The sequence below is a fragment of the Geodermatophilus siccatus genome, assembly GCF_900103785.1.
Lineage (GTDB): Bacteria > Actinomycetota > Actinomycetes > Mycobacteriales > Geodermatophilaceae > Geodermatophilus > Geodermatophilus siccatus.
The window spans coordinates 290,274-341,232 of sequence record NZ_FNHE01000005.1; the positions used below are offsets into that span (position 1 = coordinate 290,274).

Annotated in this window: 32 protein-coding genes and 1 pseudogene (1 of these 33 running past the window's edge); 4 read left to right on the plus strand and 29 right to left on the minus strand. The window is 69.3% G+C overall.

Features of this window, described 5'->3' with window-relative positions; all coding sequences use genetic code 11:
- The 15 genes and pseudogenes from BLS21_RS12085 to BLS21_RS12150 form a co-directional block, all read right to left on the minus strand.
- Nucleotides 1-115: the beginning of a hypothetical protein gene (locus BLS21_RS12085; protein ID WP_091218326.1), read on the minus strand. 182 nt of this gene lie to the left of the window's left edge; only the first 115 of its 297 coding nucleotides appear in the window; its start codon is at nucleotides 113-115; its stop codon lies beyond the left edge, outside the window.
- An 8-nt stretch (nucleotides 116-123) separates the two neighbouring features.
- Nucleotides 124-957: an ATP-binding protein gene (locus tag BLS21_RS12090; RefSeq protein WP_139177087.1), complete on the minus strand. Its 834-nt coding sequence runs from the start codon at nucleotides 955-957 to the stop codon at nucleotides 124-126.
- 86 nt (nucleotides 958-1,043) lie between these two features.
- Nucleotides 1,044-2,387, minus strand: coding sequence for an ABC1 kinase family protein (locus BLS21_RS12095; protein WP_091218331.1), 1,344 nt, complete (start codon nucleotides 2,385-2,387; stop codon nucleotides 1,044-1,046).
- Nucleotides 2,388-2,403: 16 nt separating this feature from the next.
- Entirely contained in the window at nucleotides 2,404-2,658 is a 255-nt protein-coding gene (locus tag BLS21_RS12100; RefSeq protein ID WP_091218333.1) for a type II toxin-antitoxin system Phd/YefM family antitoxin, read from the minus strand.
- A gap of 207 nt (nucleotides 2,659-2,865) precedes the next feature.
- Nucleotides 2,866-3,303 carry a type VII toxin-antitoxin system HepT family RNase toxin gene (hepT, locus tag BLS21_RS12105; protein WP_091218336.1) on the minus strand — a complete coding sequence of 146 codons (438 nt, stop codon included), beginning with the start codon at nucleotides 3,301-3,303 and terminating at the stop codon, nucleotides 2,866-2,868.
- Nucleotides 3,300-3,707 carry a nucleotidyltransferase family protein gene (locus tag BLS21_RS12110; protein WP_091218339.1) on the minus strand — a complete coding sequence of 136 codons (408 nt, stop codon included), beginning with the start codon at nucleotides 3,705-3,707 and terminating at the stop codon, nucleotides 3,300-3,302. The genes hepT and BLS21_RS12110 overlap by 4 nt, the downstream gene beginning before the upstream one ends.
- Before the next feature lie 273 nt (nucleotides 3,708-3,980).
- Nucleotides 3,981-4,154 (minus strand): Ada metal-binding domain-containing protein, encoded by a 174-nt coding sequence (locus BLS21_RS12115; protein ID WP_245700348.1) that lies wholly within the window; start codon nucleotides 4,152-4,154, stop codon nucleotides 3,981-3,983.
- 217 nt (nucleotides 4,155-4,371) lie between these two features.
- Complete coding sequence (locus tag BLS21_RS12120) at nucleotides 4,372-5,916, minus strand: acyl-CoA synthetase (protein ID WP_091218344.1); 1,545 nt, start codon at nucleotides 5,914-5,916, stop codon at nucleotides 4,372-4,374.
- 161 nt (nucleotides 5,917-6,077) lie between these two features.
- Nucleotides 6,078-7,046 (minus strand): hypothetical protein, encoded by a 969-nt coding sequence (locus BLS21_RS12125; protein ID WP_091218346.1) that lies wholly within the window; start codon nucleotides 7,044-7,046, stop codon nucleotides 6,078-6,080.
- A gap of 184 nt (nucleotides 7,047-7,230) precedes the next feature.
- The gene (locus BLS21_RS12130) at nucleotides 7,231-8,469 is read right to left on the minus strand and encodes a polyhydroxyalkanoate depolymerase (protein ID WP_091218348.1); all 1,239 of its coding nucleotides are present in this window, start codon (nucleotides 8,467-8,469) and stop codon (nucleotides 7,231-7,233) included.
- Nucleotides 8,470-8,735: 266 nt separating this feature from the next.
- Nucleotides 8,736-9,359 carry a hypothetical protein gene (locus tag BLS21_RS12135; RefSeq protein ID WP_091218351.1) on the minus strand — a complete coding sequence of 208 codons (624 nt, stop codon included), beginning with the start codon at nucleotides 9,357-9,359 and terminating at the stop codon, nucleotides 8,736-8,738.
- Between the two features lie 89 nt (nucleotides 9,360-9,448).
- Complete coding sequence (locus BLS21_RS12140) at nucleotides 9,449-10,174, minus strand: endonuclease/exonuclease/phosphatase family protein (protein ID WP_139177088.1); 726 nt, start codon at nucleotides 10,172-10,174, stop codon at nucleotides 9,449-9,451.
- A 216-nt stretch (nucleotides 10,175-10,390) separates the two neighbouring features.
- A complete protein-coding gene (locus tag BLS21_RS26205; RefSeq protein ID WP_281241933.1) occupies nucleotides 10,391-11,023 on the minus strand; it encodes a DEAD/DEAH box helicase in 633 nt (210 codons plus the stop codon).
- 252 nt (nucleotides 11,024-11,275) lie between these two features.
- Nucleotides 11,276-11,656 (minus strand): annotated as a pseudogene (locus tag BLS21_RS26210) (DEAD/DEAH box helicase family protein); the annotation flags it as partial.
- 24 nt (nucleotides 11,657-11,680) lie between these two features.
- Nucleotides 11,681-12,510, minus strand: a protein-coding gene (locus tag BLS21_RS12150) for an IS5 family transposase (protein WP_425431610.1) whose coding sequence is annotated in 2 segments (ribosomal slippage) — nucleotides 11,681-12,151 and nucleotides 12,154-12,510 — 828 coding nt in all. Because the reading frame shifts where the segments join, the coding sequence is not laid out codon by codon here.
- Between the two features lie 190 nt (nucleotides 12,511-12,700).
- Here BLS21_RS12150 and BLS21_RS12155 point away from each other — a divergent pair.
- Both BLS21_RS12155 and BLS21_RS12160 read left to right on the plus strand, forming a co-directional pair.
- Nucleotides 12,701-14,212, plus strand: a complete 1,512-nt coding sequence (locus BLS21_RS12155) for an NF041680 family putative transposase (RefSeq protein ID WP_245700349.1) — start codon at nucleotides 12,701-12,703, stop codon at nucleotides 14,210-14,212.
- A 668-nt stretch (nucleotides 14,213-14,880) separates the two neighbouring features.
- Nucleotides 14,881-15,723, plus strand: a complete 843-nt coding sequence (locus BLS21_RS12160) for a GP88 family protein (protein ID WP_175479547.1) — start codon at nucleotides 14,881-14,883, stop codon at nucleotides 15,721-15,723.
- A 17-nt stretch (nucleotides 15,724-15,740) separates the two neighbouring features.
- On the opposite strand, the gene BLS21_RS12165 is transcribed toward BLS21_RS12160, so the two are convergent.
- From BLS21_RS12165 to BLS21_RS12220, 12 genes are all read right to left on the minus strand, one after another.
- Entirely contained in the window at nucleotides 15,741-16,427 is a 687-nt protein-coding gene (locus tag BLS21_RS12165) for a hypothetical protein (protein WP_091218361.1), read from the minus strand.
- A 47-nt stretch (nucleotides 16,428-16,474) separates the two neighbouring features.
- A complete protein-coding gene (locus tag BLS21_RS12170) occupies nucleotides 16,475-18,709 on the minus strand; it encodes a 3'-5' exonuclease (protein ID WP_091218364.1) in 2,235 nt (744 codons plus the stop codon).
- 4 nt (nucleotides 18,710-18,713) lie between these two features.
- Nucleotides 18,714-25,079, minus strand: coding sequence for a DEAD/DEAH box helicase (locus tag BLS21_RS12175; RefSeq protein WP_091218366.1), 6,366 nt, complete (start codon nucleotides 25,077-25,079; stop codon nucleotides 18,714-18,716).
- A gap of 67 nt (nucleotides 25,080-25,146) precedes the next feature.
- Nucleotides 25,147-29,796 carry an Eco57I restriction-modification methylase domain-containing protein gene (locus BLS21_RS12180; protein ID WP_091218369.1) on the minus strand — a complete coding sequence of 1,550 codons (4,650 nt, stop codon included), beginning with the start codon at nucleotides 29,794-29,796 and terminating at the stop codon, nucleotides 25,147-25,149.
- A complete protein-coding gene (locus tag BLS21_RS12185) occupies nucleotides 29,796-32,681 on the minus strand; it encodes an SNF2-related protein (protein ID WP_091218373.1) in 2,886 nt (961 codons plus the stop codon). The genes BLS21_RS12180 and BLS21_RS12185 overlap by 1 nt, the downstream gene beginning before the upstream one ends.
- 185 nt (nucleotides 32,682-32,866) lie before the next feature.
- Nucleotides 32,867-34,126: a hypothetical protein gene (locus tag BLS21_RS12190; protein WP_139177089.1), complete on the minus strand. Its 1,260-nt coding sequence runs from the start codon at nucleotides 34,124-34,126 to the stop codon at nucleotides 32,867-32,869.
- Nucleotides 34,127-34,440: 314 nt separating this feature from the next.
- The gene (locus tag BLS21_RS12195; RefSeq protein ID WP_091218379.1) at nucleotides 34,441-35,445 is read right to left on the minus strand and encodes a NaeI family type II restriction endonuclease; all 1,005 of its coding nucleotides are present in this window, start codon (nucleotides 35,443-35,445) and stop codon (nucleotides 34,441-34,443) included.
- A complete protein-coding gene (locus BLS21_RS12200) occupies nucleotides 35,445-36,548 on the minus strand; it encodes a PD-(D/E)XK nuclease family protein (RefSeq protein WP_091218381.1) in 1,104 nt (367 codons plus the stop codon). Before BLS21_RS12200 ends, BLS21_RS12195 begins: the two co-directional genes overlap by 1 nt.
- A complete protein-coding gene (locus BLS21_RS12205; protein ID WP_091218384.1) occupies nucleotides 36,454-41,937 on the minus strand; it encodes a DEAD/DEAH box helicase in 5,484 nt (1,827 codons plus the stop codon). Before BLS21_RS12205 ends, BLS21_RS12200 begins: the two co-directional genes overlap by 95 nt.
- Before the next feature lie 8 nt (nucleotides 41,938-41,945).
- Entirely contained in the window at nucleotides 41,946-42,860 is a 915-nt protein-coding gene (locus BLS21_RS12210; RefSeq protein ID WP_091218387.1) for a hypothetical protein, read from the minus strand.
- On the minus strand, nucleotides 42,850-44,946 hold the full coding sequence (locus tag BLS21_RS12215; RefSeq protein WP_091218389.1) for a hypothetical protein: 2,097 nt from the start codon (nucleotides 44,944-44,946) through the stop codon (nucleotides 42,850-42,852). Before BLS21_RS12215 ends, BLS21_RS12210 begins: the two co-directional genes overlap by 11 nt.
- A gap of 145 nt (nucleotides 44,947-45,091) precedes the next feature.
- On the minus strand, nucleotides 45,092-45,571 hold the full coding sequence (locus BLS21_RS12220; protein WP_245700343.1) for a very short patch repair endonuclease: 480 nt from the start codon (nucleotides 45,569-45,571) through the stop codon (nucleotides 45,092-45,094).
- 98 nt (nucleotides 45,572-45,669) lie between these two features.
- Here BLS21_RS12220 and BLS21_RS12225 point away from each other — a divergent pair, with 98 nt between their 5' ends.
- Nucleotides 45,670-46,965: a DNA cytosine methyltransferase gene (locus tag BLS21_RS12225; protein WP_091218392.1), complete on the plus strand. Its 1,296-nt coding sequence runs from the start codon at nucleotides 45,670-45,672 to the stop codon at nucleotides 46,963-46,965.
- A 48-nt stretch (nucleotides 46,966-47,013) separates the two neighbouring features.
- Here the strand turns inward: BLS21_RS12225 and BLS21_RS12230 are convergent, their stop codons facing one another.
- Together BLS21_RS12230 and BLS21_RS12240 are read right to left on the minus strand one after the other, a co-directional pair.
- The gene (locus tag BLS21_RS12230) at nucleotides 47,014-47,811 is read right to left on the minus strand and encodes an HNH endonuclease (protein ID WP_217636102.1); all 798 of its coding nucleotides are present in this window, start codon (nucleotides 47,809-47,811) and stop codon (nucleotides 47,014-47,016) included.
- 584 nt (nucleotides 47,812-48,395) lie between these two features.
- Nucleotides 48,396-49,277: an IS5 family transposase gene (locus BLS21_RS12240; protein WP_245700344.1), complete on the minus strand. Its 882-nt coding sequence runs from the start codon at nucleotides 49,275-49,277 to the stop codon at nucleotides 48,396-48,398.
- Between the two features lie 839 nt (nucleotides 49,278-50,116).
- On the opposite strand from BLS21_RS12240, the gene BLS21_RS12245 reads away from it, so the two are divergent.
- A protein-coding gene (locus tag BLS21_RS12245; protein WP_091216539.1) for an IS5 family transposase occupies nucleotides 50,117-50,946 on the plus strand; the annotation gives its coding sequence in 2 pieces (ribosomal slippage) (nucleotides 50,117-50,473 and nucleotides 50,476-50,946; 828 coding nt in all).
- Nucleotides 50,947-50,959: the final 13 nt, after the last annotated feature.

A 50,959-nucleotide genomic window follows, 5' to 3' on the forward strand; every position in this document is an offset into this window, starting at 1 on the left:
CGATGGTGGCGCCGGACATGCGGTCCGCGAGGCCGTCGACGAGGGCACGGGCGCGCTCGCGGCCGCCGCTCAGCTGCGGGACCTCGATCGGTGGGAGGACAGCAGGCACGGTCATCGACCTCCTCACAGGCTCAGGCGCACGTGGGCGAGCGTACCGGGATAGGACGCGGGCAGATCGCTCAGCTCCGGGTCCAGGTGACCGCGCCGGAAGGTGCCGCTGGCCGCTCCGCTGATGAGCGTCACGCTGCCGCGGTGCTCGCCGGTGATGCCGATGACCCGGCTGATCCCGCGTCCGCGGCCCGGGCGGCCGATCGAGGTCACGTTCACCTGGGCCGCGCGCACGATCGCCGTCCGGTCGTCGGGTACGGGGAACACCGCGGCGAGTCGCTCACGCAGCCCGATGCCGCTGTCACCGACGGCGAACGAGATGTCGCCCCTGTTGTCGTACCGCTGCAGCGCCACGTAGCCGTGCGACCGCGTGCTGTGCTCCAGGACGTTCCGCGCCATCTCGTCGAGCGCCGCGTACAGCGGCTGGATCAGCTCGGGGTGGTCGTCGACGTAGGTCTGCACGAGGGCGGCGGCGACGGTGTCCAGCCCGGCCTCCCCGTCGAACCGGCGCAGCTCCACGAGACGGTGGCCGAGCCGGCGCTCCCGCACCTGGGGCAGGTCGTGGACCACGTCGAGCCCGGTGAGCTGCTCGCCGAGCCGCATCCGGGTGAGGTAGTTCGCGACGTCGCCGCCCTCGGGCTTGCGGAAGCGGACGGGGCGGTGCAGCAGCGTCGCCCGCTCGGCGATGACGGCGAGGCTCACCAACCCGGCCGGGTCGATGAACTTGAGACCGGTCAGGTCGATCTCGACGGATCCGGTGCCCGAGGGGCGCAGGTGTCCGCCGATCTCGTCGTACGTCAACACGCCGTTCGTGCAGACCGTGATGTCGACGCAATCGGTCCTGGTCATCTCCGTTACATCATCGACGAGGGTCTGACAGTCAGCGAGTGACGGCGTCGTCCTCGTCCGTGACCGAGAGGCGTGGTTGCCCGCCGTCAGCGCCCGGTGCCCGCGTCCCGGGAGGTGTCGTAGCCGGGCAGCCACCGCCGGAGCTCGGCGTCCACGGCCACGGTGGCGTCCAGCGAGCAGAGGACGCCGGCCAGCCCCGCGGCCACGCGCTGGAGCAGCAGGTGGCGCGGCGGGACGGTGAGCCGGCGCTGGGTGCGGGCGGCGGCGCTGAACGGGTCGGAGGCGAGCCGGGTCTGCTCCTGCAGCCACGCCCTCGTGAAGCGGTGGGTGGAGCTGCGCAGCGGCTGCAGGTAGGGGTCGAGCAGCGCGAGCAGGGCCTGCGGGGGAACCTGGTCCGCGCGCAGCAGTCCGGCGGAGGCGGCCATGCGGTGCAGGGCCGCGGCGTCGCCGTCCCGCCCGGCGGCGAGCATCGGGCCGAGCCGGGCCGGCCAGCCGTGCGGCAGGGCCTCGGTCGCCCCGAAGTCGAGGACGGCGAGCCGCCCGTCGGGCAGCAGCCGGAAGTTGCCGGGGTGCGGGTCGCCGTGCAGCCGGCGGGCGCGCACCGGCGCGGAGGCGAGCAGGCGCACCAGCAGCCGGCCGGCGTGGTCGCGGTCGTCCCGGGCGCCGCCGGCGATGACCCGCGACAGGGGGGTGCCGTCGACCCAGCGGGTGACCAGGACCTGGCCTGCGACGGCCAGCACGTCGGGGACGGCGAGGTCCGGGTCGTCGCGGTAGGCGTCGGCGAACGCGGTCTGGGCCTCGGCCTCCCGGACGTAGTCGACCTCGTCGACGAGCCGGTCGCGGAGCTCGGCGAGCAGCTGCCGGGCGTCGAGGCCGGGCGCGGCCGCCTGCAGGACAGGCGTCAGCGTCTGCAGCACCCCGAGGTCGGCGACGAGCGCCTCGCCCGCGCCGGGGTACTGGACCTTCACCGCCACCGGGCTGCCGTCGGACCAGGTGGCGCGGTGCACCTGCCCCACGCTGGCCGCCGCGACCGGCCGGTCGTCGAGGTCGCGGAACAGCCGCCGCCAGCGGGTGCCGAACGACTGCTCGAGCTGCCGGTGCACCAGGTCGGCCGGCATGGCCGGCGCCGCCTCCTGCAGCCGGACCAGCGCGTCGCGGTAGGGGCCGACCAGCTGCTCGGGCAGCGCGGCCTCCATCGCCGACATCGCCTGGCCGACCTTCATGGCGCCGCCCTTGAGCTGGCCGAGGACGGCGAACAGCTGCTCGGCCGTGCGCTGCTGCACCTGCGCGGCGACCACCTCGGCGGGGCGGCCGCCGATCCGCTTGCCGAGCCCGAGGGCGGTGCGCCCCGCGTAGGCCGCGGGCAGTGCGGCGAGCCGCGCCGTCCGGGCCAGGCGGCCCCGCGGCGGCCGGCCGTCCTCGGAGGTCACGGGCGGACCGTAGCGATCACCTGCGCTGGTCGGTCACCAGGTCGCTGACCGTCCCGGAGGCCGCGACGGGCCGGGGCGCCGAGCGCGTGCGCCGGCGGGCCGGCTGTACGTGTCCCTCCGAGATCAACCGTTCCAGCGGGCTGGGCTCGTCGACGGGGACGATCCGGGCGATCGGGCGGCCGTGGTCGGTGACGGTGACGGTGACGGTGCGCACCTCGGCCAGGTACCGGCTCAGCCCGTCGCGCAGCTCACGGATGCCGACCGAGTCCACCGTGACCTCCCTCGTGGCGACGTCTCGGGGGAACCGTAGCCACATCGCGCACTCCACTGCCTAGCCCGGCCGCCCTCAGCAAGGGCGCCGGCGACCGTTCCGCCGTAGGACACAGCGACGCCGGACCGCCACCGTCGCACTCGAAGACCGCAGGGCTCCGGCCAGGGTCGCGGTCAGCGACCGAGACTGGCGCGGAACACCCCCGGATCACCTCCGATGCTGCAACCAACTCGCGACCTGCCGGACGAAGTCCGCCAGGTCCCGCTGTGCCCCGGGCACGGCCGCAGCGACGATCGAGAGGTCGGCACGGGCGTACTCGTGCACCAGGATGTTGCGCAGGCCGACGGCGGCCACCAGCGACCGGGCCAGATCGGTGCCGATCAGGCCATGCTCGGCGGCAGCGCGGACTGCGTCGCGGTACGTCGTCGGGACCGTCGTCGTCTCGGCGGCCAACACGTGGCTGCACACCGCCACGGCCAGGTCGACGGTCTGGGTCAGAGCTCGTTCCACCGCCAGGCGGAGCAGCACGTCCTGTCCGAGCCGGGCGCCGTCGACCTCCCCGACTAGGCGGAGCGCGCTGCCCAGCTCGTCGAGTGACCGGAGCTTGGCCTGCACCGAGGCGACGTCCACCGGGCGGGGTGTCACGAGGTCGCCATCCGCTCTAGGTCGAGGTCACGAAGCCACGCCGTCTCGTAGAACTCCAGGGCCGCAGCCATCTGTGTTCGTGCGAAGAGGCCGGCCGATGCCTCGTACAGGGGTTGCGCGCCGACCAGTCCGGAGAACCGGGACGTCGGAGGGGCGCCGTCGAGGACCAGCAGGTCGACGTCGTCGCTGGCGGTCAGGTCGGCGAGCTCCCCGACCAGTGCCAGCAGCCCGTGTGCTCCTGCAGGGAGGGACACGGCGACGTCGAGGTCCCGGGCCCGCTCCGGGTTGCGGACGGCGCTGCCGAAGACGGTGATCAGCGTGACGCCGTGCCGACGCGCCAGATCCTCGAGCCGCCCGTCGTCGGCGGCGGCGCGCAGACGGTCGAGCGAATCGGCGACGGACACGGCCCGAGAGTAGGAGACGGGTGCATCACCGGGGAGCCGCACGAGCTGATGCCGCCGCGTGCCGCCTCGTGACCCGTGGCATCGACGACGCCGGGACCTCCGCTCAGTCCGCCAGACGCCCGAGGGTCTCTTGCACGACCTCGGATCGCTGACCCTCGCGCTGGCCGGGGAGGTTAGCGAAGCCGCCCTTGTTGCAGTCGCTGTTGATCGACGCCGAGTCCGACGCGGACGTGCGCGAGCGACTCGGCGACGGGCTTCCGACTACACCGCCCGCTACGACCGCTGCTTCCATTGCTTGAAGGCGACCGGCAAACACCGTGCGCACGGTCGGTAGCCGGCCGCGACGGCCGTGGCCTCATCGGCGAAGAAGACGCGATGCGGGACATAGTGACCCGCGGCGATGTGCCGAAGAGCCGAGGGACAGTCGAGTCGCCCGTAGATCCGCATGGGCTTGTATCCGCCGAAGGTCCCGGGGGTTGGAGATTGGTAGGGGACGCCGTCCCCACCGATCAGTGTGTACACATGGTCATTCTGCGGTTACACGATGTCCGCCTCGGCGCGTCTTGCACTGGGGCGTGTCGCCCGACGCGTTGTCGGCTCGGCCGCCCGTGTCGCCCGTACCGAATCACCCACATGACCCGGATTGCCACCGAGCAGTCGAGGGTCAGTGGACGGCGCGCTCCTGCCCGGCCCAGTAGGGCTCGCGCAGCGCCCGCTTGAGCACCTTGCCGGCCGCGGAGACCGGCAGTGCGTCGACGACGTCCATCGACCTCGGCACCTTGTAGCCGGCGATCCGGTCGGCGCAGAACTCCCGCAGCTCCTCGAGGGTCACGGCCGCGCCGGCCGCCGGGACGACGACGGTGTGCACGCGCTCGCCCCAGGTCTCGTCGGGGACGCCGATGACCGCGCAGGTGGCCACCGCCGGGTGCTGGGCGAGGACGTTCTCCACCTCGACCGAGTACACGTTCTCCCCGCCGGAGATGATCATGTCCTTGAGGCGGTCGGTGAGGTACACGTAGCCCTCGTCGTCCATCCGGCCGGCGTCGCCGGTGTGCATCCAGCCGCCGCGCAGCGCCTCCGCGGTCTCCTCCGGGCGGTCCCAGTAGCCGAGCATCACGTGCCCGCCGCGGACGACGATCTCCCCGACCTCGCCGCGGGGCAGCTCGACGTCGTCCGGGCCGACGACGCGCACCTCGGCGTGCGGAGCGGCGCGGCCGACGGAGCGCCGGTGCCGCGGGTCCTCGTGGTCGTCGGGCGTGAGGAGGGTCGCCACGGGGGCGAGCTCCGTCATGCCGTAGGCCTGCATGAAGCGCGCGTTGGGCAGCGCCTTCACCGCCCGGCCGAGCAGCGCATCGGACATGGGGGAGGCCCCGTACATCACCCGCTGCACGCTGGTCAGGTCGAACTCGTCGACCCGGGGGGAGTCGACCACCAGCTGGATCATCGTGGGGACCAGCAGCACGTCGGTGATGCCGTGCTCCTGGACGGCGGCCAGCACGGCGACCGGGTCGAACACCGGGATCGCCACCTGCGTGCCGCCGACCACGCCGCCTGTGACCCAGGTCGAGAAGGCGGCGAGGTGGAACATCGGCGCGGCGTGCAGGAGCAGGCCGCCGGGCGCGAAGTGCTCGGTGGCCAGCGCGCCCATGGACGACGTCAGCAGGTTGTCGTGGCTGAGCATCACGCCCTTGGCCCGGCCGGTGGTGCCGCCGGTGTAGAAGACGCCGGCGAGCTGGTCCCCGCCGCGGCGGGCGTCCTCGACCGGCTCGTGCTTCTCCACCAGCTGCTCGAAGGCGACCATGCCGTCGGGTGGGGGCCCGTCACCGGCGTGGACGACGTGCTGCAGCCGGGGGTGACCCGACCGGATACCGTCGACGCAGGCCGCGAAGACGTCGTCGACGACGAGGACCCGGGCGTCGACCTCGGCGAGCGAGTCGGCGACCTCGGGGACGCTCCACCGGATGTTGACCGGGACGACGACGCCGCCGGCCCACAGCGTCGCGGCGAGGAACTCGGAGTAGCGGTCGGAGTTGAGAGACAGGATGGCCGCGCGCTCGCCGTCCTGGACCCCGAGCTGCCGGAGGGCGGCGGCGAGCCGGGCGATCCGGTCGACCGACTCGGCGTGGGTCCGGGTGCGGCCGGCGCAGACGGTGGCGGTCTCGTGCGGGCGTTGCTGGACGTGGCGGTGCAGCCCCTGGGTGAGGTACACGGCGGCCTCCCGATCCGGTCGTCCCAGATCGTGACTCCGCTGGAGCCCGGGTCGCCAGGGGCGGACGGCTCTGCGACCGCCCGGGCGGACGCGGTGGCCGCCGGTGGGTCGCGACAAACGCCGACCCACGTGCAGTGAACGCGCCGCGGCTGACGTGTCGGTCAGCTAGTTGAGAGGGACGCCGGGTTCAAACCAACCCGGTTGTGGGGGGAGCCGCCGGGGATCCACTCGATGAGCCAGTCGGCGAAGGCTGCCGTTGGTCCCGGCTCAGGTGCTACGACCGACGGGTAGTACGGCCTGTCGTTGAGCGCCGGGAAGTGAGTCTCCAGCGCACGGTCGAGTTCAGCGACTCGGTCCTCGCCCAGTGAGCCGAAGTCCTTGAAGTAGCCGCGGTTCACGGTCATCACCCCGGTGCCGTAGAGCACGTAAACCGACCGCGGCCCCTCGCCCGGGATGTATGGGTAGTCGAGCGAGACCGACACCGAACCCGCGTTGATGCGCATTGATGCGCCTGGGCGGCTCTCCCACTGCTCGAGGATCTCTTGGGCCGCAGATCGGAAGCTGCTGTCGCATGCCGCGAGGAGTGCGGTAACCGACCGGGGACCGCCGTCGTCCTGGCCGTGGACGGCGGTCAACCAGGTGTTGGGACGAGCGACCACGGTGAACCGCGGGACGATCGCCTGCCCGACCTGCTCCGCCGTCACCTGCACCAGGAAGACGGCGATCCCCTTCTCCGATCCGAGCTGCTCATAGGCGGAGTTGAGGTAGTCGGCGATCGCGATAAACTCCGAGCCGTGGTCCTCGGCGATGACGACGAGCGCCTTGGCGTCGTGTCCGACGGCGTACGCGAGACCTCGGGTCAGGTGGTCGTGATCGACCTTGAGGTACTGGTTCTCGATGGCGATCCGCCGGCCGTCGGGCGTACGCGCGAGGATGTCCAGGTTCCGGTTCACGGTCGGCAGCACCACTTCGGTGCCGACCAACTCGAGGCGCCCGAGACCCAGCGCGTCCAGCCAGTCGAGGTTCGCCGCGAGCCACGGCGTGAAGTGCGTGGCTTCACCTGGCCACACACTCCGGACCTCGACGGGTTCAGGACGGACGATCCGACCGATCAGGTCTGGCTGGGTCACTGCCCGAGTATCACCAGTGATCGGCTCGGATCCTTGGAAGACGCGGTCCGAGTGGAGTGACGCGCCTGCGCGCCGCTGCCGCGCAGGCGCTCCTTTCGCCGGATCCGGCGAAAGGGGCACCTGCGCGGCAACTATCAGCCGCAGAAGCGGGCGGCCGGCCGCTTCTGGTGGGTGCGGGTCAGCCCTAGGACGCCGTCCGCTCCCGGTCCCGGGTGGAGGCGATGAACTCCCGGACGACGGGGTAGACCTCGGTCTCCCAGCGGGACCCGCTGAAGACGCCGTAGTGGCCCACCTTCTCCTGCAGGTGGTGGCGCTTGCGCTCCTCGGGGATCCCGGTGCACAGCCCGTGGGCCGCCTCGGTCTGGCCGGGGGAGCAGATGTCGTCGTTCGCGCCCTCCACGGTGAGCAGCGCGGCGTTCCGGATGGCGCCGGGGTCGACGCGCTTGCCCCGCCAGGTGAAGCGCCCGCGGGGGAGCTCGTGCTGCTGGAAGACGCGGCCGACGGTCTCCAGGTAGAACTCGGCGGGGACGTCCATGACCGCGCCGTACTCGTCGTAGAAGGCGCGGGTGGTCGCGGCCCGGACCGCGTTGCCGGTGACCAGGTCGCGGTACATCCGCGCGTGCGCGGTGAGGTGCCGCTTCGGGTTCATCGACATGAAGGCGGTCAGCTGCACGACGCCGGGGTAGACCCGCCGTCCGGCGCCCGCGTACCGGCTCGGCACGGTGTCGACGACCCGGCGCTCGAACCAGGACAGCGGCTTGTCAGCAGCCGACGTGTTGACCCGGTTGGGGTTGATGCGGGTGTCGATCGGGCCGGCCATGAGGGTGACGCTGGCGGGCTCGGCCGGGTCGTTCGCCTCCGCGAGCAGGGCGGCGGCTGCGAGCACCAGCGGCGCGGGCTGGCAGACGGCCAGGAGGTGGGTGCCGGGGCCGAGGTGGCGCAGCGCCTGCATGACGTGGTCGATGTACTCGTCCAGCCCGAAGGGCCCGTGCTCGGTGGGGATGTCCCGGGCGTTGTGCCAGTCGATGACGTAGACGTCGTGGTCGGACAGCAGCGTCTTGATCGTCGGCCGGATGAGCGTCGTGAAGTGGCCGGACATGGGGCCGACGACGAGTACGCGGGGCTGGCCGGTCACCGAGGGCTTGGTGAAGTGCAGCAGGGTGCCGAAGGGCGTCCTCAGGGCTGGGCGCTCGAAGACGTCCACCTCGCGGTCGCCGACCGGCACGGTCGTGATGCCGAAGGCCGGGCGGTGGTGGGTGGGACGCGCGTTGGCGAGGATGTCGCAGGCGGCCCGCATGTGACGGACGGCCGGGGTGCGGCCCAGCGGGGTCGGCAGGCCCTGCAGTGCGCGGGCGGTCCACTCGGACGCCGCGACGACGGGCGCTCCCATCCGGCGGTTCATCTCGTAAGCGGTGTAGAGCATCGGCCTGCCTGTCGCTGGGTTGCGTTTGTCAAGTGACCTAGGTCACCTGGCGGGAACGTTAACCCCTGTGAACGGCGGCCGCGCGGAGGGGCCTCCATTCGGGCGACGTGGCGGGCCCGTGTCGCGGCACCGGTGTCCCATGCGTAACAGCGGTCACACCAGCACCAGTGCGGTCCTGGCCGGCGCTGGGGCCGGGGTCTGGCACTTCTCGCGGCAGCGCCCCGGCGGACCACGGTCGCCGGGGCGCTCCTGCCTTTCGTGGCCTCCTACACGGCCTCGGGGACGTGCAGGTGGGCGAGGACGAGGTCCATCTCGGCGACGTCCACGATCTTGGCGCCCATGGCCTGCGCGAACTGCTCGCGCAGCGACCGGGCGTGCTTGCGGACCAGCCCGGCGGCGTCGCGGTTCTCGAAGCTGGTGACGCTGACCGTCCGGCCGAGGCGCCGGTCGACCAGCATGCTGACGCTGCAGAAGCCGGGCAGCTCCTGGAGCTTGGGCAGCAGGTTGTGCCGGTAGGCGTCGAGCAGGTCGTCGAGGTGGTTCGGTGCGATACGGGCCCAGGTGACCTGCGCGCCGGCGCCGTCCCCGGCCGCACGCTCCCGGTGCAGGACCGCGATCTCCCACTCCTGGACGTCGGCGTGCTCGCCGCCGAGGGTGTGCATGAGGCGGTGCTGGACGGTGCGGTCCTCGTGGGCGGTGGCGCGCATGGCCTGCTCGTCGACCCAGGAGGTCGCGACGATGCAGCGGCCGCTTCCGCGGTCCGCGAGCAGCGACAGGCCGACGCAGCCCTCCGTCTTCGGAACCGCCGGCATCACCTCGTCGCGCACGTAGGCGATGCCGGCGTCGAGGTTGCTGAGGTTGCCGCGGATGCTGGTGGATCGGGCGTACATGCCACCTCCGTTCGGGCGGCGCCCCGGCGGCATCGCCTCGCGGGTCAGCTTCTCGGCCGCCGACCCGCGAGGCAACGACTCGCGTAGCCCTACAGCGTCGCCATGAACCGGCTGTCGTCGAGATGGGCGGTCACCGGCACGTGGTCGCTGAGTCCTGGGGCGATCCAGGTGTCGAAATCCCCGACATCGACCTTCGCGCCGTCCGCCCAATCCGCAGGCAGCCAGATGTGGTCGATGTGGAATCCGCGCTCTCGTCGTCGGTGGTGGTAGTACGTCGCCTCCACGGGCGGCTCACCGTGTTCGAGGTCGCGGGCAGTTCGGTAGACATCCACCAGGCCCAGGTTGTCGAGTCGGCGCGCAACCTGGTCGTACTGCTTTTGAGTCGTAGTGATGGGTGAGTTGAAGTCGCCGGCCAGCACCACCGGCCCCTCGCCGGACGCTGCCTCTATCCAATCGACGGCCCGGTCGATCTCCGCCTCGTAGCTCCGCGAGCCGGGGAACTTCGCCGTGTACAGAGCCACGAGCGAGAAAGACGTGGGGCCGCTGACGCGTACGGGCAATGTCCAGTGGGGCGCGGCGTCCGCAGCCTCATGCAGCGTCAACCCCCATGGTTGGCAGGCGACGACCACGAGCTCCTTCCAGCCCCCGCCCTGTACCGGCCGACTTAGCCCGGTCACTGCCCGTCCGTCGGGCGTCGTCGGCCAGGAGGTTGGTGATTTCGCTTCGCACAGGACGGCAACATCGATGCCGACATCGAGCAGGTGCGGGAGCTTGGTATCGAGCTTCCCGTTGCAGTTCCAGGTCGCCAGTTTCACTAAGGCATCAGATCAGGCCGCCGCGACAGTGCAAGGCGTCGACACGCGAGGGGGTCAGCTCGCTACGCAGCTCGACACGGTGACGCAATCGCTCGGGAGGTGTCGGGCTCGGGGTCAAGAGGCGCTGTGGCCTACGGGCGAGCGAGCCTGTGAACGACGCGGTTCCACCCCTGCGACGAACAGAAAAACCCGACATGCGAGAGGTCTCGGGAGCGACTACGCCCTTCCTTCGCGGTGCCAAGCCAGCATCTCGGCGCCGGTGGCTTCGGGACCGAAGAACACGGTCTCCTCGGCGACATCGGTGAGCTGGTCGAGGAAGTCCTCGTGCGCGCCCAGAGCGGGGTCCTCGGCCGTACCGCGGACGTACATGACGACGAAGGTCGCAGGGCGATGGTCTGCCTTGGGGCGGATGACCCGGCCCATGCGCTGGATCATCTGCCTCTCGCTGCGGCTGGCAGCCAGGATGACTCCCACATCCGCCTGAGGGACGTCGATGCCTTCATCGAGGACCCGGGGAGCCGCGAGCACGCGCACGCTCCCGCGCTTGAAGGCCTCGAGGCGCTCCTTGCGCTCCCACGGCTTCAATGCGCTGGTGAAGTCCAAAGCCGAGATCCCGTACTCGCGTAAAATGTACGCGGCTTCGTCGGCGCTCTGCCGGGTCTCGGTGAAGACAAGCCCTCGGTCGGCAGAGGCCAGTAGTGGAGCCAAGCCTGCTAATGCCTCGTGTTTGCGACGGCAGTCGGCCAACAGCTGTCGACGCTTGCTGAAGGCGTGGAGGTAGCGGCGGGCGTCCTTCGTCGGCCGTGAGTCCACGATTCCGCCCTCGCTCAGCTGTCCGACTGCTGACATGAACTCGCCGAACGGCTCAGCAGGGCAGCCATGTTCGAGGATTAGTCGACGGCGAAGCGTCCTGGCCTGTTCGTCGTAGTCGTCGTGCCGCTCGCACTCCTCGGCCGTGAAGTTGACGCCGACGAACCCAACTCGGAATCGAGCCAGGATCTCGTCCGCCAGGCCACGTTCGTAGTCACATCCGGCGACGACAGGTCCAAAATAGGGCTCAAGAAGTTTGGCGACACCGTCGTCTTCGCGCGCGTAGGTAGCTGTCAATCCAAGGCGAGCATCAAAGTTTGGCTCGAGGGCTCTGGCAAAGGTCCGGGCACCGTAGCGATGTACTTCGTCGGCGATGAGGAGCCCAGCCATGCGTGGCCTCAACATCTGGTACTTGGAGGCTGACTGCACGGTGGACACAAGGATCTCGTGGACGTCGAAGTCGTCTTCGTGTCCTCCACCGAAGCGCCCAACTGGGACGGCGGGGAGGTCGCGCCGCAAGACGTCGTACCACTGATCAAGCAGCTCGCGCCCCGGCACGAGGATCAATACCTTCTCGTCTGCGTCCATAGCGGCCGCAGCGGCCAGCACGCCCACCGTGGTCTTGCCCGTGCCAGTGACAGCCTCCACGACACCCCGGCGGCCCTTGGCCGACCAGGCGTCTAAGAAGCCGTTGCATTAGTCGGTCGGTAGCCGGCGGGCGCAGATGAGAATGGCGGCGAGCCGGGCGAGGGCGGTGATGGTCGCGGCGGTGCGGTCGTAGCGCAGCGCCAGGCGTTTGTAGGACAGCAGCCAACCCAGGGTGCGCTCGACGACCCAGCGGTGCCGGCCGAGGCGCGCGCTGGAGTCGCGCCCGATTCGGGCGATCCGGGCGGTGATCCCGCGGCGGCGCAGGTAGCGGCGGACCCGCGGGTTGTCGTAGCCCTTGTCCCCGTGCAGCTTGACCGGCCGCCGGCGAGGGTGACCGCGACCGCCGCGCTTGATCGCCGGCATGCGGCCGAGGATCGGCTCGACGAAGAGGCTGTCGTGCCGGTTCGCGCCGGAGACCAGGACATTCAGCGGTAGCCCGGTGGCGTCGACGAGCAGGTGGTACTTGCTGCCGGCCTTGCCCCGGTCGGTCGGGTTCGGGCCGGTCAGCTCACCCCCCTTTTCGCCCGGACGCTGACCGAGTTCAGGCTGGCCCTCGACCAGTCCAGCCGACCGCTCTCGCCGAGCCGGTCCAGGACGGCCTGGTGCACGCGGTCGAAGACGCCGGCGTCGGCCCACTCGCGCATCCGCCGCCAGCAGGTCCAGCCCGAGCCGTAGCCCAGCTCGATCGGCAACTTGGTCCAGCCGATACCGGTGGACAGCACGAAGGCGATGCCCTCCAGCACGTCCCGATCCGAGACCCGCGGGCGACCGGTGCGGCCATGCACTGCTGGCCGCTGCGGCGGGATCAACGGCTCGAACAGCGCCCACAACTCATCGCTGATCAGCCGGGGCGGCGGGGAAGACGCCGGCGACGACATACCCGGCAGCCTGAGCCGAACCGTCAGGACGGAACAGAGACCGAAGCCCTACTTCTGCAACGTCTTCTAAGCTTGTGGTTTAACCGCTCTGGCCAGTGAGTTGCACGGCTGTGGTTCGGCGTCTGGCATGAGGGCGGCCACCGCTGGATCCTTCGGAGTTGCGCGGCTCTGAGGATCGGCGGTGGCCGTGATGGACAGTGTGGACGCGGTCGACGGTGCTGGCCAGGGCCTGGCGGCGGTGGCGTTGGACCGGTTCCGCGGCGAGCTGTACCGGTGCCTGGGCCGGCGCGCCGATGCGCTGTTCGAGCTGGCCGACGCCCTGCTGTGCGCCGACGGGCCGGTGCACTCGCTGGTCGGGCTGTGCCTGGAGCCGGAGCATCGGCGGGGGCACGGTGCCCTCTATGACGCGGTCAACCGCGGCGAGGTGAACACCGGGCGGCTGCGCGAGACGCTGGTCGGGCTGCCGCTGCCGCGGATGTTCGGCGGGCGGATCGTGCTCGGCGTGGACGTCTCGCCGTGGCTGCGTCCGGACGCGCCGACGTGCCCGGAGCGGCTGTTCTGCCATGTCTATGGCCGCGGCCGCGGTCGCGACGCCGACCAGCGGGTCCCCGGCTGGCCGTATCAGCTGGTGGCGGCGTTGGAGAGCGGGCCGACCAGCTGGACGGCGGTCCTGGACGCGGTGCGCCTGGGCCCGGCCGACGACGCCACCGCGGTCACCGCAGCCCAGCTGCGGGCGGTGGTGGGCCGGCTGCGCGCGGCCGGACACTGGCGGGTCGGTGACCCGGCGATTCTGGTGGTGCTCGACTCCGGCTACGACGTGCACCGCCTGGCCTTTGTGCTGGCGGACCTGTCGATCCAGCTGATCGGGCGGATCCGCGCCGACCGGGTGCTGCTCGCTTCCGCACCGCCGCGGCCGGTCGAGGGCGCCGCGCCGATGGGCCGGCCGCGCCGGCACGGCGCGGTCATGGCCCTGACCGATCCGGGCAGCTGGCCGGCGCCGAGCACCCGCTCGGTGGCCGGCACCGCCCGCTACGGGCGGGCCGAGGCCACCTCGTGGCCGCGCATGCACCCGCGCCTGCAACATCGCGGGCCGTGGGCCGGCCACGACGGCCCGCTGCCGATCGTGGAAGGCACGCTGATCCGCCTGCAGGTGGAGCACCTGCCCGGCTCCCGGCAGGCCAGGCCGGTCTGGCTGTGGACCTCGGCGGCCGAGGCCGAGACCGCCGGGGTCGACCGCTGCTGGCGGGCCTATCTGCGCCGCTTCGACCTGGAACACACGCTCCGGCTGTTCAAGCAGACCCTGGGCTGGACCGCCCCGAAGATCCGTTCTCCGCAGGCGGCCGACCGCTGGACCTGGCTGGTCATCGCCGCGCACACCCAGCTGCGCCTGGCCCGCCCGCTGGCCCGCGATCTGCGCCGGCCCTGGGAGAAGCCGCTGACCGCCGAGCGGCTGACCCCCGCCCGGGTGCGGCGTGGGTTTCGCCACCTGCGCGCGAAGACCGCGCAGCCGGCCCGCGCTCCAAACCCAACCACCCCGGACCGAGACGCCCACCGGGGACCAGGAACCGGCAGCCCGCCCCCCGCTACGACGTCGGCAAGACCGAGACCCGAGACCGCGCACGCATCAGAAACGACAAGGTCACGGGTTAAACGACAAGCTAAGGCTTCGTGTTGCCAGGCCCGCGGTGCGCGGCCGGCATAGGACCGCAGCCGTCCAAACGGGAGGCTGGCGCCGGGGAGGGTGTGTGGAGCCATGCGGGGTGAATCGGCCAGGCGCCACCGAGGCGGCGTCCTGCCATCCGAGGTGAACGGTGACCAGCGCGCATAGAGGACGCTGTTGACGTCGGTGGTTGTCAGGCCCTCGAAGGCTCGCTGTCGCAGTCCCGCGAGTAGCTGCCGCTTATCCTGATCAGGCTTGGCTGTTAGGAGCTCTTGCAGAGCCCCTGCCAAGCGCTCACGCTGCATGGAATCGCACCCGCTCGGCCCGCTCCGTCTCGGCGAAGGCACACCTGGTCACGGAACCTCTCTCGGCAAGCGGCCCATCCGGCTTCACCGCGAATCATGATTTGACCCCATCGAGTCACCAGGGACGTGCGCAAAGTCCGGAAGCGCTGTCATGAGCCGGTCTGGCGCAAGCTGGTGTTGACCTGGACGAGCCCCCTCCAGACCGTTGACCTCGCTTGTCGAGGAGGCGGCCATGGATGGCACTCGGATCGACACGGGGACCGCGATCATCGGCCGACGTCGGCTGGCTGTAGGTCGCGTTGAGCTGGCGACAGCTTGCCGGGTTTTGACTTGCCGGGGCGACCGGCCGAGGCCTCGAGCCTGGAGACGAGATAGTCAACCGGCTGCATAGCGCGCGGTCAGGCCATGGCCTCGGCTGCTGTCGCGGGTCCGGGTTTGGGCACTGGGGTCGACTCCGACGCCCGTGGTGACTCCGCTGCGTCATCCGTCCGAGGGTCGGGCGTTCTTCGGCGCTCAGCGGACCGCAAGGTCACGAACCTGCCGTCACCGAACGGCAAGACGGCCAGGATTGCGAACAGTTTCGGTCTCCCGGCTGGCCGTCGGTACTCATGTCCTGGCGCCACGGCGACGTGTGAGCGTGTCTGTTATGCGGGCAAGCTCGAGAAGCTCTACAAGGGCGTGCTGGATGTCCTGACCGGCAACATGCTGGCACTCGCTGGACTCGATCGGTCGGGCATGGCCGAACTGCTGGTCAACATGATCGGCGGTTTCCGGGCGGACTGCGACCGAGCCGAGAGGCGCGGCGCCAGGGTGCCGCGCGACTTCCGCATTCACTGGGACGGCGACTTCTTCTCGCTGACCTACGCCGAGGCCTGGGCCGACGTGATCCGCGACAGTCCTGATGTCCGTTTCTGGGTCTACACCCGGAGCTTCGACCCCGCCGCCCTTGACGTCCTGCCCGTCTTCTCGGGCCTGCCGAACCTCTCCGTCCACCTGTCCGTCGATCCCGACAACCTGGAGGCGGTGAAGCAGGCTCGGCGGCGCCATCCCTGGGTGCGATGGGCCTACCTGGCCGAGACTTTCGCCGATGGGCGCGCGGACCTGGTGGCCTTGCCTGGCAAGCGGTACCCGTGCCCTGAGAACGGACGACGAATCCCGCTGATCTCCGAAAAGAGGTCCGCCTGCATCCGTTGTGGTGTCTGCCCCAGCGGCCCCGGTGACGTCGTTTTTTCCATCGTCAAGTGTTGAGGCGGCAAGGACTGCAATCAGGCTTCTTTGGGTCGCTGAGAGCCCAGCGCAAAGACGCAGTCAGGACACAGATAGCGACGCCAGTACGTCGAGTTCCGACCACTCTTGTCCCGTTCTCCTGCCGCCGTGTACAGCCACCACATGAGGCCCTTTTCGGCATTTGCGGCAGCCGACAGGTCCGGAGAGGTGTCCCATTCCCGTCGCATGACGTTGCTGGAGCCTGACGCCTTGCTAGTCCGGAAGATGGTCGAGCACAGGGTGCACGTCGCGCAATCGAGCTTGTCCAACAGCTTGGCTCGAAGCTCGGGGATCGGCTCCTGCAACGGGGCAGTGAGCCGCTCCGTCACCCGACCTGCCTCAGAGATGAGGAGGAGTCCGATACCCAGTCGGCTCCCGACGACCATCTGCTCGTCGGTGACGTTCTCACCTTGCTGGGCCAGGTAGCAGCGGTCCGCCATGACCGAGTAGCCGTGGGCCTGGCCTGCGGACTTGGCGAAGGGCGCTCCCCGTCTCTTCACCTCGATGGCGACGACCTCGGACCTGGATGCCAGGTCACCACCGCCGAAGTCGCGCAGGCCGACGACGTCGATGCGCCCGAGGCTCGGACCGGTGTCAACGGCGACTGCCCAGCAGCCGAGGGTCTTCTTCGCCCATGCCTCGACTGAGGGGTACAACGCGGCTTCGGGTCCGGTCGTGTGTGCCATGTGGTTCCTTCGTGATCTGGTCGGGGGAGTAGAGCGTTGGGGGGATGTCAGGCGAGCGGCGATGGCAGGAACGGCGAGGCAGAGCCGTGCCACGTGACCACCAGTTCGTCCCGAGCACGGGACGACGCGACGTAGAGCAGGAGCCGCTCACGCACCAAGGCGTCACCGCGGTCGTCATCCGGGTACTGGCCGATGACCCGGCCAGCCGGGACCTGGCTTTCGTCCACGCCGGCGAGTACGACCTTGCGGAACTCCAGCCCCTTGGCCCGGTGCATCGTCAGCAGCGAGGGAGCCGGGGCCGTCCGTGACCGTCGGCCCTCCACCGTCTGCACGGTGACCTGACGGTCGGCCAGGCCTCGCTGCACGAGGTCGCGCACGGCACCACTGCGCACGAGCACGGCGAGGCTCGCCGGCTCGACGTCAGGTTCCGCGAGCCAGCCCTTCAGGACGTCGGCGATCTGGTCGAGCTCCGCAGGCAGAGACGGCGTAGGCAGGAGCCGCGGCCGGGGGCCGCGGAGCGGGGAGCGGTAACCGCTGACGTCCTCGCCCTCGCCCTCGAGGTCGGTCACCTCCGCGCCCTCGAGAACTCCGACCGCGAACCGGAGGTTCTGAGCGGTCGTGCGGTAGTTCAGCGTCAAGCGTCGAGAGCGGCCCTGGATGTTGATCCCCAGGCGGCCGAGGACGACCTTCTCCCCGTAGATGCGCTGATGAGAGTCCTCGCAGATGAACAGCTCGTTCGGCCCCGCGGGGACGAGGGAGCGCAGCAGCCGCCAGTGCCCGGTGTGCAGGTCCTGGGCCTCATCGACGATGACGTGGTCGGCCAGGCCATCCGGCCGTGCCGCGGCCACGGCAGCCGACGCGAGGGCGGCCAGCTCGGCGAAGGTCGCCTTGCCCTCCATGGACAGCCGGCGCCGGTAGGCCTCGACGACCGCCCACACGCCCAGCCGCTCGGCTCGGCTCAGCCGCACGCCGCGACCGGTCCGCGGGACACGCGCGTACTCCTCCCGCGTCGTGACACCGTTCCCGAGGATCACCGAGCGGTACTCGGCGGTGAGGAATGTCGGCGTCCGCAGGTGCGGCGGCAGGCTCTCCCCGGCCGTCGCGACGGACTCCTCCCACAGCTGCCGGTCCTCGTTGTCCCGCAGCGCCAGCTCACCCTGCAGCGACAGGGATCCGAGGTGGGTCGACACCGCTCGCAGTGCTCGATCGCCTGCCTTCGCCAGCGCCTCGCGCGCCAGCTTGTCGATGCCGACGACGTGGACCCCCGAGGCTCCCAGCGCCGAGGCCAGGGCCAGCTCGGGATCCAGTTCATTCAGGCCGGCGCGGAGGCTGTCGGCCAGGGTCGTCGTATAGGTGGTCAGGACGATCCGGGCCTTCGGATTCTGCTGCGAGAGGAAGTGCGCCCGGTGCAGGGCGACGACCGTCTTCCCCGTGCCTGCCCCACCGCTCAGGCGGAATGCGCCGCGGTAGGTGTCCCGGTAGGCGTACGCCCGCTGGTCCGGGTGCAGGAAGACGCGCCAGGCGGCGAACGAGCCGGACAGCACCTGGGTGAGCTGGTCGTCGTCGACGATGGTCACGAACTCCATCTGCGACGCGGGGTGGCTGAGGGCCCGCTCGACCCGCTCGGCTTCGGTAACCGGATCGGCAGTCGCGCCGGGCTCGGCGCCGACCGCCTCGGCGGACTCCCGGAGCGCAGCGGCGATGTCCTCGGGCGCGGTCCCGGTCGCCAGTTGCAGTAGTGCGTCCGCCTGCCATGCGGGCGCATCCGCGGCTAGGGACAGCAGAGCGTCCTCGTCGCCGGCCGTGACCGCCGCCTCCGCGAGGGGCGCGGGCAGGCCCAGGACGTCGGTCAGCTCCGAGGTCTTGAAGCCGGAGAGCGGACCTGGGACGTCGTCCTCGACACGAGGCCGGATGACGGGTTGAGGCCCCGGGGCGGTGACGACGGCTTCCTCGTCGAAGAACTCCAGAACGCCGTTCACGGGGTTGACCCGAAGCGTCAGCCGTGCCGCCAGCCGGTTGGCCTCGTCATGCTTCTTGATCGCCGCGAGCACGAAGTTCGGCTCCGGCTGCTCAGCGACGAGGAAAAGCACCGCCCGGTAGTTGTCGTTGACCCGGCCGGTCCGCACACGGCTGTCCCGCGACCCGTTGATGGGTTCGATGTGCAGCCCCGGGACGGTGTGGTCCGCCATCAGCTTGTGCAGGAACTCCCACGCGCGCGGGCGCAGCGACCCGTCGACGTCGAGGTCCTTGGTGAACTGCTTGGACATGATCACGTTGGCCATCGGGTCACTCCTGTCCGGCGCTGGGAGCACCCAGCAGCTCTGTGATGGCGTCGACGTCGGTGGGTGCGACCGTCCACGAGCCGTCGACGGGCTCGTCCGACTCGTCGAGCCGGACGCAGACCTTCGCGTCCGGCCACGCGAGGTCCAACGGGGTTCCGTCGTCCGTCTCGAAGCCCTGCTCAGGCACGGGCACGCCTGCGGTGGCGAGTCGGCGGAGCAGAGCCCGCTCGGCATCGGTCAGCGCCCCGTCGATCAGGCCTTGCCAGGCCGGGTCGACGTCGCCGTCGGCCTGCATGGTGGGCAAGTCCATCGTCGGGGTGACCCAGCCGCTGATCACCTGCGACAACGCCGCGATGGTCATCGGCTGGTCGGCGAACCCGAAGACGTTGGACAGTCGGAGCCACTCCCGCCACGCATCCTGCCCAGCGGGCTTTTCCAGCCGGTCGTCCCGGTCGTCGACGACGAGAGCGGTGTGCAGACCGAGTGGTGCCGAGGCCAGTGCCGCAGTGAGCGCGAGACTTCCGCCCTGGCACCACGACCAGCCGGCCAGCGGCCCCATCAGGTCTCCGACAGTCGGCTCGCCGCACAGGACGTCGCCCGCCGCGGTCACGAGTTGCTTCGCGAAGAGCCGGAAGCGTCGAGCGCTCGGCAGCGCCCCAAAGGCGAGAGCCGCCCGGTCGGCCAGCTTCGACCAGGCATCGGCGTCGGGGGTCCGGATCCAGGCCAGCAGCTGGCTGACGGCGTCGTCCTTCAGCAGCGACTCGGGGGCCGACCCAGGCAGCAGCTTCGACCGGAGCATCGCCAGCGACGGGTCGGTCAGGGCGCCGAGCGGCGGCGCAGGCGTGCCCGCGGTGAGCGCCTCGAAGCGGTCCAGGTCCTTGGATGTGATCGCCCAGACCACCTTGCCCTGGTCCCGGAGGGCCGCCCGCTTCTCCGCGTCATCCCGCACCCGGTTGTGCTCGGCCGAGGCGTGGAACAGCGCGCCGTCGGTGAAGATGCAGACCTCGGGCACGGTCGGGTCCTGCGTGCTGAGCACGAAGTCCGGCTTGACGTTGCCGAGCGGCACCTGCGGACGCATCGTCCAGCGGCGGTGCGAGCCGGACACCGCGAACTCGACGAGCGTCCCGTCCGGCTGCGGCTTCTGCCGCACCGACGCGCCCTGGGCGGCCAGCGCACCGCAGAGCGCGTCCCGGAAGCGCTGCTCGAGGTGGCTCTCCGGCGACGGCGGCGGTACGTCGGCGATGGACGCCGCCTGCACTGGCTGCCAGGCGTGCGGGGCGGCCTCCCCGAGCGGCGCAACCAGCCCGAGGATCTCCGCGAGCAGCTGAGCGGCCCGGGCCCGGGAGGTCTTGTCCACCTGCCCGGGGTGGACGAAGGGCAGCAGGCACCGGTGGCAGGCCAGCTTGCCCTCGGCGGCGCAGGGGCAGTTCTCGACGATGTCCAGAGCTGCCTGGAGCAGCTCCCTGACCCGGTCCGGGCGGGCGAAGTCGGCCAGGTATCCGGTGCCACCGGGGACGGTGTCGTGCAGGAGCAGCGCGACGCGGTCGACGCCGCCGACCGGTGCGTGGACGTCGACCACGTCCAGGTGGTCCGGATCGCCGCCGATCACCTCGCGCAGACCGAGCAGCAGCGCCGCGCGGAAGGAGACCGCGGCGAAGTGATCGGTCGTGTACTGCGGCGGCACGAGCATCCGCACGGCCTGGGTCCGGAGCGTCCGGCCGAGCGCGATCTCCCGCCACTCGATGTCGAGGTCACGACGGTGGGGGCACCAGCCCCGGTGCCGTGCGTCCTGCTCGTCGCGACGCTGGGCGGCGGGCGTGACGCCGCAGCCGGGGCAAACCCGGAACAGCGGTGTCTTCACGTCGAAGCCGGCGATGCTGCGGTCGCGCCCCGACTCCCGGGTCCGGCCCAGGTTGAGCCAGCGGATCTCGGTCGCCCGGATGTACTCGGCGCCGAACGGGAAGTCGGCGAGGTGCCAGGCCTCGGTGATGTCCGCTGGGTCGATGTCCGCCGCGGTGACCGTCGCGAACTGCTCGCGCTCACGGTCGTCGAGGGCGTCGGTGATGGCGGCCTCGTCGCGGGAGACCTGGGCCGAGACCCGCTCCAGGGGAAGCACCTGCAGCCGCTGCCCGGTGTCCTGGATCGCCGCGTCCCCGCATCGCGGGCAAGCGGTCACTGTCACCGTCCCGCTGGCGCCCCAGCCGCACCGGGCACAGAGCACCCAGTCCTGGACGTGGTCGGTCCCGGTGCTGGCGAGGTCGACGGCGTCGATGCGGGCCGCTATGCCCTGCGCGTAGAAGGTCGAGCCGGGCGCGAACTCGGTGAGCGCGATCCGGCTGCCGCGCTGGTAGCTGCGCGGCTCGTCGTGGTACTCCTCGGTCTCCTGGTCGAACCACCGGACGGCGACGTCCAGCGTCACAGTGTCGTCGAGGAGGGTGTAGTTCGGGAGGACGCCCCGCTCCTCCAGCGCCTGCACCCAGTGCTGCGAGACCAGCTCCTGACGGCGCTTGCGCAGGGCCGACAGCTCGGCCTTGGTGCTCCGCCACAGCTGCTTGTCCTCCTCGGTCGCCGCCGGCTGGTTCGCCCGCTCGGTCAGCTCGACCAGCGCATCCTGGGCTCGGGTGATCCGCTCACCGAGCTCGGTCCGCTCCTTGCGCCACCCGTCGACGGCCCGGTACCACAGGGCCTCCAGGCCGCTGACCCCGTCCGAGCCGATGCCCACGCCGGCCCAGCGACGCAGGTCCTCGGCGGTGTCGGGACGCACACCGTCACCGAACTGTGCCAGGAACTCGACGACGTACTCGGCCGCGTGAGCCCGGGCGTCGGTGAGCAGCCGGCCGGTCCAGGAGTCGGCCTCCCAGGTCTCAAGCACGGCCGGCGTCGTCAGCCGCGCCGAAGGTGCGGCGGGGTCGGCTGCCTGGCGATCGACGAGGTGCGCGACGTATTGACGGTGCAGGATCTCGACCGCGTCCAGGTAGGTCGCCGGCGGGCGGACGTCGCCGTCGATCACTGACAGCGGCTCGGCCCAGCGGGGGAGGTTGGTGCCCCGCGCGGGGACGTAGGCGAGGACCAGGGCGTTGCCGGTCCGGCGGCCGGCACGGCCGATGCGCTGCTGGTACCCGGCGACCGACTTCGGCAGGGACGACAGCATGACCGTCGACAGGTCGCCGATGTCGATGCCCAGCTCGAGGGTGGGCGTGGCCACGAGGACGTTCGGGTCGCCGGGCAGCTCGTCCCGGCGGAACGCCTGCTCCCGCTCCAGCCGCGTGTCGTCAGGCAGGAGACTGGTGTGCTCGGCGGCGACCACGCGCCTGGCCTGCGGGCTGGCGTAGAGAGTCCGGTAGTAGTCATCACCCCGTCGGTCCCGGCTAAGACGTCCGGTGCAGCCGGCGCGCACGCAGGGCGCGCCGTCCAGCTCATCGACGACCTGTGTGGTCCCTGGGACGGCGGTGTGGCAGACCGGGCACCGGAGCAGGTGCTCACCCGACCGGAGGGCCTCTTCGGACGGCACGGTCACGGCGACGTTCTGCGGCGGCAGTGCCCAGATGCGGGTACCGCCGTCGCTGGTGACCGCGGTCAGGGTGCCGGTGTCGACGAGGACGTCGAGCAGATGGCGGGTGACCACCGCACCGTCGTTGGGGCTGATGTCGAGACAGGCGGAGGCCCAGCGTGCGTACCAGGAACGGGCGCCGCTGATCGATGCCAGCAGCTCGGAGCCTTTCGCCGTGGTGGGGAAGGCAGGGGCGCCGCGGCCGGACGGGAAGGCCGGCATGCCGCCGGCCCGGTCCCGGCCACCCCAGATCCGCCACCGGTTGCCGTCGGCAGCCAGGTACGCGTCGAGCCACGGATGGTGGATGCCGCCCTGACTGCGGATGCGGTCGAGCACGCCGCGGACCCACCACACCAGGGCGGTGCCGCGGCCGGCCGCCCAGGAGCCGTCGAGGCCGGGGGAGAGCGCTTGTCGCTGGACGGCGGCGTCGAGCGCGCCGGCACCAAGACGCTGGACGTCACCCGTGTCGCCGGCGAGCACCTCGGCGACCGCGCTGCCTGTCAGCTCCAGGGTTCGGCCCAGGCGCGAGTTGAGCCCGAACTCCAGGGCGATGTCGAAGGCGAGCCGCTTGGCGACCCGGCGCCGGGCCCGCTCGACCTGGGCGTCCGAGGCGTCGGGGTCCACAAACGCCCGGAAGTCCTTGTTGCCGACGAGGACCGGCGGGACGAGGACGTGCCGTCGGTGTGGGTCGTCGCCGGCGGCGGTGAGGACGGCGTCGGTGAGTTCAGACAGGGGCGACCGCTGCTCAGTGAGGGCGGTGCGGAGGGCGCCGCGGAAGGTCAGCGTGTGGGATCGGGCCTGCACAAAGCCCGCTCGGTGGGCGGCGTCCTGGACGCTGTCGGTGAACAGCAGCGTCTTCTTCTCCGCGCGCTCGAGGTGCTCGCTGGCGAACACGCTGGACAGCGACACCGACGCCAGGGTGGCGATCCCGCTGCCGAGGAAGCGGATGCCGTTCTCCCGCTCGCATGCGGGGCAGACGTCTCGCTGATCGGGAGTGCGGCGATCGGCGCGGTCGTCGTCACTGTTGACCAGCACCGGGACGATCGGGTTCTCCTCCAGGGAGGCGACGTCGAGGTCCGGCGGGCCGGTCAGGAGCTCCCGGTTCTTGGTGTCGAACCACATCAGCCCCGTGGCAGCCTTGCCGCTCTCGAGATCAGCCGCCTCGCCGGGCGCGAACAGCAGTGACCGGACGCGCCGGTTCTGGCGGACGGCCTCGGCACGGATGCTGGACGCGTCGGTCTCGACGGAGTGGCCGGTGGGAGCGATGAGCACACGCCAGCCCGATCGTCCGCAGAAGCGGCAGTAGATCGCCGGTAGGTAGAGCTGGCCGCCGGTGTCGACGCCGTCGTCGGTCCACCGGAAGCGCGGCGTGTTGTCGGCGAGGCGCTCGACCCGGCTGACCTCCCGGACCCACAGCTGGACGTCGGTGGAGAGGAACCGAGGACCGGCGCCGGCCTCGGTCATCCCGACCCGGGCCAGGCTCAGCAGACCCAGGAGGGCGTCGAGGAGCAGGACGCCGTCCTCGTTGGCGGGGCTGCGGTCGGTGGGGAAGAGACGGCGCGCGAGATCGGCGACGTCGCTGGGGGTGGTGGCGAGCCGCAGCAGCTGCTTGGTGAGGTCGTGGTGGGTGAGCAGCCAGCCGAGCTCACCTTGGCCGTTGAGGCCGCGGACGAGGTGCTGCGCGTCCTCGTCGTTGAGGTCGTTGAGGTGCTCGCCGCGCTTGGGCTGTTCCACGAAGAGCTCGCGGATGAGCGCCCTGATGATCTCGTCCGGGGTGGTGGCCTGGCGGAGTTCTGCAGCGACCCTTGGCAGGTCGAGGTAGCCGCGCGGGCGGGTGACACCAGGGCGGGCGTCCGAGGCCTCGCGTTCTGCCAGCCACTCCTCGGCCGTCACACGGTCCTCGGTGACGATGGCATCCGGCTCGATCGCGCGGCCGAAGACAGTGGCGGCGAAGGCCAGCATGGCGGTCGGGTCACCGCTGCCAAGTGTGGCCGACGTGGCCACTGGGACGATGTCACCGAGCGGCCGGCCCGGCTCGTCGACGGCAAGGATGAGCCCCAGACGCCGGAGCAGCATCGCGACGTCGGTCCCCTGGGCGCCGTCGTAGGTGTGGAACTCGTCGAGGACCAGGTAGCGCAGGCTCTCGCGGGACAGCTGCCACAGCGGTGCGTCCGCCGGCCGCAGGAGCAACTGGTCGAGCATCTTGTAGTTGGTGAGCAGGATGTCCGGCGGATCGGACTGCATGATCGCGCGGTCGGTGATCAGCCCGTCCTGGATCACCCGGGTGCTCGGCGTGTTCTTGTCACCGGTGTAGAGGCCCGCGGTCACGTCGGACAGGCGGGGGTCGCCGGTGATGAGCTTGGCCAGTCGACCGGCCTGGTCGTTGGCCAGCGCGTTCATCGGGTAGAGGACCAGCGCCTTGATGCCGCGCTGCCCGGCCCGGCGTGCCCGCAGGACGTGGTCGAGGATCGGGACGAGGAACGACTCAGTCTTCCCGGAGCCCGTTCCGGTCGTGACGATGGTCGGCCGCGGATCGCGGTGCTTGGACGTCAGCCGCGAGAAGGCGACCGCTTGGTGCCGGTAGGGCGCGAACCTATCCGGATGCCAGTCCAGCGGTGCGGCCCAGTCCTCGTCGGCCGGTCGGAACGGCAGCCGCAGCCGGACATACGGCCCGCGGAAGATGCCCTCCTGCGGGTCGGTGAGGAAGTCCTGCAGCGCGATGCGGACCTCTTCATCGGCGAGCGCGAAGGTCGTCCCGAGGTAGTCGGTCAGCGCGCGCCGAAGGTCCGCCGCCTGCAGCGATGGGAGAAGTGATGTCATCGCCCGACGACCCGCCGAGTCGCGCGCCGAAGGACCATTGCCTCATTGCCTGCAAGCGCCAAGCCAGTCACCTCCTGCCGTGTTCGGGGTTGCCTGAAGCGATAGCGCTGAAATGCGCGTGGGCGGCGCGCAAATCGGCTTCTCGGTCGACACCAGTGAACGGCAGCTCGTAGACCTTGCCATCGAGTGTGCGAGCCGACTCGGGCAGGGAGAACTTGCTAGTCCGGTATGCCTTGACGATCTCGCGAGGTACCAGTCGACCGTTCTTGTCGTAAAGCGCTTCCCGCTCGTAGCTCTGCAGCACCGGGAACTGGGTGCGGTAGATCGTGGCCAGCTCGTCGGCCGTGATGCCAAGCATCACGGCAACGATGGCGTCAATCTCTATGAGCGTCTGTCGGCGGTCGGCATCCCCGCGAAGTGGAGTTTGTGTGGACCACTCGTGTTGCACAGAGCCGAGCGGCAGCCGTGATGTGGCTGTTGGACTCGCGAGAAGAGCCCAGCGATCGCTGCGCCACGTCGGCGAGTAGAGCGACTCCCAAAGGGGTGCGTATTCCCTAGTGAGGCAATTTAGGCGCAGCGTGCGCAATAGGAGCCACTGTTCTAGGGCATGGCCGCGCACATGTGGCAAGCGCGTAAAAGTGCCGATCTTTATGTTTGCCACGCCGGTGACTTTGATCATAAAGTCGCACACAATGGACGCGCAAAAACCGGCTGCTACCGCGAGGTCGACAGGGGGCAGCATAAGCGACACCAGGCTGTGTGAATGGGTTGGGCCTGGCGGGATTAGGGCGGCGTGCAGAGTTCGGACCGTGGCGGTATCCGCCATCGCCCGCCAGGCTAACCTGTAGAACTGATTGCTTGGCTGGCCATTCCATGCGGGGAGCTTGGCGAGAAAATTGCGTGGGGGTACTGCGCGCTGGTAATTCGTCGCAGGAATGAATGCTGAATCGACGCTATTCAGGTCGATGGGTTGGTCTGATCGGCGGCCACTTGCATTGACGGTTGGCTGCTTGGACAAAGGATTGGCGACCGTAAGATGTGGGCCCTGAAGTATGACATCTCGCCATTCACCGGGTGTGCTCGTCGCAGCGACGAAGAAGCCCTTCTTGTGATCTCCAGACTCATGCCATCCGGACTGCCAGTGGTAGTCCAGTGCTCCGATCCGCGGAGCTGCGGCCAGCTTGTCGAGCGCCGAGGCGCTTGATTCGTTAACCGGGTATAGCATGCGCGCCTCAACGGCTGGTGTCCCTGAGTCGTCCAGGAGAGCGGCCCAGCCTGCGAGGGTGGTCTCGTCAACTGCGATGATGCGCCGAGAATGAGGACGAATGTCCCAGTCGCCATTTGCGTTCTTGATGCCCGGTGCCGGACCGACTCCATCGTGACGTAGAGATCGGTCAATGGACTCCGGGTGAAAGAGGCTCGCCGCCTGCTTCCATTTTGGTGAACGCTGAGCTCCGTAGATGTGCACGCCGTACTCCTTGGCGTGGTGGATCTCAAAAAGCTTGAGCTCGTTGCGAAACTGCCAATGGCGTCGTAGGCGTGAGTATGTCGCCCGCCTCAGGCTTCCTGCGCGAGCCTCCGTGAAGTGTGATTCGGGGTGAATTAGTCCAATAGTCCCAGCGCTCTTCATTGATCGCCATGTCCGATCCATAAAGCATCGGTACAGGTCTGGCTGCAAGCCCGCAAGCACCGGGCGATCGACGGGACTTCCGAGGTGCTCACTCGTTCCTGCAATAATAGTTCGTTCGTCTAAATACCCTGCAAGTGTGTCGGAATCCTGTAGGGTGCAGTGACGGCGAGCGCTCTTTATTGCCTCTGCGGGCTTGTCGACTAGCTGCCACCACGGGTCATGCTCCGCTAACATGGCATCTTCGTCCCACACAGGACGAACCCACGGCGGATTGCCGATCTGGAGATCAAAGCCACCTGCCTTGAAGACGGGTGCGAAATCCAACTCCCAGTGGAAGAAGCCCTGTTGGGAAGCGATCTCATCTGTGACCTGAAGCCACGGGTAACGCTCGATTGTCCGGTCGCTTGACCGGGCGCCGGCGAATCCCAGCTCCATCTCTTCGGCTTGGGCGAGTTCCTCCCAGCTCGTCTGGTCACTGATCTCGATCTGGCCGACCGTGAAGCGCTTGCCGGTCGGCGCTTTGCCTTCGAGCCCGAGGATTGACTCCAGCGCGCCGAACCAGTCCTGCCAGCTCGGCGGCTGGATGCGCTGACCGTCAGGAGTGCGTCGATCGGTCAGCGGCCAGAACCACAGTGCGCACCAGGCGTCCATCACGCGGCGAAGTCGGCGGTAGGCCCCGTCCGGGTCGTTGAGCACTGCCTCGATTTGCTCCCGGGACACCGCGCCGGTGGCCTCGGGGAGGTCCTTGGCGCCCCAGACATCGACGTGCCGCCGGATCTCCGACTCCGCGATCGTGAGACGGCGGAGGGTCAGTTGCCAGAGCTTCTCCACACGCCGGGCGAGTGAGACCAGCCGTGCCTGGTCTGGCTTCGACGGTGGCGTCCGCACGTCCTTCTGCCACTCGCGCAGTCGCTCACGGGCCTCGGGGGCGTACTGCTTGGCCTCGGCCGTGTCCGTACCGGCGCCCCAACCCTGGGCAGGGAGCAAGAAGTGGTGGATCCGGCCCGAGACGTCGACCGAGCCGTCGGCGAGCGTGCTCAGCGGCACGTCCTCGGGCACGGTGGTCAGCCATGCCTTCTTGGGCAGGTCGCGGTTCGGCGAGTAGAAGGCCCGACGCGCACCGATGAGTGAGTTGCCCCGGCGCAGGTGCAGGCCGAACCAGGGCGCCTGCAGCGACGGGTCCATGGTGTCGAGCCACAGCGAGACCTCCGCGAGCTCGACGGCGGGCTCGTTGAGGTCGACGCCGTAGACCTGGTGCAGGGCCAGGTAGGCCTTCACCTTCTGCAGCTCAGCTGGGTACCGGTCGGCCGGGATCTGCTCACCGACCTCCTCCTGGCGCCGCTTGAGGTAGCGGTCGGCCAACTGGCGGACCGCCTCAATGGCGAATGCGCCAGATCCGAGGGCAGGCTCGCAGATGGTCAGCCGCAGCATGTCCGCCGCCGGCGTCTTGTGGCCGTCGAGGTCGAGCAGCTCCTCGAGGCTGTGGTGGACCACCGATCGGGTCAGCACCTCGGGGGTGTAGTACGACGCCGACTGCTGCCGCTCTCGGCCCGCGAGCCGGTAGACGAAGGTGCCTCGACGGTGCAGCACCGGCTTTGGTTCGCCGGTGATCGGGTCCGGCATCCGCACCAAGTGCGGCGTGTACTCCTCGCCGTCCTGGTGAACAGGCAGTACCCAGGTGCCCTTCTCCGGGGTGCCGTTCGGCGCGACCTCGTAGAGGTCCTCCTCGGCGAAGAACCCGGTGTAGCTCATCAGGCCCTCGTACACCGCCCCGAGCTGGTTGATCCCGAGCTCCGCGTAGGAGATGAAGCCGCGGTCCCCGCCCTTCTTGGCCTTGCTCAGCAGCAGGTGGGAGAGCACCTGCTGCACGGCGTCGTTGCCGAGCTTGACCTCGTCGATGAGCGCGGTGGCCTGCTCGCCGAAGAGGTCGGCACGTAGCGACCGGAACGCGAGCCCACGGCCGCTGGCATCACCGGCGGTCTCATGACCCCTGTCGATCAGCCGGAAGAGGAGCGCGAGGGACTCGTAGAGGTGGGTGCCGCGCTTGGCGCGGTCGGTGGTGAGCTGGGTGAGGGTGAGGTCGCGCAACCGGTCGATCCCGTAGCCGGCGCGGTACTGCGGATCGGTCACCGGCAGAACACCGAGCTCGGTCGACGTCTCGGCGTAGAGGACGAACAGGATCCGGTAGAGGAAGCGCAGCGACTGGCGGGTGAGGTCCCGGGCCAACCCCGGTTCGCCCTCGACCGGGAGGCCGGCGGCGCGTCGCCGTCGGACGACCTCGTTCGCGATTAGCTCGACAGACAGCCGGATGCCCTCGCGGAGGTCCTTGGAGACGCCAACGGTGTGCTGCACCGACTCGCCGAGGATATCGGCCCACAAGGTCGAGCCGTCGGGGCGGGGGAGGACCGTGTCCCGGCCGAGCAGGACGACTGCGTGCTCCATCTCGCCGGCGCGCTTGAGGTCGCGACGCTCGGCGACCAGGCCCAGGTTGACGGCGAGCCAGCGACCCTCCGGCCAGCGGGTGCGCTCGGCCAGGAGGGCCCAGCGGCCGGCCAGGACCAGGATGAACGGCGGCGCGTCGTCGGAGTGGAACAGCTCGGAGACGACCTTGCTGGTGGCAGCGGCAGGCGCACCGTCGAGAGTCGCCGCCTCGAGGAGCCGGCCGCATCCCGTGGCGTCGAGGACGTCCTCGACGCTCTGTGCCGGCCGCGCCTCGAGGATCACCAGGCTGACACCGGCCGAGCCGCGGAGCGCGACCGCGCCCGGCACGGTCACCTCGGCCGCGCCACGGGTCGTCGTACACTCCTCCGGCTTCCCGGCGTACCCGAGGGCCTCCCGGACAACGGCGTGGAGCTCGCGGGCCGCGTCCGTGTCGTCGGCGGTCAGGGTGCTGATGGCTCGCGCGATGGTGGTCGCGGCCTTCTGCAGCCGGGAGCGGCTCGACGCGCGGCCCGCCTCTTCCTCCTCGTCCCAGGCGGTGCGCAGGGCGGTGACCTGGCCGAGGAAGGAACCGCTCTTGGCGTCGGTCGTCAGGTAGTGCTCGGAGATCCACTCCTCGCTGACGACGATCGAGTCGAACGACGGCATCAGGCCACCTCCACCGGTGCCGTTGCAGGGACCACGAGCAGCAGGGGACGGACCAGCTGCTGGCTCGCGGCGAGGGACTCGGCGATCTCGCGCTCGGCGACGATTCGCTTCTCGTGCTGGGTGAACTTGTTGCGGGCGGCGCCGCTCAGGCCGAGGTCGAGAGCCAGTTGCTGCCAGCCGTGTGAGCGGTCGCGGAAGGCCGCCAGGCGCTGCTCCAGCTCGGCGCGCTGTTGCTGCTCGGTGAGGCTGAGCGTGGCGGTGGCTCGGTCGACCGCGGGTGCGATGAGTGCCTGCAGCTCTGCGGTGATCGGAATGCCGCCGGGGTTGGCGCCGCCGGCTCGCAGGCCGGTGGCGTCGAGGAAGCCGAGATCCGGTTGCACCTCGGCGAGGCCCATCGTCGGGTCCGCTGTAGGGAAGGCGACGGTGACGAACTGGCGGGAGACCACCTGGCCGCGGCGGTTCATCAGCGTGGCCAGTAGGACGACGGTGGGCGCGTCGACGTCGCCGTAGGCGGCGAACACCTCGTTGCGGCCCAGGTCGGACAGCACCTTGTCGGCCACCCAGTCGAGGACCGGGTGCAGCGGCGACAAGTAGTGCGCCGCCGGCCAGATGGTCGTGCTCCCCTTGTCTCGTGCCGCCCGGAGGTGAGCGGTGCCGACCTCGGGCGTGGTGGCGAGGACCAGCCGCTGCTTGACCTTGTGGTCCCGCAGGTAGCCCTGGGGAAGGGCGTCCAGCCGGGCCCGGAGGTCGGCCGGGGGTGCGAGCTCGACGAGCCCCTGCTGCAGATAGGTCCGCCATCCGACTCCGGGCTGGAAGCGGGCGTCCGGGTCGTTCGCCGGGTCGTCGTAGATCTCGGCGAGCGCGGTGCTCAGGAAGTCGAGGTCGGTGGGGAACAGCGCATGGCCGTCGTCCACCGGCGGTGAGTCGGGGACGTACTGGTCCGCCGTCCCGAACAGACGGTCCAGCGCGGCCAGCGGGTCGTCGGACTCGAGGACCTCCTGGGGGGACGGGATGACGTCGTCCAAGTCAGCGGTGCCCTTGGCCAGCATGTCCCGGATCTCGTCCTCTTCGAGCTTGGCCGAGTGCTTGCTCATCAGCGCGCCGGCGTCGCCGAGGGTGGTGTGGGCCTCGTGCTCCTTGGCCAGCAGGCGGTGCAGCACCCGGACGTCGCCCATGAAGCGGTCGTGGCTCGGCATGAGCGCGAGGGCCGCGATCCGCGGCGGGTGCTGCTGGCCGTAGCGGTCGATACGGCCGTTGCGCTGCTCGATCCGGATGAGGCTCCACGGCAGGTCGACGTGCACGAGGTCGTGGCACTGGGCGTGCAGGTTGACGCCCTCGCTGGCGACGTCGCCGGTGATGAGGGCCCGCACGGAGGAGTGGGCGAGCTTGAAGTCCTCGACGATGCGCTGCTGCACGACATCGGGGAGCCCGCCGTGGAGGACGGCGAACTGCTCGGACTTCATGCCGAGCGCGCTGGGCAGGGTGTCGTTGAGCCAGTCGAGGGTGGCGACCCGCTCGGCGAAGAGGACGACGCGGGTGGCCGACGTCTTGCTGATCCCGATGCTCTTGAGGTGCTCGACGAGCTTCGTCAGCTTGGCGGAGTTGCCGTAGACCTTGTCGGCGAGGGCGTCGAGCCGGTCGAGGGCCTCGGCCTCGCGGGCGCCGGCGTCCGTGTCGATGTCCAGTCGCTTGCGACGGTTGCGGACAGACTCCTGCAGGGCGGCCGGCGAGGAGAGGAACGCCTTGGCCAGGGTCCAGGGGAACAGGGCGCTGCGCTCACCGGAGTAGCCGGAGTAGGGGGAGCGGCCGTTCTCCGGGTAGAGCCAGGTGTCGGCGATCTCGGCCGCGAGGGCGTCCTCCTCCGGGGAGGCTTGCACGGCGATGACCTCGGGCTGCAGCCGCTCGGCCCAGTCGGCGCCGACCTGTGCCGCCACGGCGGGGGAGTGCCGGTGGCGGCGGAGGAGAAGGCGACGGACGTCCTCGTCGTTGAAGTCGCCGTCCGGGGTGACCGCAGTCGGGTCGAGCAGCCGGAGGAGTTCGGCGAACGACTCCTTCTTACCGTTGTGCGGGGTGGCCGAGGCCAGGATCAGCGCCTCGGTGTTGGGGGCGAGGACAGAGGCCAGCTCGTTGTTGAGCGTGGCTGTGTTGGTGATGTTGTGCGACTCGTCGATGACGACGGCGTCCCACCGCTGCTTCTCCAGGTAGGCCCGGTACTGGGCGCCCTTGAGCGTGTCGATCGAGACGATGACCCGGTTGAAGTAGGTGAACGGGTTGCGGGAGGCCGGCAGGGTCTGGCGGATCCGCTGGATGCCCTCGCTGTCGAGGCGGACGAGGGGGAGGGCGAAGCGGGTCCACAGCTCGTGCTGCATCTGATCGAGCACGTGCCGCGGCGTGACGACGAGGATGCGCTCGGCGCGACCGCGACGGGCGAGCTCGGACAGGATCATGCCGATCTCGAGCGTCTTGCCTAGGCCGACGGCGTCTGCGATGAGCAGCCGGGGACGGAGGTTGGTCTCCGCGAGGGCATGGGCGACGGCCTGGCGCTGGTAGATCAGCGGGTCGGAGAGCATGCGGTGGGAGACCGCGAGCCGCGGGTCGCCGTGCGGCACCGGCGTCTTGCGGAGGGTGGCCTCCAGCCACAGCCGGGCGCGGCGGTACCGCGGCGAGGTGTCGGCGACGAGCTTGGCGTTGCGGGGGTCGAGTTCCTCGATGTCATCGAGGTCGCTGAAAAAGACGGCGCTCTGACCGCGGACCAGCTCGGTCAGGCCACGGACCTCGAGACGCCAGACGCCGTTCGTGTTCTCTGCTGCCGTGACGAGCCACTCCTCATCGCGTACGACCACCAGCGAGCCGGGCGCGACGGACAGTGCTTCCCCCGTTGCCATGGGCTAATCATGACCGGTGCCGTTCCGCTCGTCCCCCACCGCCCGGGGTGGCCGTCACAGCAGCAGCAGTGGCAACGGAGACCACGATCGCCGTTCCGCCGCGAACGGGCAGAGCTGAAGACGAGTCAGTCTTCAGCGCCTGCCGGCGAGCGGACGGCTCCGCGCCCACTCGCCGGCCCGACGGGTCAGGACCGGGGGCCCTTGGCCCAGGACGGGTCAAGGAGGGTCATCGTCCCGTCCTGCGCGTAGACGATGTCGACGGCCAGCGGCTTCTCCGAGGCGGGTGCGAGTGCCCGACGGATGTCGTTCGTCACGACGTGGAGCAGGTACTGGTGGAAGAGGGCGTGCTCGGTTCGCCCGTTGCTCCACCAGCCGGACAGGATCCCGTCAGGCATCTTCAGTTGGACGGTGTCGAGTCGGTCCGCCAGTCCCTGGAGCTGCGACTCGACCTCGAGGACGTCGGCCAGGCTGCGTCGCAACAGCGCCATGATCTTGTCCACAGACTGCCCCTGGCTGTCACGGCGAGTTGACTGTTCCGCCACCAGCAGGATCCGTGCGCGCTCCAGTTGAAGCGCCGAGAAGACCAGTTCGAGCTCCGGCTGCACCTGTCGAGGCTCAAGGCCGAGCTTCCGGAGTTCCCGCCCGAGGGCGTCCGGCGTCGGTTCCGCCTCGATGACCTTGCCTATGGCCACCAGACGGCTCGCCTTCCTCACCGTCTTCTCGAACGCCTTGCGCGCATGGAAGGCTGCTGCGTCCACGCCATTCGGGGAACCGAGGGGCTGCCCGCCCACCACGACGGCCGCGGCCTCCTTGAGGAGTTGCCACGAGGCCTTGAGCTCGGCGATGGTCTCGTCCTCCTGCTCCCTCTTGATGAGCCTGAGCGCTTCCTCGATCCGGTCGAACCGAGCCAGTTCGTCCTTACGCGCCTGGTACTCCAGGATGGCGGTCACCGCGGCGAGCGCGACGCTGATCCCGACCGAGGACAGGACAGCGCCACGGTTGAGCCCCACCGGAACGAAGCCGGCGTGACCACGGACGTTTCCGCCACCATCGACGATGGGGGATCGGAGGCCCACGCCTGCAGCTGCCTGCATCGGTCGCAGGGCGCCACTCGCCACGCCTGCCGCCAGATCGCTCGGCACGACCATGCGGTAGAGGGTCCCCGTCGCTGAGGACTTCTTTGCGGAGGCGACGATGCCGGATATGGCGCGGCCGATCTCGGAGGCAGGACTGATGTTCATAGCGTGAAAGGCCGACGTGTCGCCGTGCCACTCGGCCGCCTCGACCGTCATCGAGGGCACGCCCGCAAGTTCGCTGAGCAGGCGGGAAACCACAACTCGGCTGTCTCCGTCGGAGTCAACGCCTGTCAGTAGGTCGTCTAACCCGCGCAGATTGGAACTGGGCAGCGGGACGACGACCTTGTCGGATTCTTTGTGGGGCGCCACGGTGGCTCACCTTCTCTAGCGAGGGGCTCGGCGCAGCGACGGATCACTGCTGGGAGTTTCAGCATGACTGTCCGTGGTGGGGGATCCAGTCAAGCTGAGGGTCATGTCCCGCGAAGTGGTGGGCTCGACCGCTCAGTGATCGGCTCGGGGACAGGATGAAGCAGGAGATGCGGGGGGTCCTCAAGGCTCCGGTAGGGCTCGCTGACCAGAAGCCCTGCGACCAGGTGCACGTGGAGCCGGATCCGGAAGCCTTCCCGCCGGGCGAGCTGCCGACGTAGGCCCTCGATATGCCCGGTCCCGGTCTCGTTAGGCGGTCACAGAACCGACACTCCCCGAGGAACTTCGGGTGCTGGCCTCACTGGTTCCTGCGGCAGCGCGATCGCGTAGTAGCGGCCTGAGATCTCCGCTGCAGGCCTCGAGGGGGATGGGCCATCGACCTGGATCACTCGAGCCGCGACGAACTCGCCTTTGTGGGGCACAGGGAGACCGAGGGCCTTTGCTACGAGCGGGTCGTTGTCCTGATGCCCGAGTACCACAATTCCCTCTGGCCGGAGCTTCTCGCGGGCACCGCCGTTGCCTCGTGCCCGCTTGAGCGGATCGTCGGCGCCATGCGCGACGGTCTCGAAGACCGCACGACGGATGATCTGCCCCTGCACCTCACGGAACAGCTGGTTGACCCGAGCCTGTACTGCGTTCGCCTGCCGAACCCGGCCGGTGGCGCTCATGATCCGGTGGCGCACGTCAGCGGGCAGCAAGAGGAGCAAGTTCGGTGCCAGACGTCCGTGCGACGGCCAGAGCCAGCGGATCGCCGCCACTCCGTCCCGGGTCAGCTTCCGTTTGGCATCGCGGTTGGGTGCGCTGAGTAGCTCCGCGCGGGCGCGGACGAGACCAGCCCTCCACGCGCTCTCCTCGTCCTTGCACCACACCACGAGGCAGACCTGGTCGACCATCTCCGGTCCAAGCTCCCATCCACCGATGCGCTGGGAGAATTTGCAGTCGACCTGCACCCCGGCGATCGAGTAGTCGGTGATCTCCCCGTCTGAGAAGTCGAACGCGCGCTGCAGGTTGATCTCGACGAGCGTTCCCATGTATGTCTTCTCGGTCTTGTACAGCTGGGCATAGTCGAAGCGCCCTCGGCGGCGTCCGTCCAACAGCTGATCGAGTGTGTCGCGCAGCACGCCGGCGAACTTGTCGCCGAAGGGATCCAGGCGCTCGAGCTCCGCCTGAACGCGGTCAATTTCAGGATCGTCGGCCCGGTCGCGGATACGACCGGAGAGCTCGATCTCGAGCTGAGGGTGGGGCCAGAAGGCGTCCTGCATCAGCGATCCTCCACTGCGTAGACGGCGGACTGTTCATTGGCTCGCCAGCGGCTGAGGTCCGGCTCGCCGTCCTGATCCCTTCGCGGGTTCACGCGGACGAGGCGCACCCATCTGCCAATCCACCCGCCCATACCCCTGGTAGAGACGTCGCTGACCCATGCGCTTCCAGTCGGTGTAGCCGGGAGTGCGGCTGTCCGGCCGTTCTGCGCCGTCGTGGCCTCGACCAGACGGCCCTCAACACCGTCTGGGTCGGACCACTGCGAAACGGCGTTCCAGTGCGGTTGGCAGTCGGGCCGCCGGCGGCAGTACCGGCAGTGCTCCCGAGTCGGTATCGCGGTCCGATCTCCGCTGAGCCATCCTGCTCGGACCTCGTTCAGGCTGTGCAGGAGAGTCGTAAGCCTGTCGCTGGGCAGAGCAACCTGTTTCAGGCCTCGCCTGAGGCTGTAGACGCCGAGCCAGCGCGGCCGGGCACCCCGGCATCGTTCAATGAGGGCGGCATACATCCACAGCTGGACCGCGATCGAGTCCGGCACAGCGGTCGCTGCGGCATCACCGCCCGACTTGAGATCCAGCACGACGGGACCCCGCCGTGACGGGAGCAGGACGTCCACCGTTCCCCACAGACGGCGGTCGTCGTCGTACAGGGTGACCTCGCACTCGGCGCTCGGCTCACCGCCGAGCTCGCACAAGACCTCCCTCAACTCGGAAGCGCGGCGACGCAGGCGCGCCGCCGTCATCCTGCCGTCAGCGACCTTGGCGACGTCGACGCCGCGCTCCTCAGCCACTGACGAGAAGAGCCTCGCAAGTTCACCGTCGCCGACGGCAGAACGCCAGGAGCCTGTCTCGATCCAGCGCTGCAGCGCGACATGCGCCAGCGTCCCGACGTCCCTTCCAGCAGTCTGCTTCAGGACGGGACGCCCACCGGTCGGCAGGTAGGTCACCGAATACGGACAGGTCAACAGGCGATTCGCCGCCGCGGGGGAGAGCCAGGGGACGTCCTGAGTAGCGTCACCGGCCACCCGCGGCCTCGCCGACCAGCTTGAGGACGTGGCCGGGGCTGCGGTCGAGGGTGAACGTGTCGGCGAACACGATCGCCGTGGCATCGGGGTAGCGATCTTCAGCTTCTGCGAGCGCTTCTGCCAGCCGCGGCGCAATCAGCACTTTCTCCGACGCCTCCAGAGGGTGCTTCGCCAGGACCACGACTTCCCCGTAGAGGTTGCTGCCGAGGACCGCAGCAGCGCACGGCAGGTCGTCGACGAGCTCGGCGCCGTACGCCTCAGCCCAGCTGCTCATGGACCGCTGCTCAAGCTGGTGGTCGATAGGCAGCGTCCCGTCACGCAGCACGGCGAGCAGATCCCGGGCGAGCCGCCAGTCGAGCAGCGCGTGATAGGCCATGTTCGAGTAGTCCCGCAGGCACCGGTAGCAGGATGCCGCACACTCGCCAGCATGACCCGGGTCCTCGAGGTCGCGGAGGTAGGACGCGATCTGGTCCTCGACCAGCTTGGTGAAGACCCCAGGATTGCCGAGATGGGTGCTGAACCCAGCGCCGTTCTCAAGCGTGTCGGCGATGAAGGCCATCATCGTCGGCTTGTCGTCCACCAGGCCGTTGTAGATGCCGGCGCTGAGCTCCAGCGTCTGAACATCGAGGTACGCGGCTGCGGACGTCCGCAGGAGGAAAGCCAGCGAGTACCAGGCAGCCCGGCGGGCATCAGCGCTCTCGGTAGCACCCCACGGCTGCGAGATGCTCGTCTCCAGGTCCAGCCGGAGACCCGCGTCCTCGAGCACAGGTGCGCTTGACCCGACGAAGAGAAAGTCGGTGGGCTGGACAGCTCCAAGGGCAACCGAGAGCGCGTCACCATTGGCGGCCTTGTCCGGCAGGAAGCCCTTCTCGATCGCGGCGACGGACACGTAGCCGCCCCAGTCAGGCCACGCTGAAGGACGGAAGCGGTGCAACTTCCCGGCGTTGTCGTTGATGACGTAGCGCTTACCGGGGCCGCTGAAGGCCGTGATCCCGGCTTCCTCCGTCTTGGCGAGCTTACTCAGGTCCGTCATCGCCCGAGCGGCCATGGCCCGCGCTGACCAGGAGAAATTGCCGTTGAAGTCCTTCTCGCGCCCGGCGCGGAAGCCCAGCGGCTCGCGAAGGTCGACCTCCTGGAAGACGCCGGGAGGCGCACTGCAGCGGGGGCAAGCTGTGGGCGAGGTGTCGCCATCGCCTGCCGTGTCAGACAGGTGAGCACACGAACGGCAAACCGCCAATCGGTGCGCGGTACCCAGCGGGTCAGGCTCGGGCGGGGGCTGGGAGCCGACCGGACGGAAGGCCGCCACCCCGACCACCGGGTACACGCGCCCGTCGCGGACCACCTCACTCAAGGGTGCAAACTGCGAGACCGCCATCGCCAGATCCCGGTCGATCACCCCTTCCGGAGGCCATGGGCGCGAGTACTTGGGGCGCCGGAGGTGGAGATAGCGGACGCTCGTTGGGAATCCGAACATGGGCAGCTCGCCGGCTTCGGCGAGCCGCTGGCTTAGCTCGAGATGACCGCTGTCCGAGGCGCAGGCGCGATCAACGGCCGCGATGAGGTCGTCGTCGATCCACGCGCCCCAGTCGAACGCGCTGATGTCCGACGGGGTGTAGGCGGACAAGGCCGCGGCAGCGGCCTCTATCCGAGCACCGCGCTCATCAACCCAGCGCTGGACGAGGGGTCTCATCGAGGCCCAGTCAGCACGCAAGCCGAACTGGCCGTGCGGGTTGTTGGTGAGGCTAGAGGCAATACGGGCGTTCACCATATGTTCGCCGAGCTCGGCGAAGGCCAGGCGCAGCACCTCGCTCCTCAGGGCACGGCTGAAGATTTCCGGCCGGTCGAGTGACAAGTAGGGCTTGGGGGTCGGCTCGCTCGTGATGAGGTGCGGGCGAGCGAAGTAGTACTCGTCATGGCTCCGCCCCCGGCACACGGTGAGGGCCAGCGCAATGGGTGACGTCCGACGTCCGGCTCGTCCGACCCGCTGCTGGTAGTTGAACCGGGTGGGCGGCATGTTGCCCAGCACCACGACCTCGAGGGCGCCGATGTCCACACCAGCCTCCATCGTCGTGGTGACCGACAACAGGTCGACGCCGTCAGCCAGACGGTTCTCCCGTGTCCCCTCGTCCAGGAAGATTCCCTGGAACCGCGCCTGGCGCGCCTGTGCGTCGACCCTGTCCGTCTGCCCGGTTAGCTCAGCGCAATTCAGACGGAAACGGCCCAGGCTCTGCGTCGCCTTCCACGAGTAGTAGTCCTCCCCAAGCTCGAGGGGAGCGCCCTCCACGGGCAGCACCTGTCGGCAGCGGGTGCAAATTCCGCAGCCGCGGTGCAGATGCTGCCGACGGCAGTTTCCGCAGATCCAGCTCACGATGCCGGGCTTCCGCAGCGTGACCTGCGCCGGGTCGATGATCTGCTGGGTGACCGCCTTACCCCAGTAGGCCAGGACATCGGCCTGGACCGTCTGGGGGTCCAGGCCGTGTGCCCGGGCGACGGCATCCCAGTAGCGGACCAGCTTCGGATGCGGGGTGTCCCGGCCATCCCTCAGGTTCGTGAACCTCCGCAAGTCGGCGAGAACTCGAAGGCTGGAGCGTGCGATGGCCGGTACGGAGGCGGGGTCGAGGTCAGCATCCCGCCGGTCGGAGGCCAGAGCCAGCCAGCCGAGGCCCAGGGACTCGAAGTCGCGCCCTGCACCGGAGAAGAGACTCTCAATGACCTCTATTCTGAGGCTCAGGTCGATGCTGTGGAGTAGGTCCTTCTCGCCCATCGTCAGGTTGCGGCGCGGCTCCGGGGAGTCAGCCGCCCAGTCGTACAGTGCCGACCAGGGCGTTGGCTCCTGCTGAGCAATCCGCGCGGTGCTGCTGAGGGAGGCATGCGGACCGCCCGGGTTGACGCCTAGAGCGAGTAGTGCGTCACCCACCTGGGTCGCGAGATCGCTGAGTGGCGGAGGCGCACACAGGCTGGCCTCCAGCTCAGCTAACTGACCCTCGTGGGCTTCGTCCTCGTCCCCCCGCCACAAGTCCGCAACACGGGTGTAGCGCTCGCCAAAGCGCTGCTTCAGGCGTTTGACCGCGGCCTTGTTCTCGTCCGTCTTCTCCCCGTCAATGACCATCCGCCGGGCGGCCGCGAGGTCGTCTCTGGGGTCGACCTCAGCTGAGACGGACTCGTAGACCGTGAGGCGAAGCAGGTCCTGGTAGTGACGCAGCCCCATGCCTGCTGACAACTTGGCGGCGTCCTGCCGGCTGTCGGTAAAGACGATGGCCTTACGCTGCTCTTCGTCGAGCTGTGAGACAAGCTCGGTGAGCAGGACCTGGTTGATCTTCTCGAAGCCAGTCCGCATTGCGCGGATGGGACTGCGCTGGCGCAGGGGATCGGTGTGCTTGAGCTTCTTGCCACCTGCGTATTGGATCTCCCAGTCGTCGGCGCAGTTCGGGCAGCGGGTCGGGAAGGGCGAGAGTCCGGCCAGCTCACGGACGGGTCCGCCGCGCTTCTTGTCCAGCTTGGAGATGACGTGGAACGTCCAGCCGGTGTGTGGCTTGCCGTTGGTGGCGTTCCGGACTTCACCACTGGCGGGCTTGAGAACGCTGGGCCGGAACGAGTACTCGACGTTCTTGCTGTCCGCGTACCACGCGAGGTCCTCGAGCTCGGGCTTCGCGGTGCGGGGCCAGTAGACGACGAAGTTCTCCGCCGTCCGCTCGAGCGACACCTGGTCGGGCATCTTCGCCAGGTCGGGGACGTCGGCGAGCAGAAGTGACTTGAAGTGAGGCGCTTGCGTCTCACCTGCGGGAACAAAGCCGCCGAGGAGGACGTCGCCGCAGTTCTGACAGTACAGAAGCTCAAGCACCCGGGCGCCACACGTACACCGGGTGGTTGGCTCGGCGAAGAGCCGGCCGACGGGCTTCGTCTCCTTGCGGGCCGGTGCGTCCGGACACTGAGGATCAGCGCAGGCCCACATGCCCGGGACGTTGCGGAAGAAGAGATGTGCCCGGAGGCGGGGCCAGTCCTGGCGGCCCTCACTAAGGCGCACCGCGGACAGCAGAGACCGTAGGGCGGCCTCAGCGCTGACATCCGCGGCGTGCGGGAAGAGCAACCGGCGAAGCTGAGATTCGTTCTTGGCCTCCGGCGCCCCCATCGGTTTCCCTCGGTCATCGAGGTGGAAGGCGCTCTTCAGGGCAGCATGGGCGCCGGTTCCCTCGGCGATCTGCAGTGCCGAATCCGGGTCGGCGGCACGGGCGAGCCGTTCCGCCGCGGCAGAGATGTCCGCCTGCAGCGGTTCGGGGCGGGTCGTGTCACCGGGGATGAAGTCAAAGCTGGCCTCGTCGAGGCCAAAGAAGTCCTGGATGTACTGCCGATCCCGGACGGGGTCGAGGCTGGCGGAGGCCGCGAGGACGCGAAGCTGCTCAGGGCGATCGATAAGGCCGAGCCGGTAGCGCAGGTTCCGGATGAGGAGCGCGACCTCAGTGCCGGCCGTGCCCCGGTAGGTGTGCAGCTCGTCGATGACGAGGGTGAAGCGGTGCGCAGGATCGGCGTCCAGCCACATGCGCGTTTGGTCGAAAAACGCACTCTCCCTTGGACGCAGGAGCATGACGTTGAGCATGCTGTAGTTGGTGATCAGCACGTCCGGTGGAGCGTCGAGCATGTCCCAACGGCTGCGCATCTCCGCGCCATGCAGGCGGGGGACGAAGTACTGCGTCTCTCCGCCCAGCGCGGCTGCCTTGGCCGAGCGCTCATCGAGCTGGTGCAGGAGGCGCCGCAGGTCCCCTTGAGCGCGCCCGTCATCAGGTGATCCCGTAACGGGTGTCGCCCCGGTGTAACGACCGAAGTAGAAACGGTGGCCGTTGCGGTGTGCGTCCAGCCACGCGCGGGCCTCGTCACTGTCGAGGGCCTTCCGCAACCGGATCAACTGGTCGTCGACCAGCGCGTTCATCGGGTAGAGGATCATCGCCCGCACTGCCTGAGGGCGTCCGTGCTCACCCTGGCGCTGCGGCACGAAGGGGCCGTCCGGATTGCGCCACCAGCTGTTGTCCTGTCCGCCCCTGCCCGTCCAGCTGGCGGACTCGGTCAGCAGCGAGTCGAGGATGGGCAGGAGAAACGACTCCGTTTTGCCCGAGCCGGTACCCGCAGTGATGACCATGTTCCGTCCGCGTTCCCGGCCGGTGGCGAGCGCTCGTTCCTGGTGCCGGTACAGCCTCATGTGGGACGGGATCAGGCCGGCTGAGGCAAACGCGGCCAGGTCCGGTGATGCGCCGGTGGTTGCCGCAGCTCCGGCCAGGTCATGAGTAGCCGCCGCGTACTCAGGCCGGAGCTCGATGAGCGGTCGACGGTAGATGCCGTTGTCCCGGTCGAGGAGCTCCCGTCGTTCGCGCTGGAGCTCCTCGTCAGCCAGGCCGAACGGGGTGTCGTAGTAGCGGAAGAAGGCGTCCCTCAGGCGCTCGAAGCTGCCGACGACGTCCAGGCCGGTGGGCTCGTTCCCCATGGTCTCTCCTAGCTGACTTCGAGGGTCTGCCCGAGCGAGGTGGCTACTGCCTCAGCGATCGAGCGGGGGATGTTGTCGTAGATGCCTGTTCGTGCGCGGTCCGAGAACCGAGGGGTGAAACCGCTGCAGAGGACGAGGCAGCGCTGGTGCAGTACGGGAAGCGGGACGCCCCAGTCGACGTACAGGCATCCCACGTCGCGGCCGCTGCTGTCGGCTCGCCAGCGGAGTGGGCTCACCTTCACGGTGGCGAGTGCGGCGAAGACGGCGGCAGGCATGTCGCACTGCCGCCAGCCTTCCGGCCCCAGGTACAGGTAGCGCTTGCGGCCTGCCCATTCGTAGCGGTACGCCCCCTGAGGCAGCGGCCTCACCGTGGTCGGCCGCCACTCCTGTGTGCGCGGGTCGAATTGTTCGAGGCTGGCGTTCTGCAGGTTCGGGCCAGCAGCGGGCTCACCCAGCTGTGGGTAGCTGAGGTGAGTAGTCAGCTGTTCAGCGGCGCAGGGGACGTACGTGGCGCCAAGCGCTTTCGCTGCCATGGGCAAATCCTCGGGTGAGTCGTACTGCAGGAGGACGACGGTCGGACGTGCCAGGCCTGAAGGATGCAGGACCTGTGGAAGCCGGTGGACCTCCAGCCACAGGTCGTCCAGCGTGCGATCGCAGGACGAGCTTCGGCATCCGACGAGGAGAGCCAGCCCGTCGCCCTCCGGTATCCGGGTGAGGACCAGCGGCGTGGTTGACCAGCGGTCAGTGTCCCAGTCGACCTCGAGGTTGCCGAGCGCGGCCATGTCGCGCAGCCACCGCCCGGAGTCGGCTGGCCACGCCGTGATGTTATCCGTCCGGGCCAGCCAGTCGTGGGTGCGCCTCAGCCGGTTGATCCTGCCCGACCGCTGAACCGCGAGCCACTGTGCGAGCTGGTCACCCAGCACGGCGGGACCTCTCCCATGCGCTGATGTAGACATCGAGCAATCTGTCCGCGCCCTTCCAGTGATGGGCGATCCGTCTCCACACCTCGCTGCTCTCGCCGGACAGTCCTGCCATGTGCGGGTCCTGCCACCGGACGCGGATGGGGCGTTCCGGTGCGCCAGTCCGGCTGTTGACACACACGAGCCACACCGCGGTAGCTGGTGGCGAGAATTCCCAGTACGGGGGGTCCGGCAAGCCTAGGCGGGTCAGCCAGGCAGAAGGCGCAGCCACGGTGACAGGGGTGACGTGGCCACGCTGGTCGACGACGCTGTAGTCCCGTGCATGCCGTCGCAGGAGGAGAGGCTGCGGGACCATGCCGGGGATCGCTGCTCCGGTGATGCTCGAGGTGCTAGGTGCGCCCTCGCTCAGTGCGGGTGACGTCCCGTCCTCCCTCACGGTCCAGACGAGCTGCCGCGCCTCGCTGACGCTCAAGCCGGCCGTGTCGGCGTCGTGGAGATGGAATGTCAGCTCCAGGCCGTCGACCTCGAGCCGATGCGGCCCAGCCTCGAGAGGCAACCGCCTCAGGGGGATCGGGAACCCAGTCGCCAGGAAGGCTGGATCTTGCCGGCGGCCATCGAGCGCTGCCGGGACTCGCCGTTCTTCATCTGCGGAAGGCAGCAAGAGATCCGGCGCTCCGCCGATGAGGTAGTGATTACTGCCCAGCCTCTCCGCCACCCTGAGGCCTGCAACCAGTCGTGGCCGCGCCACCGGGTCCGGACGCAGTGCCGAGACGAGGCCTGCGGAAAGACCGCGCACCGCCTCGCGGAAGGCGGCTTCGTTCTCGAGGACGACGTTGAGGTACACCACCCGGCCAGGCACGAGCGCCCGCTCTGGCGGCTGCTTGAGCCGGCGCCAGCCACTGCGTGCGGCTGTGTCCAGGACGCTGTCCATCGAGGGCCCGTACTCGGGGCGGACAGCGAGGATGTGCCGCTCGTGCGGCAGCACGGAGTCGACGCTCAGCCACTCGGCGTCCTGATGACCTCGGAACGCCAGGATGGGCTGATCCCGGAAGACAGCCTCACATCCGTCACCCCGGAGGCTGAGTCCGCGTTGCTGCCGCAAAGTGCCCGCCAGGGAAGGCAGTCCCTCGGTCTCGTACAACCCGCCGTACTGAGGCTGTCGCAGGTACACGACGTGCTGACCCAGTTCGAGCGTCACGCTCGGCACCTCGTCGACGACCGGAACTGCCCAGGTGGCGGTGAACTCATCCAGGTCCAGAGCGATACGGAGATCGAGCTGTCGTCGGCCGCGAGGCGTGAGGACGACTCCATCCCACGCGCTGGCCTGGCGGTGCACGAGGCTTCCGACGACCTGTTGCAGCCCGGGTGCCCGTAGCGCACGGGTGAAGGTCTCAGAAAACCCGCGGGGGCGACTTGCCCACAGGGACAGGAGACCCGTCAGCGCCGAGCTCGGGGGGATCTCCTCGGTATTCAGGTCCAGCGCGGCGAAGAAGTGTGTGAGCAGCATCCGGTCAGAACGACGCAAGAGCGCCTGCGATATCGGATAGCCGACCTTCCAGAAGGTCTCGTGCGTCTGGATGGTGCTCTGCCCGAGCGTTGACGCACGAGCCGACACCCAGGTGTCGAGGTCGTCCCACCATCCGGCGACCACATCGAATCCATGACAGAGGTCGTCCTTGATGCGGAGCAGGTCAGCTCCCGCCGCAGAGGGTCTGATCAGCTCGGCGAGGCGCACGTAGTACGCCGCAGAGGTCGCGGACTCATCGGTGTGCATCGCTGAGGCGGCGAGGACAGTCGCCGCCAGCACGGGCAGGTTGGGAGGCGGCTGGTCGCCTCGGCTCCTGCGCCAGCGCTGCCAGCGGGTGTCGAGTCTGTCGAACAACCGATCGCCGGCGTGCCAGTCCAGATACTGGTCAACGCAAGCGCACAGGTCAGCTGTGGGCTGATCAACCTCTGGCCAGAGCCGGCGGGCCTCGGCGTCGTCCAGGAAGAGGGTCCATGGAGTTGAGGGATCGCGGTCGACGAAGAAGGCCTTGACCAGGGCAGCCTGCCACTGCTGCCAGCCCCACTGCTGCCCGCCGTTGGGCATGCCAGCACCGCCCCCGCCCAGTTCGTGACCGTCCGCACACTAAGCGCCAGCACGAACGAAATCGAGTCACTGGCGTAACGGAATGCCCCGCGTGGGGGACGGGGGGCTGGTGTGACGGAGGCTTCCTGGGCGCCGCCGGGATGGGTCATCCGGAAGTGTCGGTGGCCCCCCATACCTTGGTCCCGTGCCCAACAGCGCGGAGGACCGCCGCCAGCGCCTCCTCCGGCGTCTCGTGCTCCCACACCCGAACGACCGTCCAGCCGGCGCTTGTCAGCGCCGTGTCAGCTCGCCGATCTCGCTCGATGTTGCGGCGCAGCTTCGGCGTCCAATACCACTCATTGCGCGTCGGCTCCCGGCCATGGACGGGGCAGACGTGCCAGAAGCAACCATCGACGAAGACAGCGACCCTGCGTTTCGTGAAGACGATGTCCGGCCGGACGCGGACCCCGTCCAGGTCAAGACGGTGGTCCTTCCTGAAGCGATAGCCCCGGGCGTGGAGGGCCGACCGCAGGCGGACCTCGGGCTTGGAGTCAACCCGCCGGTTGGCCTGCATGTTGCGCGAACGGCCGGGGTTCAGGGGCATGGGCCGACCGGTGTTCTGCTGACCGTCCTCGGCTGTGGGCACGAGGACAGTCTGCGCGTCGGCAGCAGGGGTCTGGGGACAGTGACGGAGGATGGGCCCGGCCTGCCGGGGATACAGGCGAGCGCCACCGAGGGAGAGTTGTGACCGAGTTGAACGTCGTAGAGATCTGCGCCGGAGCCGGGGGACAGTCGCTGGGGCTGCACCTTGCCGGGTTCCGGCACGAGCTCGCCGTCGAGTTGGATGAGACCGCCGCGACGACGCTGCGGAACAACCTCGCCCGGCTGTCTCCGACAGCGGACCCGGCGGAACTCGTGAAAGTCGGTGATGTCGCCGACCCCGGGGTTTGGAAGCCGGAGGACTACGCCGGGCGAGTGGCTCTGCTGGCTGGCGGCGTCCCGTGCCCGCCATTCAGCGTCGCCGGCAAGCAGCTGGGCGCAGGTGATGAGCGGGACCTGTTCGCCTGGGCCGTCCACCTCACCGGACGTGTGCGTCCGGAGGCGCTGCTCCTGGAGAACGTTCGGGGCCTGAACGACCCTCGCTTCGGCGGTTACCGGCAGGCCGTCGTCGACCAGCTCGAGGACCTCGGGTACCGGGCCGACTGGAAGCTCCTGCATGCCAAGGACTACGGCGTGCCGCAGCTGCGGCCGCGCATGGTCCTCGTGGCCTTGCGTCCCGAGTATGTCGACTACTTCGAGTGGCCCGAGCCAAAACCCACGACTCTGACTGTCGGAAGCGCACTGGTTGACCTCATGGGTGCGAACGGATTCAGGTACATCGATGAATGGGTTGAGCGCGCAAACTCCATTGCTCCGACGATCGTCGGAGGCAGCAAGAAGCACGGAGGAGCCGACCTCGGCCCGACTCGTGCCAAGCGAGCCTGGGAAGAGCTGTGGGTGGACGCTCATGGGCTCGCCAACGCGGCGCCAGGAGAGGATTGGGAGCGTGAGGAGCACCCACGTGGTCCCAAGCTGACTGTAGACATGGTCGCCCGCTTGCAGGGCTGGCTCAACGAGCCTGACTACAAATGGCACTTCACCGGCATGAAGACCAGCCACTACCGGCAGGTTGGAAATGCTTTCCCGCCGCCTGTGGCGCGAGCTGTGGGGGAGAGCATCGCCCGGGCCCTAAGGAAGGAAGGAGTGGCCGGGACGCTTCGCGCTGACCTCAAGATGCACGATGAGGTCTACCACATATTGCGGGACGCCGATGACTTCCTAACTTCTTACCGCATCACCCAGCTGCTCGGCGGCCGACTGTCGGTCAACGATGTGGAGAAGCGAATCGCACACCTGCGCCATGACTTTAATGTCGAGGAGCGCCGCAGCGGTGCCCGCTCTTCCTACCTGCTGGGCGAATGGCGCGCCTTCCAGGGGCAATCGGATCACAAGCGGCACGAGGCTTTCGCAGCGCGTCGCAGCCGCGGCCGTATCAGCTAATGGTGGCGCCCTGCAGCCGCGGGGCTGCAGGGCGCCGCGGCAGCCGGCTCAGCTACTGACCATGTCCTCGAGCGATGCCATGAGCCGCGCTCGTTCGCTCTCGGACAGGCGTCGGACACGGGTGTAGTACTCGTCGACCCTCGTCCGCGGGCGGCGGTTGAGTTCCATACGGCGCAGCAATTCCCTCTTGTCGCCCTGACTCATCGACCGGATACCCGGCATGAGCTCCTCCAGCGTCGGTGGGTTCGGCAGCTCGTCACGCATGGGCTCGTTGCACCGGGCGCACTCGGACTGCAGATCGTTGATCGTCGTTTCCTTGCCGAGACGTGCCCCTGGAACTCGATGCCCGAGCGTCAGCCGGGCGGTCTTACCCGGCTCGTCGTCGTACAGCTCGCGTGCGCCGATCCCGCAGACCACGCACATCCAGCCATCCCGTTCATGGACGTGCCTGCGCACGCTGTCCGAGGGCTTGTCGTCGACCGGTCGCGGAAAACCACAGCCGGGATGCCAGCCGATCTTCTCGACGCGGTACTCGTCGTGGGCTAGCGCCGCGTTGTCACGCTGGCTTTGGAGGATCCAGCCGTCTCTGGTGCGGAGCTGACGCAGGCGGCGGTTGAGGTGCTCGGCGCTGTTGGGAACCGTCGCACCGAGTGCACTGCGAAGGGAGCGCATCGTGAAGCGCCCGCCTTGCCCCACGTGAAAGGCGAGATAGGCGGCAAGCTTCCGTTCGTCACCGAAAGGCTTGCTGTGGGACCCCGGGGCGACGGTCAGTTCCCACCAGAGAACCCCACCCTGAGCATAGGCCGCACTCGGGTAGTACAGGTCGATCGTGTGCTCGTCGTTCACACCTCTGGCTACCACCGAGCTTGCCCAGTCTCGGTGCTTTGTGACAACTGACGGCGAGTCGTGACCATCGACAGGACGGTTGTGCCGTCCCGATTCGGCTCAGGTGATGGGCCAGGCGCGGCGCCGCCCCGAGAAGGTCCTCCATTGGTGGCGGCTGCCTCCCAGGGACCCCGAGCTCGGCGGGAGATGCGGAGTATCCGCAGGATGCCAGCGCGTCCGTCGTGGGCTAGGAGGTGAGGGGCCGCAACGCAGACGAAGGTGTTCGCATGCGCTCTTGTATGTCGAGCTGCGCAGGTCGTCCGAGCCGGTCCGCGGCGCGGCACTTGAGCTTCGGCGCCTAGTCGCGGTGGGGGTCGACGACCTCGGGTTCGTGCTGGCCCGTCCGCTGGCCCCGTGGGTCGAGAAGCGCGCAGGTCTCCAGCCGACGGAGGGAGGCCGATTCACCCACGACGACCTCCTGTGGCTACCCGACGTCGTCGCGCGGGCGGTGGAGGCCATCGCCGCGCGTCGGCGTCGGTCGTTTCGTTGGTGCCGCACCTGCCGGCGCGCCCATGCGCCTGAGAGGGTGTCGGGTAACCGGCTGACTACTGGTTCTGTTTGAGGTCTTCGGCGAGGCGTCGAGCGGCTTCGGTCTCGATGGGCCCCTGTGGCTCGATGTCCTCGTCGGCCAGGCGGGCGGCCATCAGCCGGATCATGGCCACGTCGATCATGGCCTCGGCGTGCGCGGTCGTGCGTTCGTAGTCCCGGGCCAACCGTCTGCACCTCGCCAACCAGCCGAAGGTCCGTTCCACCACCCACCGGCGGGGCAGCACCTGGAAGCCTCGCACGTCGGCGTTGCGCGGCACGACCACCAGGTGCAGGTGCTCGGTGCGCTGCGCCCAGTCGAGCAGGCCGCCGTCGACGACGTTGACGTAGCCGCCATCGACCCAGATCAGCTCGAGGGCGGGAAACTGCTCGTGCAGGCCGTGCAGCACCCGCCGGGCGCCGGCGCGGTCCTGCACGCCGGCCGCGTGCACCACCCGGTGCAAGACCAGCCCGTCGGTATCGACCAGCAGATGCCGCTTGCGGCCGCGGACGCGTTTGCCGGCGTCGTAGCCGATCTCCTCGCCTCCCTCGGCGCTCTTGGCCGACTGGAAGTCCAGCACCGCCGCGGTGGGCTGCCGGTTGCGCCCGTCCCGCTCACGGAGTTGGTCGCGCAGCGCCTGGTGCACTCGGTGCCAGGTGCCATCGGTGGTCCAGGCGGCAAACCAGCGGTAGGCGGCGTCCCAGGGGGCCAGGTCACGCGGGACGTGCCGCCAGGCGCAGCCGGTGCGCAGCACGTAGAGGATCGTGTCCAGGATCAGCCGGCGGTCGTACTTCAGCGGCCGCCCACCGCTGCGGGGATCGCGGACCGGCAGCAGCGGCGCGATCACCGCCCACTGCCGATCGGTCAGCGACGTCTCATAGCGGGGCTTGCACCGGCACACGCACATCCACCGGAACCATCACCCGGCCGCCGAACCCACCCCACCGCCACGCCGATCAGCGAGCACCGCCGGCCAGGCCGTCGCCGACCGCGCCGGGTCGGTTACCCAACACCCTCTGAGGCGTTCGCCGGCACCTACCGGTCATGTGCGTCGGCCTTCGCCGACTTCGAGGTGTAACACCGCTGGCTGCAGCTGCCGTGTCGGCGGCTCTGTTTGACGAGTTCGCGGCTCGTCCGGCCGGTGTCCTCGCGGGCGAGAGCTAGTGGGCGTGGCATCGCGCGGCCCCCAGAGCTTCTGGGTCGACGGGATCAGCCGCGCCGACCTGGAGGCGGTCCTCGGCGTTCCGGTGGACGGGCACTTGCTCACCTGGACGGGGATGACTGCGAATGGCTGGACGGAGGTGACTGCGGATGGGTAGCGCGACGAGACCGTGAACACGCTGTGGGGATCCGTGGCGCTGCAGGGTCCTGAGGCACCACTTCTCCGCCCTGCGCTACCGGCTCACCGTCCTCGATTGGTGCCACCGGTAGGGGCTTGCGGATTCTCAGTGCTGACCCGAGCGCCCTGTCCAGTGGGCGGGTTCGACGGCGCTGTCGGGACGCATGGACGCTGACGATCCCGACATTCGCGCCGGCCACCACTGCATACAGCCAGGGCAGGTGGAGGTCGAAGAGGTTGCCGACCTTGACCCCGGTCAGTGCGAAAGCGAAGACGGCTACGAAGACCCAGACCAGGTCACCTCGGCTGGTGGTCACGGGTCGGTCTCCTTTTAGAAGACGTTGCGGAAGTAGGTCGTCGGCCCCTGGCCGTCCGCAAGGGATCGGCGCAGCGTGCGCGGCATGTCGTCGTCGGCGTCTTCCCCGCCGCCGCGGCTGATCAGCGACGAGCTGTGGGCGCTGGTTGAGCCGCTGGTCCCACCGCGTCGCCCTGCCATCCACGGACGCACCGGCCGGCCCCGGACCTCAGATCGGGACGTGCTCGAGGGCATCGCCTTCGTGCTCTCCACCGGCATCGGCTGGACCAAGCTGCCCACCGAGCTCGGCTACGGCTCGGGCTGGACCTGCTGGCGCCGGCTGCACGAGTGGGCCGACGCAGGCGTCTTCGACCGCCTGCACACCGCCGTCCTCGACCAGCTCGGCTCCGAGGGCCGGTTGGACTGGTCGCGAGCCAACCTCGACTCGGTCAGCGTCCGCGCCAAAAGGGGGGTGAGCTGACCGGCCCGAACCCGACCGACCGGGGCAAGGCCGGCAGCAAGTACCACTTGCTCGTCGACGCGCACGGGCTGCCGCTCAACGTGCTCGTCTCCGGCGCGAACCGGCACGACAGCATGCTCGTCGAGCCGATCCTCGACACCATGCCGGCGATCAAGCGCGGCGGCCGGGGCCACCCGCGGCGACGGCCGCTGAAGCTGCACGGCGACAAGGGCTATGACAATCCACGGGTCCGTCGTTACCTGCGCCGCCGCGGGATCACCGCCCGCATCGCCCGGATCGGCCGAGACTCCAGCGTGCGTTTGGGCCGCCACCGCTGGGTCGTCGAACGGACGCTGGGCTGGCTGCTGGCCTACAAACGCCTGGCTCTGCGCTACGACCGCACCGCCACGACGATCAACGCGCTGGTCCGGCTCGCGGTCACCCTCATCTGCGCCCGCCGGCTACCGACTGACTAATGCAATGTCTTCT

Bases quoted from the DNA above. Each gene is read 5' to 3' on its own strand.
- BLS21_RS12090 (WP_139177087.1), bottom strand. From the start codon at position 957: ATGACCAGGACCGATTGCGTCGACATCACGGTCTGCACGAACGGCGTG.
- BLS21_RS12115 (WP_245700348.1), bottom strand. From the start codon at position 4,154: ATGCGGATCTACGGGCGACTCGACTGTCCCTCGGCTCTTCGGCACATC.
- BLS21_RS12130 (WP_091218348.1), bottom strand. From the start codon at position 8,469: ATGCTCTACACCGCTTACGAGATGAACCGCCGGATGGGAGCGCCCGTC.
- BLS21_RS12135 (WP_091218351.1), bottom strand. From the start codon at position 9,359: ATGTACGCCCGATCCACCAGCATCCGCGGCAACCTCAGCAACCTCGAC.
- BLS21_RS26205 (WP_281241933.1), bottom strand. From the start codon at position 11,023: ATGTCAGCAGTCGGACAGCTGAGCGAGGGCGGAATCGTGGACTCACGG.
- BLS21_RS12155 (WP_245700349.1), top strand. From the start codon at position 12,701: ATGGACAGTGTGGACGCGGTCGACGGTGCTGGCCAGGGCCTGGCGGCG.
- BLS21_RS12160 (WP_175479547.1), top strand. From the start codon at position 14,881: ATGGCCTCGGCTGCTGTCGCGGGTCCGGGTTTGGGCACTGGGGTCGAC.
- BLS21_RS12165 (WP_091218361.1), bottom strand. From the start codon at position 16,427: ATGGCACACACGACCGGACCCGAAGCCGCGTTGTACCCCTCAGTCGAG.
- BLS21_RS12170 (WP_091218364.1), bottom strand. From the start codon at position 18,709: ATGGCCAACGTGATCATGTCCAAGCAGTTCACCAAGGACCTCGACGTC.
- BLS21_RS12175 (WP_091218366.1), bottom strand. From the start codon at position 25,079: ATGACATCACTTCTCCCATCGCTGCAGGCGGCGGACCTTCGGCGCGCG.
- BLS21_RS12180 (WP_091218369.1), bottom strand. From the start codon at position 29,796: ATGCCGTCGTTCGACTCGATCGTCGTCAGCGAGGAGTGGATCTCCGAG.
- BLS21_RS12185 (WP_091218373.1), bottom strand. From the start codon at position 32,681: ATGGCAACGGGGGAAGCACTGTCCGTCGCGCCCGGCTCGCTGGTGGTC.
- BLS21_RS12195 (WP_091218379.1), bottom strand. From the start codon at position 35,445: ATGCAGGACGCCTTCTGGCCCCACCCTCAGCTCGAGATCGAGCTCTCC.
- BLS21_RS12200 (WP_091218381.1), bottom strand. From the start codon at position 36,548: ATGCCACGGCGATCGTGTTCGCCGACACGTTCACCCTCGACCGCAGCC.
- BLS21_RS12205 (WP_091218384.1), bottom strand. From the start codon at position 41,937: ATGGGGAACGAGCCCACCGGCCTGGACGTCGTCGGCAGCTTCGAGCGC.
- BLS21_RS12215 (WP_091218389.1), bottom strand. From the start codon at position 44,946: ATGCCCAACGGCGGGCAGCAGTGGGGCTGGCAGCAGTGGCAGGCTGCC.